At 55.8% G+C, this 57671-nt stretch carries 47 protein-coding genes and 1 riboswitch (2 of these 48 running past the window's edge); of the genes, 29 read left to right on the top strand and 18 right to left on the bottom strand.

The features are described from left to right. Together surA and lptD are read right to left on the bottom strand one after the other, a co-directional pair. Nucleotides 1–564: the 5' end (the start) of a peptidylprolyl isomerase SurA gene (surA, locus tag AC6HVW_RS17850; protein ID WP_071682160.1), read on the bottom strand. 738 nt of this gene lie to the left of the window's left edge; the window shows 564 of its 1302 coding nt (coding positions 1–564); the start codon lies at nucleotides 562–564; its stop codon lies off the left edge, out of view. A 67-nt stretch (nucleotides 565–631) separates the two neighbouring features. Beyond that, the gene (lptD, locus tag AC6HVW_RS17845; protein WP_071682161.1) at nucleotides 632–2998 is read right to left on the bottom strand and encodes an LPS assembly protein LptD; all 2367 of its coding nucleotides are present in this window, start codon (nucleotides 2996–2998) and stop codon (nucleotides 632–634) included. A gap of 230 nt (nucleotides 2999–3228) precedes the next feature. Between lptD and djlA the strand changes: the two genes are divergently transcribed. After that, complete coding sequence (gene djlA / locus AC6HVW_RS17840; RefSeq protein WP_021179279.1) at nucleotides 3229–4062, top strand: co-chaperone DjlA; 834 nt, start codon at nucleotides 3229–3231, stop codon at nucleotides 4060–4062. A gap of 38 nt (nucleotides 4063–4100) precedes the next feature. Here djlA and rluA read toward each other — a convergent pair whose 3' ends face one another. The 3 genes from rluA to AC6HVW_RS17825 form a co-directional block, all read right to left on the bottom strand. Beyond that, entirely contained in the window at nucleotides 4101–4751 is a 651-nt protein-coding gene (gene rluA / locus AC6HVW_RS17835; RefSeq protein WP_071682162.1) for a bifunctional tRNA pseudouridine(32) synthase/23S rRNA pseudouridine(746) synthase RluA, read from the bottom strand. Nucleotides 4752–4805: 54 nt separating this feature from the next. Beyond that, nucleotides 4806–7712: an RNA polymerase-associated protein RapA gene (gene rapA, locus AC6HVW_RS17830; RefSeq protein ID WP_497569574.1), complete on the bottom strand. Its 2907-nt coding sequence runs from the start codon at nucleotides 7710–7712 to the stop codon at nucleotides 4806–4808. Nucleotides 7713–8068: 356 nt separating this feature from the next. Further along, complete coding sequence (locus tag AC6HVW_RS17825; protein ID WP_071682164.1) at nucleotides 8069–10435, bottom strand: DNA polymerase II; 2367 nt, start codon at nucleotides 10433–10435, stop codon at nucleotides 8069–8071. Between the two features lie 170 nt (nucleotides 10436–10605). On the opposite strand from AC6HVW_RS17825, the gene AC6HVW_RS17820 reads away from it, so the two are divergent. Both AC6HVW_RS17820 and dinQ read left to right on the top strand, forming a co-directional pair. Next, nucleotides 10606–11373 carry a DedA family protein gene (locus AC6HVW_RS17820; RefSeq protein ID WP_021179284.1) on the top strand — a complete coding sequence of 256 codons (768 nt, stop codon included), beginning with the start codon at nucleotides 10606–10608 and terminating at the stop codon, nucleotides 11371–11373. 366 nt (nucleotides 11374–11739) lie between these two features. Continuing rightward, nucleotides 11740–11847 carry a damage-inducible type I toxin DinQ gene (gene dinQ, locus AC6HVW_RS17815; protein ID WP_102026040.1) on the top strand — a complete coding sequence of 36 codons (108 nt, stop codon included), beginning with the start codon at nucleotides 11740–11742 and terminating at the stop codon, nucleotides 11845–11847. Nucleotides 11848–11913: 66 nt separating this feature from the next. Here dinQ and ilvN (AC6HVW_RS17810) read toward each other — a convergent pair whose 3' ends face one another. The 7 genes from ilvN (AC6HVW_RS17810) to sgrR form a co-directional block, all read right to left on the bottom strand. Next, nucleotides 11914–12207: an acetolactate synthase small subunit gene (gene ilvN / locus AC6HVW_RS17810; RefSeq protein WP_021179286.1), complete on the bottom strand. Its 294-nt coding sequence runs from the start codon at nucleotides 12205–12207 to the stop codon at nucleotides 11914–11916. 3 nt (nucleotides 12208–12210) lie between these two features. Next, nucleotides 12211–13905, bottom strand: coding sequence for an acetolactate synthase large subunit (gene ilvB / locus AC6HVW_RS17805; protein WP_071682165.1), 1695 nt, complete (start codon nucleotides 13903–13905; stop codon nucleotides 12211–12213). 113 nt (nucleotides 13906–14018) lie between these two features. Then, a complete protein-coding gene (ivbL, locus tag AC6HVW_RS17800; RefSeq protein ID WP_193569011.1) occupies nucleotides 14019–14132 on the bottom strand; it encodes an ilvB operon leader peptide IvbL in 114 nt (37 codons plus the stop codon). Nucleotides 14133–14220: 88 nt separating this feature from the next. Then, complete coding sequence (gene thiQ / locus AC6HVW_RS17795) at nucleotides 14221–14925, bottom strand: thiamine ABC transporter ATP-binding protein ThiQ (RefSeq protein WP_071682166.1); 705 nt, start codon at nucleotides 14923–14925, stop codon at nucleotides 14221–14223. Continuing rightward, nucleotides 14912–16519: a thiamine/thiamine pyrophosphate ABC transporter permease ThiP gene (gene thiP, locus AC6HVW_RS17790; RefSeq protein WP_071682167.1), complete on the bottom strand. Its 1608-nt coding sequence runs from the start codon at nucleotides 16517–16519 to the stop codon at nucleotides 14912–14914. Before thiP ends, thiQ begins: the two co-directional genes overlap by 14 nt. Beyond that, on the bottom strand, nucleotides 16495–17481 hold the full coding sequence (gene thiB / locus AC6HVW_RS17785) for a thiamine ABC transporter substrate binding subunit (RefSeq protein ID WP_071682168.1): 987 nt from the start codon (nucleotides 17479–17481) through the stop codon (nucleotides 16495–16497). Before thiB ends, thiP begins: the two co-directional genes overlap by 25 nt. 56 nt (nucleotides 17482–17537) lie before the next feature. Next, nucleotides 17538–17656: riboswitch (TPP riboswitch) on the bottom strand. Between the two features lie 37 nt (nucleotides 17657–17693). Beyond that, nucleotides 17694–19355 carry an HTH-type transcriptional regulator SgrR gene (gene sgrR, locus AC6HVW_RS17780; protein ID WP_071682169.1) on the bottom strand — a complete coding sequence of 554 codons (1662 nt, stop codon included), beginning with the start codon at nucleotides 19353–19355 and terminating at the stop codon, nucleotides 17694–17696. A 92-nt stretch (nucleotides 19356–19447) separates the two neighbouring features. Here sgrR and sgrT point away from each other — a divergent pair, with 92 nt between their 5' ends. The 3 genes from sgrT to AC6HVW_RS17765 all read left to right on the top strand — a co-directional run bounded on the left by sgrT (nucleotide 19448) and on the right by AC6HVW_RS17765 (nucleotide 22572). Further along, nucleotides 19448–19621 (top strand): glucose uptake inhibitor SgrT, encoded by a 174-nt coding sequence (gene sgrT / locus AC6HVW_RS17775; protein ID WP_497569573.1) that lies wholly within the window; start codon nucleotides 19448–19450, stop codon nucleotides 19619–19621. Nucleotides 19622–19768: 147 nt separating this feature from the next. Further along, nucleotides 19769–20956 carry a sugar efflux transporter gene (locus AC6HVW_RS17770; RefSeq protein ID WP_071682171.1) on the top strand — a complete coding sequence of 396 codons (1188 nt, stop codon included), beginning with the start codon at nucleotides 19769–19771 and terminating at the stop codon, nucleotides 20954–20956. Between the two features lie 143 nt (nucleotides 20957–21099). Further along, nucleotides 21100–22572 (top strand): DASS family sodium-coupled anion symporter, encoded by a 1473-nt coding sequence (locus AC6HVW_RS17765; RefSeq protein ID WP_071682172.1) that lies wholly within the window; start codon nucleotides 21100–21102, stop codon nucleotides 22570–22572. A gap of 52 nt (nucleotides 22573–22624) precedes the next feature. On the opposite strand, the gene leuD is transcribed toward AC6HVW_RS17765, so the two are convergent. The 4 genes from leuD to leuA are packed head-to-tail and all read right to left on the bottom strand — an operon-like array spanning nucleotide 22625 to nucleotide 27311. Then, nucleotides 22625–23227: a 3-isopropylmalate dehydratase small subunit gene (leuD, locus tag AC6HVW_RS17760; RefSeq protein ID WP_024483541.1), complete on the bottom strand. Its 603-nt coding sequence runs from the start codon at nucleotides 23225–23227 to the stop codon at nucleotides 22625–22627. Nucleotides 23228–23238: 11 nt separating this feature from the next. Continuing rightward, nucleotides 23239–24639 (bottom strand): 3-isopropylmalate dehydratase large subunit, encoded by a 1401-nt coding sequence (gene leuC, locus AC6HVW_RS17755; protein WP_071682173.1) that lies wholly within the window; start codon nucleotides 24637–24639, stop codon nucleotides 23239–23241. A gap of 3 nt (nucleotides 24640–24642) precedes the next feature. Beyond that, nucleotides 24643–25734, bottom strand: coding sequence for a 3-isopropylmalate dehydrogenase (gene leuB / locus AC6HVW_RS17750; RefSeq protein ID WP_024483539.1), 1092 nt, complete (start codon nucleotides 25732–25734; stop codon nucleotides 24643–24645). Nucleotides 25735–25736: 2 nt separating this feature from the next. Then, entirely contained in the window at nucleotides 25737–27311 is a 1575-nt protein-coding gene (leuA, locus tag AC6HVW_RS17745; protein WP_021179308.1) for a 2-isopropylmalate synthase, read from the bottom strand. Nucleotides 27312–28229: 918 nt separating this feature from the next. Between leuA and leuO the strand changes: the two genes are divergently transcribed. The 5 genes from leuO to cra all read left to right on the top strand — a co-directional run bounded on the left by leuO (nucleotide 28230) and on the right by cra (nucleotide 35256). Continuing rightward, on the top strand, nucleotides 28230–29177 hold the full coding sequence (gene leuO, locus AC6HVW_RS17740; protein WP_059199733.1) for a transcriptional regulator LeuO: 948 nt from the start codon (nucleotides 28230–28232) through the stop codon (nucleotides 29175–29177). Nucleotides 29178–29633: 456 nt separating this feature from the next. After that, entirely contained in the window at nucleotides 29634–31439 is a 1806-nt protein-coding gene (locus AC6HVW_RS17735; RefSeq protein ID WP_071682174.1) for an AMP-dependent synthetase/ligase, read from the top strand. 318 nt (nucleotides 31440–31757) lie between these two features. Further along, a complete protein-coding gene (gene ilvI, locus AC6HVW_RS17730; protein WP_071682175.1) occupies nucleotides 31758–33476 on the top strand; it encodes an acetolactate synthase 3 large subunit in 1719 nt (572 codons plus the stop codon). Further along, complete coding sequence (gene ilvN, locus AC6HVW_RS17725; RefSeq protein WP_021179312.1) at nucleotides 33476–33970, top strand: acetolactate synthase small subunit; 495 nt, start codon at nucleotides 33476–33478, stop codon at nucleotides 33968–33970. The genes ilvI and ilvN (AC6HVW_RS17725) overlap by 1 nt, the downstream gene beginning before the upstream one ends. Nucleotides 33971–34251: 281 nt before the next feature. Continuing rightward, complete coding sequence (cra, locus tag AC6HVW_RS17720) at nucleotides 34252–35256, top strand: catabolite repressor/activator (protein ID WP_021179314.1); 1005 nt, start codon at nucleotides 34252–34254, stop codon at nucleotides 35254–35256. 25 nt (nucleotides 35257–35281) lie between these two features. Here cra and AC6HVW_RS17715 read toward each other — a convergent pair whose 3' ends face one another. Further along, nucleotides 35282–35722 (bottom strand): L-alanine exporter AlaE, encoded by a 441-nt coding sequence (locus AC6HVW_RS17715; RefSeq protein ID WP_071682176.1) that lies wholly within the window; start codon nucleotides 35720–35722, stop codon nucleotides 35282–35284. An 895-nt stretch (nucleotides 35723–36617) separates the two neighbouring features. Between AC6HVW_RS17715 and mraZ the strand changes: the two genes are divergently transcribed. The 16 genes from mraZ to lpxC all read left to right on the top strand — a co-directional run bounded on the left by mraZ (nucleotide 36618) and on the right by lpxC (nucleotide 54445). After that, a complete protein-coding gene (gene mraZ, locus AC6HVW_RS17710) occupies nucleotides 36618–37076 on the top strand; it encodes a division/cell wall cluster transcriptional repressor MraZ (RefSeq protein WP_024483534.1) in 459 nt (152 codons plus the stop codon). A 2-nt stretch (nucleotides 37077–37078) separates the two neighbouring features. After that, complete coding sequence (rsmH, locus tag AC6HVW_RS17705) at nucleotides 37079–38020, top strand: 16S rRNA (cytosine(1402)-N(4))-methyltransferase RsmH (RefSeq protein WP_186486120.1); 942 nt, start codon at nucleotides 37079–37081, stop codon at nucleotides 38018–38020. Next, nucleotides 38017–38337 carry a cell division protein FtsL gene (gene ftsL, locus AC6HVW_RS17700; RefSeq protein WP_021179318.1) on the top strand — a complete coding sequence of 107 codons (321 nt, stop codon included), beginning with the start codon at nucleotides 38017–38019 and terminating at the stop codon, nucleotides 38335–38337. Before rsmH ends, ftsL begins: the two co-directional genes overlap by 4 nt. A gap of 42 nt (nucleotides 38338–38379) precedes the next feature. Further along, nucleotides 38380–40146, top strand: a complete 1767-nt coding sequence (locus tag AC6HVW_RS17695) for a peptidoglycan glycosyltransferase FtsI (RefSeq protein ID WP_071682178.1) — start codon at nucleotides 38380–38382, stop codon at nucleotides 40144–40146. Beyond that, nucleotides 40133–41620: a UDP-N-acetylmuramoyl-L-alanyl-D-glutamate--2,6-diaminopimelate ligase gene (gene murE / locus AC6HVW_RS17690; RefSeq protein ID WP_497569572.1), complete on the top strand. Its 1488-nt coding sequence runs from the start codon at nucleotides 40133–40135 to the stop codon at nucleotides 41618–41620. The genes AC6HVW_RS17695 and murE overlap by 14 nt, the downstream gene beginning before the upstream one ends. Beyond that, a complete protein-coding gene (gene murF, locus AC6HVW_RS17685) occupies nucleotides 41617–42978 on the top strand; it encodes a UDP-N-acetylmuramoyl-tripeptide--D-alanyl-D-alanine ligase (RefSeq protein WP_071682180.1) in 1362 nt (453 codons plus the stop codon). Before murE ends, murF begins: the two co-directional genes overlap by 4 nt. Next, entirely contained in the window at nucleotides 42972–44054 is a 1083-nt protein-coding gene (gene mraY / locus AC6HVW_RS17680) for a phospho-N-acetylmuramoyl-pentapeptide-transferase (RefSeq protein WP_021179322.1), read from the top strand. The genes murF and mraY overlap by 7 nt, the downstream gene beginning before the upstream one ends. 2 nt (nucleotides 44055–44056) lie before the next feature. Continuing rightward, on the top strand, nucleotides 44057–45376 hold the full coding sequence (gene murD / locus AC6HVW_RS17675) for a UDP-N-acetylmuramoyl-L-alanine--D-glutamate ligase (RefSeq protein WP_497569571.1): 1320 nt from the start codon (nucleotides 44057–44059) through the stop codon (nucleotides 45374–45376). Then, nucleotides 45373–46575: a cell division protein FtsW gene (gene ftsW, locus AC6HVW_RS17670; RefSeq protein WP_021179324.1), complete on the top strand. Its 1203-nt coding sequence runs from the start codon at nucleotides 45373–45375 to the stop codon at nucleotides 46573–46575. The genes murD and ftsW overlap by 4 nt, the downstream gene beginning before the upstream one ends. A gap of 3 nt (nucleotides 46576–46578) precedes the next feature. Continuing rightward, nucleotides 46579–47643, top strand: a complete 1065-nt coding sequence (murG, locus tag AC6HVW_RS17665) for an undecaprenyldiphospho-muramoylpentapeptide beta-N-acetylglucosaminyltransferase (RefSeq protein WP_024483526.1) — start codon at nucleotides 46579–46581, stop codon at nucleotides 47641–47643. A gap of 54 nt (nucleotides 47644–47697) precedes the next feature. Beyond that, nucleotides 47698–49173 carry a UDP-N-acetylmuramate--L-alanine ligase gene (murC, locus tag AC6HVW_RS17660; protein ID WP_021179326.1) on the top strand — a complete coding sequence of 492 codons (1476 nt, stop codon included), beginning with the start codon at nucleotides 47698–47700 and terminating at the stop codon, nucleotides 49171–49173. Then, the gene (locus AC6HVW_RS17655; RefSeq protein WP_071682181.1) at nucleotides 49166–50086 is read left to right on the top strand and encodes a D-alanine--D-alanine ligase; all 921 of its coding nucleotides are present in this window, start codon (nucleotides 49166–49168) and stop codon (nucleotides 50084–50086) included. Before murC ends, AC6HVW_RS17655 begins: the two co-directional genes overlap by 8 nt. Nucleotide 50087: 1 nt before the next feature. Further along, entirely contained in the window at nucleotides 50088–50942 is an 855-nt protein-coding gene (ftsQ, locus tag AC6HVW_RS17650) for a cell division protein FtsQ (RefSeq protein WP_059199741.1), read from the top strand. Further along, on the top strand, nucleotides 50939–52195 hold the full coding sequence (ftsA, locus tag AC6HVW_RS17645; RefSeq protein WP_004950148.1) for a cell division protein FtsA: 1257 nt from the start codon (nucleotides 50939–50941) through the stop codon (nucleotides 52193–52195). The genes ftsQ and ftsA overlap by 4 nt, the downstream gene beginning before the upstream one ends. 74 nt (nucleotides 52196–52269) lie before the next feature. Further along, nucleotides 52270–53424 carry a cell division protein FtsZ gene (gene ftsZ, locus AC6HVW_RS17640; RefSeq protein ID WP_024483522.1) on the top strand — a complete coding sequence of 385 codons (1155 nt, stop codon included), beginning with the start codon at nucleotides 52270–52272 and terminating at the stop codon, nucleotides 53422–53424. Between the two features lie 103 nt (nucleotides 53425–53527). Then, a complete protein-coding gene (lpxC, locus tag AC6HVW_RS17635) occupies nucleotides 53528–54445 on the top strand; it encodes a UDP-3-O-acyl-N-acetylglucosamine deacetylase (protein ID WP_021179330.1) in 918 nt (305 codons plus the stop codon). 16 nt (nucleotides 54446–54461) lie between these two features. Here the strand turns inward: lpxC and AC6HVW_RS17630 are convergent, their stop codons facing one another. Then, complete coding sequence (locus AC6HVW_RS17630; RefSeq protein WP_071682182.1) at nucleotides 54462–54989, bottom strand: DUF721 domain-containing protein; 528 nt, start codon at nucleotides 54987–54989, stop codon at nucleotides 54462–54464. 26 nt (nucleotides 54990–55015) lie between these two features. Here AC6HVW_RS17630 and secM point away from each other — a divergent pair, with 26 nt between their 5' ends. Both secM and secA read left to right on the top strand, forming a co-directional pair. Next, complete coding sequence (gene secM, locus AC6HVW_RS17625) at nucleotides 55016–55549, top strand: secA translation cis-regulator SecM (protein WP_024483520.1); 534 nt, start codon at nucleotides 55016–55018, stop codon at nucleotides 55547–55549. Between the two features lie 89 nt (nucleotides 55550–55638). Beyond that, a protein-coding gene (secA, locus tag AC6HVW_RS17620) for a preprotein translocase subunit SecA (protein WP_021179333.1) crosses the window boundary here: on the top strand, nucleotides 55639–57671 show its 5' portion. It continues 679 nt past the right edge of the window; 2033 of the gene's 2712 nt are visible here — the first part of the coding sequence; the start codon lies at nucleotides 55639–55641; its stop codon lies off the right edge, out of view.

The raw sequence follows: 57671 nt of genomic DNA, 5'->3' as shown, positions 1-57671 counted from the left end.
CGATGGGTTTTCTGGCAGCGGGATCAGGATGTGGCTGATGTTGACGTCGGTTTCACCGCCGTTTTGCGCGCCGACCTGCTTGGCTAACGCGTCAACTTCCTGTGGCAGGATGGTGACACGGCGACGCACTTCGTTGTTACGCACTTCCGAGGTCAGCATTTCCTTGCGGATCTGCGCACGGTAAGTGTTGTAGTTCAGGCCTTCATACGCCAAACGGCTACGCAGTTGATCCAGGCTCATCTTGTTCTGGGCGGCGATGTTGCCGATCGCCTTGTCCAGATCGGCATCGCTGACGGTGATCCCCATTTTTTGCGCCATCTGCAGCAGGATGTTATCCATAATCAGACGTTCAATGATCTGGTGACGCAACGTATTGTCGTCTGGCAACTGCTGGCCAGCCTGCTGTGCGTTGAGTTTCACCGATTGCATCAGGCCGTTCACGTCGCTCTCGAGGACTACGCCGTTATCGACGACGGCGGCGACTTTATCCATTTGTTGCGGTGCTGCGAACGCGGTATTGGCACAAACCACCAATCCGAGAAGAAGCGTTCTCCAGTTCTTCATACATTTCCCGTTATCTGTTTCCGCAAATGCGGGTGAAAGTTGTTTTTTTTCAATTCGTTAATCAATATCAGAATGCGCGTTGGTAAGGCAGAATACCCGAGCGCAGCATCTCATTGGTGCCAAGGCTGTGATCGTTGCTCAAGCCGCGCAGCTCGACGTTGAATGAAACTTTGTTATCGTACTTGCTGACCTGATTGCCGTTGTCCCAATCGGTGATCTTGCGCTCATAACCCACGTTAACCGCCCAGCAGCAGGTGTTATAGCGCAGGCCGACCAACTGGTTAGCAGTTTGTTTCGCACGGGTATCGTAGTAATACGCCCCGACGACTGCCCAACGATCGGCAATCGGCCAACTGGCCACCATACCAACCTGTGAAATACCGTCCTGATAGCCTGGGTTGCTGATATCCGGCAGGGTTGCCGAAATATATTCCGGGCTGGCATAACGGTAGTTCAACTGCACCATACGATTCTGATCCTGACGATATTCCACTACCGCGTCGCCTAACGCGAAGCTGTCAAGACGGGTGTCGTATTGCACACCACCGCGCAGGCCCCAGCGATCGTCAACCTTCCAATAGGTGTCACCAGCCCAGACGACGCTGCCGGTATCATCGCTATTATCAAAGTTGCTACTTTGATCCCCGGTCCGCGAGCGGCTGAGGTAGTAGATTTGACCTACGGAAACGTTAAAACGTTCAACCAGCGCCTCATCATAAATACGCGAGGTGACACCGGCTGCCACTCGGTTCTGCGAGGCGATACGATCCAGGCCGCTGTAGGAGCGGTCGCGGAACAGGCCCGAGTAGTCGGTTTGCAGCAGGGTTGAGTCATAAGTATAGATATTGCTTTGATCGCGATAAGGCACGTACAGGTACTGCATACGTGGCTCAATGGTTTGAGTAAAACCTTCTGACCAATCCATTGGGCGATCGAACACCACTTTGCCATCGGTCTTGAACTGCGGCAGTACGCGGTTGACCGAATCTTCCAGATCGGGAACCGGGCTCCCTGGGTTACGGCTGGCATAGTCGGTGGCAAAACCGTTAGGGATGGTCTGCTGGAAATGCGTCGCCATCAGTTTGGCTTCGGTATTCAGGCTACCCCAACTGTTGGCCAACGGCAGATTGATCGCCGGTGCTACATGCCAACGAGTGGCTTTCGGGTTATTCGGGTTGACGCTGGTAAAGTTGGCAAACTGGCCGTAGGTGTGGAAATCAAACGGACCGATATCCGATTTATAGTAGTTGAGATCCAACTGCGGCTGTGCACGGTAGGCGTTTTGGTTACCCGCACCGCTGAAGATCTGGAACTGCTTGGAGGCCAGCGTGGCATCCCAGTTCTCATCGGCATAACCGACGCTGAATTTCTGCGTGGCGTAACCATCGGTGGTGGAACCGTATTTGGAATCCAGATCGGTGAAGTAATAAGGGTCGCTGACCTTGGTGTAGTCGACGTTGAAACGCCACACCTGATTCATTACGCCGTTATGACCCCAGTAGAACAGCCAACGCTTGCTGTCGTCGACATCCCCGTGGTCTTTTTCGAACTGCCTATCGCTTGGCAGCCAGTCGAAGGCCATGGTGCCCAGACCCGGTTGCAGCAGATAACGGAATTCGTTCTGCCACTGCAGGCCACGATTCGTCATGTAATGCGGCGTGATGGTGGCATCAAAGTTTGGCGCAATGTTCCAGTAATACGGCAACATGAACTCGAAGCCGTTATTACTGCCATATTTGGCGTTGGGGATCAGGAAGCCGGAGCGGCGTTTATTACCCACTGGCAATTGCAAATAGGGGCTGTAGAACACCGGCACCTTGCCAATCTTGAAGCGGGCGTTCCACACTTCGGCCACTTCTTCTTCGCGATCGAGGATCACTTCGGAGCCCACTACGCTCCAACTGTTATCGCCAGGCAGGCACGAGGTGAAGGTACCGTTTTCCAGGATGGTGTAGCGGTTTTGGCCGCGCATCTTCATCTTGTCGGCATCACCACGCCCTTGGCGGCCCACCATCTGATAGTCGCCCTGGTAGACGTCGGTATCTTTGGTGTTCAGGTTTGACCAGGCTTTAGGGCCTTTCAGTTTGATCTGATTGTCCGCGTAGTTCACGTCACCGGTGGCGGTAACGGTACGGATCGGATCCGGCAGCCCATCTTTTTGCGTCTGCTTCAGCTCAACCTGCTTCGCCGTCAGGGTGCTGTTGCCCTGTTCGACGTTGACGTTGCCAGTGAACAGCGCGTTGTTCGGATAGTTGGCTTCTGAATCATCGGAAATGATGGTGACCGGCAGGCTGTTAGGGTCGCCGGTGATCAACGGTTTATCGTAAACAGGCACACCGAGCATACATTGCTCGGCCAGATCTGCCAGCGCGTGCTGACTATAAATTGCCGTCCAAATCAACGTGGCCAGCAGGGTTGGGAAACTTTTTTTCATACGCGGTTTTGGTGTTCCGTCATCAGAGGCGTCATGTCCGGCAAACGGTCAGAGACTATATCACTCATCAGCGTTGCGCTAGTGTTAAATCCTGCCGTTCTATTGCGTCGTCGTTAGGCGCAGAGATAAATGACAGGTATGATAATCGAATTCTTGGAAAAAATCGCCTTAACCCTTGCTCGTACCGATAGGGATACACGGCTTATTACGGTTTGATAGTTGGGGAGTATATGCAGTATTGGGGAAAACTGCTCGGAGTGATTGTCGCCATTTGGGCTGGCGGCGGATTCTGGGGTGTCGTGCTGGGGTTGATCGTTGGCCATATGATCGATACCGCACGCAATAACAAGCGCAGCCGGGGCTTCTTTACCGATCAGCAAACTCGGCAGACGTTATTTTTCCGCACGACCTTTCAGGTTATGGGGCATCTGACCAAATCGAAAGGGCGGGTGACCGAAGCCGATATCCAGATAGCCAGCCTGTTTATGGACCGCCTGCAACTGCATGGCGAGGCCCGTACCGCAGCGCAGCAGGCGTTCCGCGAAGGCAAGCACAGCCAGTTCCCGCTGCGTGAAACCTTGCAGCAGTTGCGCAGCATCTGTTTTGGTCGTTTTGACCTGATTCGGATGTTTCTGGAAATTCAAATCCAGGCCGCGTTTGCTGACGGTTCATTGCATCCGAATGAACGCCAGGTGTTGTATGTGATCGCCGAAGAGCTGGGCATTTCCCGCGCTCAGTTCGATCAGTTCCTCAGTATGATCGAAGGCGGGCGTCAGTTTGGCGGCGGCAGTTGGCAGGGGCAGCAAGGGGGATACTCCCAGGGCGGCTACCAGCAGGCGCAACGTGGCCCGACGCTGGAAGATGCCTGCAAGGTGCTGGGCGTGAACAGCAGCGACGATGCCACCACCATCAAACGTGCCTACCGTAAGCTGATGGGCGAGCATCACCCGGATAAGCTGGTTGCCAAGGGATTACCGCCGGAAATGATGGAGATGGCGAAACAGAAAGCGCAGGAGATCCAGGCAGCCTACGACCTGATCAAGCGCGAGAAGGGCTTCAAGTAGTTGTCGTTAAGGGCGCCGTGTGTGGCGCCCTTAAAAACTCAGAAATCCGGTTCTACGCGAAAATGCATCGGGGTCTGGAACGCGGGATGGGTGATACGCAACTCTTGTGCGTGCAGTTGCAGGCGCGGTGCCATCGCCTTGGCCTCTGGCGGGGCGTAGAAGCCATCGCCGAGAATGGGGTGACCCAATGCCAGCATATGAACGCGCAATTGGTGTGAGCGCCCGGTGATGGGCAGCAGCTTGACCCGTGTGCTGCCATCCGCGTCCCGGGAAAGCACCATATATTCGGTCTGCGCAGCCTTGCCGGTTTCGAAACAGACTTTCTGCAAGGGCCGGTTCGGCCAGTCGCAAATCAGCGGTAAATCCACCAACCCTTCATCCTGTGCCATATGCCCCCACACGCGGGCGATATAGCATTTTTTCGGCTCGCGCTCGCGGAACTGGCGTTTTAGCTCACGCTCGGCGGCCTTGTTCAATGCCACCACGATCACCCCGCTGGTAGCCATATCCAGGCGATGCACGGATTCTGCCGCCGGAAAGTCTGCCTGGATACGCGTCATCAGGCTGTCCTTGTTCTCCGGAGCACGGCCAGGCACGGAAAGCAGTCCGCTAGGTTTGTTGACCACGATGATGTGCTCATCCTGATACAGCACGTGCATCGGATCTTGCGGGGGATTGTAAGGTTCCATGTTAGCTCCGCTGAGAAGGGCAAACCGGGGAGCCTTGGCTCCCCGTTGTGTGGATCACTGGTGCGTCACTACTACCAGGCGAATAGCATCCAGCCGCCACCCCGCTTCGTTGAGGTTAATCAGCACCTGCTTGCGGTTGAACTCCAGCGCTTCGACTTCGTCATCACGGATATTCGGGTTAACCGCTTTCAGGGCTTCCAGACGTGCCAGCTCGGTGCTCAGCTTGTCATCGGCCTCTTGCTTGGCCTGTTCGATCAGGGCGCGCGCCTGTTCTTCCACCAGACTTTCTGCCTGTTGCAGCATCACGTGTACCTCTTGCTGCACCGCATTGACCAGCTTGCTGGAAGTGTGGCGATTGACCGCGTTCAGTTGGCGGTTAAAGCTTTCGAACTCGACCTGTGCCGCCAGGTTGGTTCCCTTGCGATCCATCAACATGCGGATCGGCGTTGGCGGCAGGAAGCGGGTCAACTGCAGGTGTTTAGGGGCCTGTGCCTCAACCACATACACCAGTTCGACCAGCAGGGTGCCCACCGGCAGTGCCTTGTTTTTCAACAGGGAAACCGCACAGCTCCCGGTGTCGCCGGAGAGGATCAGATCCAGCCCGTTGCGGATAATTGGATGTTCCCAACTGACAAACTGGGCATCTTCACGCGACAGCGCCTGCTCGCGATCAAACGTCACGGTGCAGCCATCTTGCGGTAGCCCAGGGAAGTCCGGTACCAGCATATGGTCGGACGGGGTCAGGACGATCAGGTTGTCGCTGCGGTCTTCCTGGTTGATGCCGACGATATCGAACAGGTTGAGCGCAAAGCTCACCAGGTTAACGTCGTTGTCCTGCGCCGCAATGGCTTCCGCCAGCGCCTGCGCTTTGTCACCGCCGTTGGAGTGCATTTCCAGCAGACGGTCACGGCCCTGTTCCAGCTGCGTTTTCAACTGTTTGTGCTGCTGGTTACAGGCATGGATAAACTCGTCCAGACCTTCCTGCTCGGTAGGGGAGGCCAGGTAGCCAATCAGTTGCTCATAGCAGCTGTCATAAATCGGCCGGCCGGTTGGGCAGGTGTGCTCGAAGGCATCCAGCCCTTCATGGAACCAGCGGCCCAGCACGGCCTGAGCGGTGTTTTCCAGGTACGGCACCATGATCTGGATATCGTGCATCTGGCCAATACGATCCAGACGGCCAATACGTTGTTCCAGCAGATCCGGGTTGAACGGCAGATCGAACATCACCATCTGGCTGGCAAACTGGAAGTTACGCCCTTCCGAACCGATTTCGGAGCACAGCAGTACCTGCGCGCCTTCTTCCTGTGAAGCGAAGTAGGCGGCGGCGCGATCGCGTTCGATAATGCTCAGCCCTTCGTGGAACACGGCGGCGCGGATCGCTTCGCGCTCGCGCAGCACCTGCTCCAGTTGCAGAGCGGTCGCGGCCTGGGCGCAAATCACCAGCACTTTCTCATGACGGTTGGCGACCAGATAATCCAGCAGCCACTCAACGCGCGGATCGAAGTTCCACCAGGTCGCATTCTCCCCTTCGAACTCCTGATAAATCTGTTCTGGGTAGAGCATGTCGCGGGCGCGGGCTTCGACGGTTTTCTTGGCGCTCATGATGCCGGACACCTTGATCGCCGTCTGATATTGCGTTGGCAACGGCAGTTTGATCTGGTGCAGGTGACGGCGTGGGAAGCCTTTTACGCCGTTACGGGTATTACGGAACAGCACGCGGCTGGTGCCGTGGCGATCCATCAGCATGGTGACCAGTTCCTGGCGCGCCTGTTCGCTGTTGTCGGTATCGCTGTTGGCCGCTTTCAGCAGGGGTTCAATGTCCTGCTCGTCGATCAGCTCGCCCAGCAGGTTCAGCTTGTCATCCGCCAGACGCTCGCCGCTCAGCAGCAGCGTCACCGCATCGGCTACCGGACGGTATTTCTGCTGATCGGTGACAAACTCTTGGTAGTCATGGAAACGGCTGGGATCCAGCAGGCGCAAGCGGGCAAAGTGGCTTTGCTGGCCAAGCTGCTCCGGGGTTGCCGTCAGCAGCAGTACGCCCGGAATGTGCTCCGCCAACTGTTCAATCACCTGATATTCACGGCTCGGCGCTTCTTCGCTCCAGGCCAGATGGTGAGCTTCGTCTACCACCAGCAGATCCCAGTGGGCATCAGCCAACTGCTCAAGGCGCTGCTTGTTGCGACGCACGAAATCCAGCGAGCAGATCACCAACTGTTCGGTTTCGAACGGGTTGCTGCTGTCGAGCATCGCTTCGGAATAGCGGCTATCGTCAAACAGTGAGAAATAGAGGTTGAAGCGACGCATCATTTCAACCAGCCACTGGTGTTGCAGGGTTTCCGGCACCACGATCAGCACGCGTTCGGCGCGGCCAGCCAGCAGTTGCTGATGAATAATCATCCCGGCTTCGATGGTTTTACCCAGGCCCACTTCATCGGCCAATAGAACGCGCGGTGCATGGCGCTGGCCGACCTCGTAGGCGATATGCAATTGGTGCGGGATCAGGCTGGCGCGCATGCCACGCAGGCCGGCGAACGGCAGGCGATACTGCTCGCTCTGGTATTTGCGGGCGCGGAAACGCAGCGCAAAGCGATCCATGCGGTCAATCTGACCGGCAAACAGGCGGTCTTGAGGTTTACTGAAGGTCAGCTTGCTGTCCAGCAGCACTTCACGCATAGCGACGCCGCTTTCCTGGGTATCCAGACGCGTGCCGATATAGGTCAACAGTCCGTTATCCTCTTTGACTTCCTCCACCTGCAACTGCCAGCCTTCGTGGTTGCTGATGGTGTCGCCCGGGTTAAACATCACGCGGGTGATTGGCGAGTCGTTTCTGGCATAGAGGCGGTTTTCACCGGTTGCGGGGAAAAGCAGGGTGACCATGCGCACGTCCAGTGCTACCACGGTTCCCAGTCCCAATTCGCTTTCCGTATCGCTGATCCAGCGTTGACCAAGTGTAAAAGGCATAGTTTGTCGGCTCGATTCTTATTAAGTAAGTCTTGCTACCCGGCAGATAAGCCCTGGGTAACCTGTTTCAACTGCTTGCTATTCCCGGCATCTTGCCTGCCACCGCGTTGTTACCGGTTGGCGAGCTTTATTTTCATTTAGCGGGTAATAGCCTGTTACGCCAGACGTCTGGTGACGGCATGGCGACAACGATGTTGTGAATAGTGGTTCAGAATTTGGGAAGGGCGCTATGGTAATGGAAGGCGGCGCATTCGTCACCTGTAAAACCCGATGATTTTTTCTTCCCAAATGCCGACTAACACCAGTAAAAAGAAAGGGTTTCCCCATGGGGTGGTATTACCCCCAGCTTTGACCGCTCAGAACAGGCCTATCTGCCTGGTTACCAACGCCGAAAAATCGTCGTACAGGAAGGGAAGTATAGCGTCTGCCACCGGTTGCAGCTGGCGTTCGAGATAATGATCGTAATCGATCGCGGATTGCCGGGTTTCCAACGGCTCTGGCCCGGCTAGCGTCATTACATAGCTGATCCAGCCACCGTTCTGATATTGCAGCGGCCGCCCCTGTTGACGATTATAGTCATCGGCCAGCCGGGCTGCTCGGGCGTGTGGCGGGACATTGCGTTGATAGTCGTCCAGCTTGCGCCGCAGGCGTTTGCGGTACACCAGCCGGTCGTCAAATTCGCCGTTCAGCGTTTTGGCCACGTAATCGCGCACAAAGTCCTGATAGGGCTGGCGCTTGAAGATGCGTTGATAGAGCTGCTGCTGAAACTGCTGCGCCAGCGGGGTCCAGTCTGTGCGTACCGTTTCCAACCCTTTATACACCATCTCTTCACTGCCGTCCGGTTTGCTGATCAACCCGGCGTAGCGTTTTTTGCTGCCCTGCTCGGCACCGCGGATGGTGGGCATTAAAAAGCGGGAATAGTGGGTTTCAAACTCCAGCTCCAGCGCATTTTCCAGCCCATATTGCTGTTGTAGATGCTGCTGCCACCATTGATTGACGTGATCGAGCAGCTCGCGGCCAATCTCGGCGGCCTGCTGTTCACTGTGGGCCTTTTTCAGCCAGACAAAGGTCGAGTCCGTATCGCCGTAGATCACCTGATAACCTTTAGCTTCGATCAACTCCCGCGTCTGGCGCATGATCTCGTGGCCGCGCAGGGTGATCGAAGAAGCCAGCCGGGGATCGAAGAAGCGACAGCCGCTCGATCCCAGCACGCCGTAGAAGGCATTCATGATGATCTTGAGCGCCTGCGACAGCGGTTTGTTGTTGTGGCGTTTGGCCGTTTCGCGCCCCTGCCAGATCTGGCGAACAATTTCGGGAAGGCAGTGTTTGGTGCGGGAAAAGCGAGCCTGGCGAAAACCCGGCACCGAGTTTTCATCATCCGGGTGCTGCATGCCTTCTACCAGCCCGACGGGATCGATCAGGAAGGTGCGGATGATCGACGGATACAGGCTTTTGTAATCCAGTACCAGCACCGAATCATACAGGCCGGGCTGTGAATCCATCACAAAGCCGCCGGGGCTGTGCTCTTCCGGCAACTCCCCAAGGTTGGGGGCCACATAGCCCTGACGATGCATGCGCGGGATATAAAGGTGGTTGAAGGCCGCGACCGAACCGCCGCTGCGATCGGCCGCCAGGCCGGTCACGGTGGCGCGCTCAAGCAGGAAGGTCAACAGTTCGGCTTTGGCGAAAATGCGCGTCACCAGCTCGCAGTCTTTCAGGTTATAGCGGGCCAGAGCGGGTTTATCTTCGGCAAAACGGCGGTCTATTTCCGCCATCCGCTGGTAAGGATTGTCGATCGATTTCCCTTCCCCAAGCAGCGTTTGCGCCACATATTCCAGGCTGAAGGACGGGAAGTTCCAGGTGGCCGACTTCAGCGCCTCGATACCGTCGATAATCAATCGCCCGGAGGCCGAGGCGAAGAAGTGGTTTTGCTTAAAGCCGTGCTCGCGCCACTCCAACAGGTTACCGCCACGGCCAAAGCGCAGGGGGATCTGATACCGCTCGGCGTGTTTTTGCAGTACCCGCAGATCGAACTGCACCAGGTTCCAGCCGATAATGGCGTCGGGATCGTGCTGCTCAAGCCATTGGTTCAGGCGTTCCAGCAGCTGTGGGCGGCTGTTGCAATATTCCAGCTCGAAATCCAGCACCTCAGTGCCGCCGTTGGCAGGTCCGAGCATATACACTTGGCGCTGGCCACAGCCTTCCAGCGCGATGGAGTAAAGCTCGCCATGGGCGGTGGTTTCGATATCCAGTGATACCAGCTTTAGAGTGGGGCGGTAGTCTGGGGCAGGCTTCATCTGGCCGTTGAGCCACAGGCCATGACCGTCGGGTTGACCGTTGAACCACACCGGAGCGGTGATAAAGCGCTCCATCAGATAGCGTTCCGGCGGGCGGATATCGGCCTCAAACACGTTGACGCCTCCCTCCTTGAGCAGCTTTTCCAGCTTGATCAACTGACGGTGCTGGCGGCAATAAAGGCCCATCACCGGACGGGAATGGAAATCCTGCAGCGGCAAGGGTTTCAGCTCGACATGACGCTCTTCACGCAGCAGCAACTCGGCCCGCTGACGCTGTTCGGCGGGAATGAATGCCACGGAGGTCTGTGGGGCCAGCCGTAGCCGTTGTGGCCCGCTATCGGTTGCCAGCCAGAACTCAACTTCTGTCCCGGCGGGCGTATCACGCCAATGGCGAGTGAGTAAGAAACCCTGTTGTAGAGATGTCACTAGTTCCTGAGCATCGATGATCTATAGATGTTTATAGTATGGGTTTTTATACAGTGATTGTCTATTACTGGCCGGATTGGCTAAATCTACATACAATTCAACGATTGACTCCCCCTGGCCCGCGCCGGACAATCCTTCGCCCATATGTTTAGCATACCAACAGAGGTTTAATGGAAGCCTATTTACAGCAGTTGATCACCCAGTCATTGGCTTTCACCCTGGTGGTGGTCATGTTGGTGGCGTTCCTGGAGTCGCTGGCGTTGGTCGGTTTGTTATTGCCGGGCACGGTAATGATGGCCAGTATTGGCGCACTGATCGGCAGCGGGCAGGTGGACTTTTATATGGCCTGGGGGGCGGGCATTGTCGGTTGTCTGCTGGGGGATTGGATCTCCTACTTTATCGGCCGGGCCTTCAAGGGGCCGCTTCACCGCTGGTCGTTCCTGAAAAAGAACAAGGCGATGCTGGATAAAACCGAGCATGCGCTGCATCAGCACAGTATCGTTACCATTTTGATCGGTCGCTTTGTTGGCCCGACGCGCCCGCTGGTGCCGATGGTAGCCGGCATGCTTGATCTTCCTCCCTACAAATTTGCCCTGCCAAATATCATCGGTTGCCTGACCTGGCCACCGGTCTATTTCTTCCCTGGTATTCTGGCGGGAGTCGCGATCGATATTCCTGCTAGCGCCAACAGCGCGTTGTTCAAATGGCTGTTGTTTGGCGTGGTGGTGCTGGTCTGGCTGGCGGCCTGGCTGAGTTGGCGCTGGTGGCGTGAAGGAAAGCGCAGTGCCGATAAGCTGACGCGCTGGCTAACGCCGAAGCGGCTGCGGTTGGCCTGTATTGCTAGTTGGGGAGGGGCGCTGGTGTGTTTCTATTACATGCATCAGCAGGCGTTGATGCCGGTATATCGACACCTGTTGTGGAAAGTGCTGGCGGGCTGATGTCAGGCGTAAAAAAACCGACTGGTGAGGTCGGTTTTTTATTTTCCGATTCAGAGATGGAGACTCTGACCGGTTGAAGCCGCATTCATCTAACCGGATCAATTTTATCTTTGATACCCTCCAATGTCAAAAGCTCAGAAATCGGATATCTAGTATGTCATGCCTTGGGCTGGTTAAGATACAAGCAGCGGGTTAGCGCTGTTGCTGCCTTTACTTCGGTGTGCGCATGTACCTCTTCAAGCCCTGGTCGGGTGTACGGGGGGTGCCGTTATCCGATGCTCTGGCCGGAGTGAAGCCGCATTTATCTAACAACTGAGTGCTGCGCTGTGACAGGCAATGTAAGGGTAAGCGGAGGTGGCTCACTCCATGTTATGGAGAAAACGGGTGATTGATATCGATAAGGCAATCATCGTTCTTGGGGCGCTGATCGCGTTGCTGGAACTGATCCGTTATGTGCTTCAGTTACTGAACTGATAACGGAAACGTAGCTAAGGCCGGGGGCTAACCACTTCCCGGCCTTTAACATTCAGCCGCGAAAGCTTACTGGAAGAAAGCCTCCAACTGCTCAAACACCCGCATATCTTCGTTATGGCGTTTCACCTGTAATACATCCTCCAGCTTTTCAACCTGGCTGATCATCTGCACCAGGCGCTGATCGTCGGCTACCAATAGCCAAATGCGGCTCTGGGTCCCATCCTTCAGCGGCATACACAAAATACCTTCCACGTTAAAGGCACGGCGGGCAAACAGGCCGCAAACGTGGGTCATTACGCCCGGATGGTTCCGTACCGCCAACTCCAGGATCACCTGTGGATTCTTTTGTAGTGATTGCATGGCTTATTCTCCAATCATTTCGATGTTGGCGGCACCTGGTGGCACCATTGGGTAGACTTTTTCGTTGATATCGATCAGCGCGTGGATCAGGCAAGGGCCAGGGCGTTGGATCGCGGCCAGCAGCGCAGCCTGTGGATCTGCCTCGGCATTCAAATCGCAGGTGTCCAGGCCAAAACCGGCGGCAATTTTCAGGAAATCTGTACGCTTTGGATAGGTGGCGGCAAAGATATGCTGTTGATAGAACAGCGTCTGCTGCTGGTGTACCAATCCCAAGGCCTGGTTGTTCATCAGGATGATTTTCACATCCAGATTATGCTCAACGGCGGTCGCCATCTCCTGAATATTCATCATCAGGCTGCCGTCACCGGAGAAACACAGTACCTTGCGCTGAGGCTCTGCCAGTGCAGCACCAATCGCAGCAGGCAAACCAAAGCCCATGGTACCCAAACCGCCGGAGGTCAGCCACTGGCGCGGGCGGCTCAGTGGATAAGCCTGGGCTACCCACATCTGATGCTGGCCTACATCGGTGGTGATAATGGCGCTTTCGTCCACGCAGCGTGCTGCGGCCTTAACCAGCCCGTAATGGCTCAATGGATCTGCCACGTTTGGCATGTTGATCGGAAATTCACGTTTCAGATCGTTAACGGTGTTCATCCATTCGGTACGCGGCTGTGCTTCGATCATCGGTAACAGCTGTTGCAGCACCTGGCCGACGTCGGCATGGATGGCAATATTGGCCTGTTTCACCTTACCCAGCTCGGCACGGTCGATGTCCACGTGGATAATCTTGGCATTCGGGCAGAATTGCTCGGTTTTACCGATTGCCCGGTCGTCGAAGCGGGCACCCAACACGATCAGCAGATCGGCTTCTTGCAGGATAAAGTTGGTGCTGCGCGCAGCATGCATCCCCAACATACCTAATGACAGAGGGTGTTCTACCGGCATTGCGCCCAATGCCATCAGCGTCATGGTGGTTGGCAGGTTGGAACGCTCAGCCATTTCCAGCGCCGGTTTATGGGCTTCTGCGCAGATAATGCCGCCGCCCAGATACAGAATAGGCCGCTTGGCCTGGTTGATCATGGCCGCAGCCTGTTCAACCTGCTTGCTGTCAAAGGCCGGTGGTGCGTCTGGTACGGCCATTGGCGGTAATGAATCCCACTCAATTTCGGCGGTTTGCACGTCTTTCGGGATGTCGATCCACACCGGGCCTGGGCGGCCGGATTCGGCAATGCGGAACGCGTCGCAGATCACCTGCGGCAGATCGCTGACATCGCGGACCAGATGGTTGTATTTGGTGATGGGGATGGAAATACCGTAGGTATCCACTTCCTGGAAGGCATCGGTGCCGATCATTGAGGAAGATACCTGGCCGGTGATGCAGACCAGCGGGATTGAATCGAGCTTTGCGTCGGCAATGGCGGTCACCAGATTGGTGGCTCCCGGGCCGCTGGAAGCGATACAGACCGCCGCCTTGCCGTTGGTACGTGCCATGCCCTGCGCCATAAAACCGGCCCCTTGCTCGTGGCGGGCCAGCACGTGCTGGATGACGGTGCTTTGGCTCAGAGCATCGTACAGCGGCAGCGCTGCGCCACCGGGAATGCCTGCAATAGTGGTGATACCCTGACGCTCCAGCAGATGCACGATCAGCTGTGCGCCGGTAATACGTTGGCCTTGGTGTGGCGTGCCCGAAGTTGCCATGTGCCTATCCTTTTCTCTGGGCCGGTTAGCTTTTCTGGGCAGGGGGACTAAAACAAGAAACCCCGCCCGGTTTGCGCCGGCGGGGTTTGGGAATCGATGCGTTGATTCGGACCCTACGGCGCGTTGCCGACGACCACCACCACACGCACGACGACCACCGCGGCTGGTAGCGCGGTTGTTAGTAGGGTCGAGGTCAGCGAGGATGCGATCACAGGGAGCCTTATCATCAGTAGTAAAACACAGAATTTTATAAAACCACAGGTGCAAAATTCGCACAACAGGTTTATTGGTTCAGCATAAAAAACGCGTGGTAGATCACGGTTTAACCGGAATACCCAACACCTTGGCTTCCGGTGCGCTACCGCTTACCAATGCCTGCGTCGGGCCGTCGTAATAAATCCGGCCATCCACGACCAGCAAGGTACGCGGCGCGATGCGGGCGGCATCCTCAAGATTGTGTGAAACCATCAGCAGCGTGAGTTGGCGCTGGTCGCAGACGTTTTGCAGCAGTTGCAGCATCTCACTGCGCAGTGCAGGATCGAGTGCAGAGAAAGGCTCGTCGAGCAGTAGGATCGGCTGCTGGCGGATCAGGCAACGCGCCAAGGCTGCCCGTTGCCGTTGCCCGCCGGAAAGCTGTGACGGCAGGCGCTGCAGATGCCCCTCCAATCCGACCTGTTGGGCAATCTGTGCCAGTTGTTCTTGCTGTGTGGCGGTTAGGCGCAGCCCAGGATCCAGCCCCAGGCCGATGTTTTGCCTGACCGTCAGGTGGGCAAACAGGTTGTTTTCCTGAAACAGCATCGACACCGGGCGTTTGGCAGGTGGCGAAGCGGTATGATCGCTTCCGTTGAGCCACAGTTTACCGCTGGCCGCCGGCAGGAAACCCGCGATCAGGCTTAGCAAGGTGCTTTTTCCTGCGCCGCTAGGGCCTAGTACCGCGACATGTTCTCCCGGCTGAATGCGCAGGTCAAAACGCATCGGCAGGTGTTCGTACAGATAGGTCAGTTTTTCAAGCGTCAGCATGGCGGCCCGGTAAACGTTCAATCAGAGTAAACAGCAGGAAACAGAGCAGCAGTAGCAGCAGGGCGGTCACGGCCCCATCGTTGCTACGGTATGCGCCAATCTGCTGATAGAGATAAAAAGGCAGAGTACGGAACTGCTCGTTGCCGAACAGCGCTACCACGCCGAAATCGCCAATCGACAGCACACAGGCAAAAGCCAAAGCCTGCGCCAGCGGGCGTTGCAATGCTTTCAGCTCGATCCAGCGCAGCCGCTGCCAGCCGTGGATATCCAGCGATAAGCAGAGCGGATTATAACGCTCGGCTAGATCGCGCATCGGATTTTCCAGCACTTTCAGCGCGTAGGGCACCGCCATCAACGCATTGGTGAGGATCACCAGCGCATACGGCGACTGCGGCAGCCCAGTGGTATCGCTTAGCAACAGGAAGAAACCGGTAGCCAGCACAATACCCGGCATCGCCAGGATCACCATGCCGCTCAGTTCCAGCGTTTGGCCCCAGGCGGCCCGTTGCCGCAGCTTCAGTTCACGGCTGCTCCACAGCAGCATCATGGTCAATACGACACATAAAATACCCGCCCCAAGTGCGATGCGCAGTGAGGTGAACAGGGCCTGCCAGAGAATGGGCTGTTGCAGCACGGTGACCAGCGTTTGGTTGGCACCGTCGATGATCACCGCCAGCAACGGAGGCAACAGCAACAATAGCGCTGCGGCAATCAATAGCGTATCGCTAATGCGTCGTCCCAGGCTGTCCTGCGGATCGCGCCAGCGCTGGGCGTGGGTATGGCCAACCGGTAGAGCCTGGCTCAAACGCTGGCTGAGCACCACCAGCCCCAGGCAACAAGCCAGTTGGATCAGCGCCAGCAGCGCAGCGCGGCTGAGATCGTAGTCGTAACTCAAGGCCTGATAGATCGCCAGCTCTATGGTGGTGGCCTGAGGCCCGCCGCCCAACGACAGCACGGTTGCGAAGCTGGCAAAACACAGCATAAACACCAGGGCCCCACTGGGGAGGATCTGGCGGCGTAACGCAGGCCATTCCACAAAGCGGAACTGCTGCCAGCCGTTCATTCCCAGCTGTGCGGCCAGTTGTCGCTGCTCGGTGGGAATGTTCTCCAGCGCCTGTAGCAGCAGGCGGGTGGCCAGTGGCATATTAAAGAACAGATGCGCCAGCAGAATACCTTGCAGGCCATAAGGCGAAAAACTGTAGTTCACGCCCAGCCAACCACACAGCGTTGCCAGCCAGCCTTGCCTGCCGTAGACGCTCAGCATGCCAAACACCGCCACCAGCACCGGCAGCACCAGCGTCATGGCGCACAGGCGCAGCAGCAGGGTGCGGCCAGGGAAGCGCCGTCGGTAAAGCGCCCGGGCCAGCCAGATGGCAGGCACTACCGAGATCACGGCGGAGAGCAGTGCCTGCCAAAAGGTAAAGCGCACTACGTGCCAGAGGTAGCTGTCTTGCCACAGGCTACGCCAATCGCTTTCCGGCGCATGACGCCACAGCGAGCCCATGGCCGCCAACGCGATCAGCAGGATCAGACCGGCGGCCATCAGCCCCGGCCATAACCAGCGGGGGATCAGTGGCTGACGGCGGTTTGCCATGCCCGGATCCAGTTACCACGCTGTTGTGCCACTTCCTCGGCGCTGAATTGTAATGCCGTTTGCGGCACGGTGATCTGTTCGAAACCGGCGGGCAGTTCCGTCTTGATCACCGGGTACATCCAGTTGCCAGTGGGAATGGTGTTCTGGAAGGCCGGGGAGACCATAAACTGCATGAAGCGCTCGGCCAGTTCTGGCTGTTTGCTGGCCTTTAGCTTGCCAGCGACTTCGATTTGCAGGTAGTGGCCTTCACTGAAGCTGGCCGCCGCATAGAGGTCTTTTTTCTCTTCGATCAGATGGTAGGCGGGGGAGGTGGTGTAGCTCAGTACCATGTCGCCTTCCCCTTTCAGGAACAGGCCGTAGGCTTCACTCCAGCCTTTGGTCACGGTGACGGTTTTCTTCGCCAACTGTTGCCAGGCGAGCGGTGCTTCGTCGCCATACACTTTCTGCATCCAGAGCAGCAGGCCAAGGCCAGGTGTGCTGGTACGCGGATCCTGATAGATGATCTTCAGGGGGCGATCGCTGCTCACCAACTCTTTCAGGCTGGTCGGCGGGTTCTTCAGCTTGTCTTTGTTGTAGACGAAAGCAAAGTAGCCATAGTCGTAGGGAACGAAGGTCTGGTTGTGCCAGCCACCGGGAACGGTGAGCTTGCTAGTATCGACTTGGCTGGCGGTGAACAGATCGGTTTGCTGCGCGGCTTGCAGCAGGTTGTTGTCCAGGCCCAAAACCACGTCGGCGGCGCTGTTCTTGCCTTCCATTCTCAGGCGGTTGAGTAACGACACGCCGTCTTCCAGCGCCACGAATTTCAATTCGCAGTCACATTCGGCCTCAAAGGCTTTTTTTACCGCAGGGCCCGGGCCCCAGTCGGCAGCGAAAGAGTCGTAGGTGTAGACCGTCAGCGTTGGCTTGGCCAGGACCGGCATCGCCGCTAGCAATAATAAACAGGGCAGGTATTTTTTGACCACTTTGCACTCCTAATAATAAAGGGGCAAAGGTATCTGAGGGCTGGGTTAACGAAGGTTAACTCGCCATGCTCAAATCCCTCCGCCGGTATTGACCGGATCAGGTTCGACGGGTGTGCTCTCAGCGGAAAACCGTTGGCCAAAAATTGGCGGGTTCTCCGCACCCCGTTGAGTCGGCGCTATTGTAGAGGCTAAGCGGCGTGGGTGAAAGGCGATTATGCTTCCGGCGGCGCAAACCACGCAGATTTAAAATCGAACCAGCCGAGGGTATTCATCCGTACCCCACGCATGCTGCGTTGACCATGCAGTTGCAACCAGTGGTGGAATAAAGGATGCAACTGATGGCTGCTGACCAGGCGCTGGCAAAACTCGGCCATGGACAGTCGGTTTTCCCGCCACTGAGCGGCATCCTGCGCGATATCCTCCGTCAGACAGTGTTGTATCAGCGGTAGTTCGTACAGCGTGGCAAACAGTGAAAATTCCAGCGGCAGGGTGAAGTTGGCGCTACCTAACCACAGATCGCTTTGCGCCTTGCCCTTATGCCAGACTTCATAATCCACGGCCTGCACATTGAGTTTGATACCCTGTTCGGCTAGTAGAGAGGCGATAGCCTGCTTGATTGCGTGGAACTCGGAGTGTTCGTTATAGAAGGTCAGGGTCAATTCGGTTAAGCCCGCAGGCTTGGGCTGCTGCCCCAGCACGCGGTTATGCAACCAGCGCGGGAGAATGCCATAGGCCGGAGCCCAGTAACGCTGGTAGAGCGGCCCGGCGTGGCTGAGCAGCGCTATCGGGTTGATCAGTTCGCTCAGCCAACTGCGGATTTCCGGATTGGCCGCCAGTGCCGAACGCTGGTCGAACAACAGAAAATAACAGCCTTCTTCGAGGCGGCTTTCCAGCTCGTTCCTTCCGGTATCATCCCCTTGCAACTGTACGCCGGAGTGCGCCAGCTCTTCGGTGATTTCGGGTAATACCCAAATGTTGACCTCATCGATCAGGGCACGATAGCCAAAGTAGTCGTCAAAGGCATGAATTTTCATCTGGCTTTGGTTGTTGTGTATCACCCGATAGGGGCCGGTGCCAATCGGATGGCGGGCAAAATCCGGCAGGTTCTGCCATTCGCGCGGCAGGATCATGGCATGTACGCTGCTCAGCAGCCAGGGCAGCCAATAGTCCGGCGTGTGCAGATGTACATCGATGACATAGGGCGTAGGCGAGACGATCCTGTCGATATGTGAAAATAGCGGTTGTGGGATCAGGCGGTTGAGTGAATGGATAACATCTTCCATTTCCAGCTCACGGCCATGATGAAAATGGATCGCCGGGCGAAGATAAAAGCGCCAGTGTAAAGGGGTGAGCGTTTGCCAATGATGTGAAAGATCGGGCTCTAGTTCCCCATTTTCCTCATTTACCCGTGTCAGGCCGTTGAAAATCTGTCTTGCCAGGTGGGTTTCTGAACGACGCAGTGCCGAACCGGGCAATAGGTTGTAAAGCTGACGATAGTAGAGCACGCGCAGGATATGTTTCCCCTGGCGGAAGCTGCGCCCCAGTTGGGAAAGCAGCATTTGGCGTACTACGTCTTTATCGCCCACCAGTTGGACCAGTTGGTCGATGCGATCCTGTTCCAGCAGCTCCTCGGCGCGTTGTTGTTGCAGTGCCAATCCGGTGTAGTGGAAGCTGAGCAGCGAACGCTTACCCCGGCCGGACTCAGCCTGCCAGGTAAGCCAACCCTCGTGCTGCATGGCTCCCAGCAGCGAACGAACATGGCGGCGGGAACAACTGAGCACCTCTGCCAACTCTTGCAGCGTGGTTTCGGTGGTTTGGCCATGGCAGCGTTGCCACAGGCGGATGAACTGTTGTTGCAGGCGTGAGGTGGACATAAAAGAGGAACTCTCTGGCATCAAGTCGTCAATTTATCTTTCCCTATATTACGCCGATAATGAGGGCAGTTGAATCAGCGGAGGGATAACAAATGACGGTTCTGTTAACTAAACAGTTTTATCAGCGTTATTTCACCGCTATCCGCCGCCAGCAGGCCGATTGGCTGCAGGTGGTCCCTGAACAGGCGCGGCTGGAGATGCTGGCCCACTTGACCCAGTGGCACATCGCCACGCTGAGCGACAAGCAATACCGTGAGCGTATCTGACGTTCACCGCAAAAGTGATTCTGAGTAATGGTGCTTTTCACCAGCCAGTGGGGTTACCCACTGGCATTTTTATCTGCCGTCTTTACTTCCTTCGGCAATTTTCCTTCTGTAGCATAGCCTTCTTTATTTCTGGATAGGGATATCGCTATGAGTTTCAGACGCTGGTTACCGCGCCGTTTTAATCCCGTTTTTGCCGCCTTCCTGCTAATAGCCTTCCTGACCGGTATTGCCGGAGCGCTGCAAGCCCCCACGCTGAGCCTGTTTCTGACCACTGAGGTAAAGGTGCGGCCGCTATGGGTAGGCATGTTCTATACCGTGAATGCCATCGCCGGGATCATCGTCAGCTTCCTGTTGGCCAAGCGTTCGGATACCCGTGGCGATCGGCGCAAGCTGATCTTGGTATGCTGTGCCATGGCCCTGGCCAACAGCCTGTTGTTTGCGTTCAACCGTGATTATCTGACGTTGATCACCGTAGGTGTACTGCTGGCCGCGATTGCCAATACCGCCATGCCACAGATTTTTGCCCTGGCGCGTGAGTATGCGGACAGCTCGGCACGTGAAGTAGTGATGTTCAGTTCGGTGATGCGTGCTCAGCTTTCACTGGCCTGGGTGATCGGTCCGCCGCTGTCATTTATGTTGGCACTGAACTACGGCTTTACCGTGATGTTTATGATTGCGGCGCTGATTTTTGCCGTCAGCGTGCTGTTGGTGTGGCTGATATTGCCTTCGGTGCCCCGTGCCGACGTTGAGATCAGCGTAGATTCTCCGCCTATTGCGCCAATCAGCGCCTGGCGCGATCCCGATGTGCGTCTGCTGTTTGTGGCTTCGATGCTGATGTGGACCTGCAACACCATGTATATCATCGATATGCCGCTGTACATCACCGCCGATCTGGGCTTGCCTGAACGGCTGGCAGGTTGGCTGATGGGCACCGCAGCCGGGCTGGAAATCCCGGCTATGCTGCTGGCGGGTTATTACGTCAAACGCTTTGGCAAACGCAATATGATGCTGTTTGCTGTGGCGGCAGGCGTGCTGTTTTATGCCGGGCTGGTGCTGTTCAAGTTCCAGTCGGCCCTGATGGTATTGCAGCTGTTCAACGCGGTGTTTATCGGCATTATTGCCGGGATCGGCATGTTGTATTTTCAGGATCTGATGCCGGGGCGGCCTGGTGCCGCGACCACCATGTTTACCAACAGCATTTCGACAGGGGTGATCCTGGCCGGTGTACTGCAAGGCGCGCTGGTAGAAAACTTTGGGCACTATGCGGTTTACTACCTGATTACTCTGCTTGCCATCCTGGCGCTGTGGATGTGTGCCAAAGTTCGTGAAGTGTGAGCTGTAACACCCGGTTAGTTGATACATATCATTGAGGAAACCGCTCCATTCTCACTAAGATAAACGGACTCAGAGCGTGAGCTTCACGCTCTTATCCATCTTGCTATTAAGATGCCGATCCCGTTGATAAAAGTGGGTATGTTATGGATAAACTAACGCCGCTCAAACCCGTTCCCTCCCTCTGTGCCGTTATCGCCGCTTTGCTGATCTGGTTTGTGATCCCTGTTCCAGAAGGGGTGGCACCGAATGCCTGGCATTTGCTGGCACTGTTTATCGGGACCATCATTGCCATTATCGGCAAGGCGATGCCGATCGGCGCCGTATCCATCATTGCCATTGCGCTGGTGGCTGTGACCGGAGTGACCAACCCTGGCAAGCCGGGGGCCGCGCTGGACGATGCACTGAGTGGGTTCTCCAACCAACTCATCTGGCTGATCGGTTTCTCAATCATGATCTCTTTGAGCCTGAATAAAACCGGCCTGGGGTCGCGCATTGGTTACTACTTTATCTCGCTGTTTGGCAAAAAAACGCTGGGGATCGCCTATGCGTTAACCCTGGCGGAAACCGTGCTGGCCCCGGTTACGCCGAGCAATACCGCCCGTGGCGGCGGGATTATCCACCCGATAATGAAATCGATAGCGGACAGTTTTGGCTCCAAGCCCGAGCTGAATACCTCCGGCAAGATTGGCCGCTATCTCTCGCTGGTGAACTACAACATCAACCCGATTACCTCGGCGATGTTTATCACCGCAACTGCGCCTAACCCGCTGATTGTCAATCTGATCGCCAAAGGGGCCGGTTCCGAGTTCGAACTCACCTGGGGCATGTGGGCGGTAGCGGCGCTGGTACCGGCGATCTGTTCGCTTATCGTCATGCCGCTGGTGGTTTATCTGCTGTATCCACCGGAAATCAAAAGCACCCCGGATGCGCCATTGTTTGCACAGGATAAGCTGCAAACTCTGGGGCGGATAACCCTGCCAGAGAAAATCACGCTGGGCGTGTTTGCTCTGTTGCTGATGCTGTGGGCCGGGGTTCCGGCGATGATTTTTGGCCCTGCACTGGCAGTTAACCCGACGACGGCTGCGGTAATTGGCCTGGCGATCCTGCTGGCAACCGGCGTACTGAGCTGGGACGACGTGCTGAAGCACAAAGGGGCCTGGGATACCGTGGTCTGGTTTGCCGCCTTGGTGATGATGGCGACCTATCTCGGTAAACTGGGTCTGATTGGCTGGCTGTCACAAACGGTAGGCTCGGGTATCGATCATATGGGGATGAGCTGGGTCGGGGGGACCATTTTGTTAACGCTCGTCTATCTCTATTCGCATTACTTCTTTGCCAGCACCACCGCGCACGTGACCGCCATGTTCGCCGCGTTCTTTGCCGCAGGTATTGCCCTTGGTGCGCCTCCGGCTCTGCTTGGCTTGATCCTGGCCTTCTCGTCTTCACTGATGATGTCGTTAACACATTATGCCACCGGTACCGCGCCGATCATCTTTGGGTCGGGTTATGCCACCCTGGGGGAATGGTGGAAAACCGGCTTTATCATGAGCGTGGTCAACCTGCTGATCTGGGCACTGATCGGGGGAGTATGGTGGAAGTGGCTGGGTTATTGGTGATTTAGAAGAAATCTAGAAGGGCGCAGCGAGTGAGCTGCGCCCCTAAGCGAAATTAGTTCAGAAACGCCGGTTGCTGCGCCTCGTAGCGGGAAATCTCCGCTTCATGCTGCAACGTCAGGCCAATGCTGTCCAAACCGTTAATCATGCAGTGGCGGCGGAAGCTGTCGATCTCAAACGGGTAGCTTTTGCCCCCGGCATTCACCGTCTGGTTTTCCAGATCGACCACGAACTCAGTGCCTTCGTGCTCTGCCACCAGCTTAAACAGCGTATCCACATCCTGCTCGCTCAGCGTGACCGGCAGCAGCTGGTTGTTGAACGAGTTGCCATAGAAGATATCCGCAAAGCTTGGTGCAATAACCACCTTGAAGCCGTAATCGGTCAGTGCCCATGGTGCGTGCTCACGGGATGAGCCACAGCCAAAGTTTTCCCGGGCTAACAGGATGCTGGCCCCTTTATAGCGCGGAAGGTTCAGCACAAACTCAGGGTTTGGCTGCTGGCCCGCATCGTCCAGGAAGCGCCAGTCGTTGAACAGGTGCTGGCCGAAACCGGTGCGGGTGACTTTCTGCAGAAACTGCTTCGGGATAATGGCGTCGGTATCGACGTTGGCCGCGTCCAGAGGCACCACTAAGCCGGTATGTTGAGTAAATTTAGCCACGCTGGTGCTCCTTAATGCAATTCACGGATGTCGGCAAAATGGCCGGTAACGGCGGCAGCGGCAGCCATCGCCGGGCTGACCAGATGAGTACGCCCACCGCGGCCCTGACGCCCTTCGAAGTTACGGTTGCTGGTTGAGGCACAGCGTTCGCCAGGGTTCAGACGATCGTTGTTCATCGCCAGGCACATGGAGCAGCCCGGCAGGCGCCATTCGAAACCGGCTTCGATAAAGATCTTGTCCAGACCTTCCTCTTCCGCCTGCGCTTTGACCGGGCCGGAGCCAGGCACCACAATCGCCTGCACGCCTGCGGCTACTTTACGGCCTTTGGCAATGGCGGCTGCGGCACGCAGATCTTCGATACGTGAATTGGTGCAAGAGCCGATAAACACTTTGTCGATGGCGACGTCGGTCAGCTTGATGCCGGGTTTCAGATCCATATAGGCCAACGCTTTTTCAGCCGAGGCACGTTCCACCGGATCGCTAAAGGAATCGGGGGTTGGGATCGCCTGATCGACCGCGATAACCTGCCCAGGGTTGGTACCCCAGGTCACCTGTGGTGCGATATCTTCCGCCTGCAGGGTGATGGTGGTATCGAATTTGGCTTCGGCGTCGGACTTCATGGTGCGCCAGTAGGCCACGGCCTGCTCCCAGTTTTCCCCGGTAGGAGCGAACTGGCGGCCTTTCAGGTAATTGAAGGTGGTGTCGTCTGGCGCAACCAGGCCAGCTTTGGCACCCATCTCAATCGCCATGTTGCACAGCGTCATGCGGCCTTCCATGCTCAACGCTTCGATCGCTTTGCCACAAAATTCAACGACGTGGCCAGTACCGCCAGCGCTGCCGGTTTTGCCGATCACGGCCAGCACGATATCTTTGGCGGTGATACCTTCTGCGGCCTCGCCGGTGACTTCAATCTTCATCGTCTTGGCGCGGCCCTGCTTCAGGGTTTGGGTTGCCAGCACGTGTTCCACTTCCGAAGTACCGATACCGAACGCCAGCGAGCCAAAGGCACCGTGCGTGGCGGTATGGGAGTCGCCACAGACGATGGTCATGCCCGGCAGCGTCATGCCTTGCTCAGGGCCGATCACGTGCACAATACCCTGGAAGGGGTGGTTCAGGTCATACAGTGAGACGCCGAACTCTGCGCAGTTCTTGATCAGCTCCTGCATCTGAATGCGGGCCATTTCGCCGCTGGCGTTGATGTCTTTGGTCTGGGTCGAAACGTTGTGATCCATGGTGGCAAAGGTCTTGCCCGGCTGACGCACTTTGCGGCCCATGGCACGCAGGCCGTCGAAAGCCTGTGGGGAGGTCACTTCATGCACCAGATGACGATCGATATACAGCAGCGGCGTCTCGTTTGGCGCTTCATGCACTACGTGGGCATCGTATAATTTCTGATATAAGGTCTTGGCCATGATTTACGCCCCCTCAGCCACGAAGCGGGCAATGATATCGCCCATTTCATTGGTGCCGATGGCTTTGCCGGCACCGGCCAGATCGGCGGTACGGTAGCCCTGTTCCAACGCCTGATTAATGGCGCGTTCGATCGCATCTGCGGCTTCATCGGCACCCAGGCTGTAACGCAGCAGCAGGGTGGCAGACAGAATTTGCGCGATCGGGTTGGCAATGTTTTTGCCCGCGATGTCAGGTGCGGAACCACCGGCTGGTTCGTACAGGCCAAAGCCTTGTTCGTTCAGGCTGGCGGAAGGCAGCATGCCCATCGAGCCGGTGATCATGGCGCATTCGTCGGACAGGATGTCGCCGAACAGGTTGGAGCACAGCAGCACGTCGAACTGGGACGGGTCTTTGATTAACTGCATGGTGGCGTTGTCGATATACATGTGCGACAGCGACACATCTGGGTAATCCTTGGCTACCTGAGTCACCACTTCACGCCACAGGATGGAGCTTTGCAACACGTTGGCTTTATCAATCGAGGTGACGATATTGCGGCGTTTGCGGGCGGATTCGAAGGCGATACGGGCGATGCGTTCGATCTCAAAACGGTGGTAGACCTCGGTATCAAAGGCGCGCTCATGCATGCCCTGGCCTTCACGGCCTTTGGGTTGGCCGAAGTAGATGCCGCCGGTTAACTCACGTACACACAGAATGTCGAAGCCACGCGCGGCAATATCGGCACGCAGTGGACAAAAATCTTCCAGCCCTTGGTACAGGCGGGCAGGGCGCAGGTTGCTGAACAGTTTGAAGTGCTTACGCAGCGGCAGCAGCGCACCACGCTCCGGCTGCTCCGCCGGTGGCAGGTGCTCCCATTTAGGGCCGCCCACCGAGCCGAACAGGATGGCATCAGCCTGCTCGCAGCCGGCAACGGTCGCTGCGGGTAATGGGGTGCTGTGGCGATCGATGGCAATACCACCGACGTCATATTCACTGGTAGTAATGCGGATACCAAAGCGTTGACGCACGGCATCTAACACTTTATGGGCCTGAGCCATTACTTCTGGGCCGATTCCGTCTCCGGGTAAGACGGCAATGTGGTAAGTCTTAGTCATGTTCACACCGTTTCCTGATTATTTTGATGTTTGGTTTGCTGCAAGCGCTGCTTTTCTTTTTCTACTTGCTGAGAGCGCCAGATATTATTCAATACGTGGATCATCGCCTTGGCAGAAGATTCCACAATATCGGTTGCCAGGCCCACGCCATGGAAGCGGCGGCCATTGTAAGACACTACGATATCAACCTGGCCGAGCGCGTCGCGCCCCTGGCCTTTGGCGGTCAGTTGATATTTCACCAGCTCAATCGGGTAGTCGGTAATACGGTTGATGGCTTGGTAAACCGCATCGACCGGACCGTTGCCCGTAGCGGCTTCGGACTTCTCTTCGTCGCCACATTTCAGTTTGACCGAGGCGGTAGCCATAATGCTGCTGCCAGACTGCACGCTGAAGTATTCCAGGCTGAAGTGCTCAGGCTCTTCCTGCTGCTTGTTGATAAATGCCAGGGCTTCCAGATCGTAGTCAAACACCTGGCCTTTCTTGTCGGCCAGCTTCAGGAAAGCCGCATACAGCACGTCCAGATTGTAATCCTGCTCCTTGTAGCCCATCTCTTCCATGCGGTGTTTTACCGCCGCGCGGCCGGAACGGGAGGTCAGGTTCAACTGGACATCTTTCAGACCGATGGTCTGCGGGGTCATTATTTCGTAGTTCTCGCGGTTTTTCAGCACGCCGTCCTGGTGGATACCGGAGGAGTGAGCGAAGGCATTGGAACCGACGATGGCCTTGTTGGCCGGGATGGGCATATTGCACAGTTGGCTGACCAACTGGCTGGTACGGTAGATTTCCTGATGATTGATATTGGTGTGCACCTGCATAAAGTCCTGGCGCACCTTGATGGCCATGATCACTTCTTCCAGTGAACAGTTACCGGCGCGTTCGCCGATGCCGTTCAAGGTGCCTTCTACCTGGCGGGCACCGGCCTGCACGGCAGCGATAGAGTTACCCACGGCCATGCCCAAATCGTCGTGGCAGTGGACGGAGATAATTGCCTTGTCAATATTAGGCACGCGGTCGTACAGCGTAGTGATGATGCCGCCGAACTGGTTTGGCGTGGTATAGCCAACGGTATCTGGGATATTAATAGTAGTGGCACCGGCGTTGATGGCGGCTTCTACCACGCGGCACAGGTTATCAATCGGGGTACGGCCAGCGTCTTCACAGGAGAATTCTACGTCATCGGTATAGTTACGGGCGCGTTTCACGGAGCGCACCGCCATTTCCAGCACCTGGTCGAAAGAGCGCTTCAGTTTGGATTCGATATGCAGGGTGGAAGTGGCCAGAAAGACGTGAATACGGAAGGCCTCGGCCACGCGTAATGCTTCGGCAGCGACGTCAATGTCGTTATCAACACAGCGTGCCAGACCACAAACGCGGCTGTTTTTGATCTGGCGGGCAATGGTCTGTACCGACTCAAAGTCCCCTGGGGAGGAGACTGGGAAGCCGACTTCCATTACATCGACACCCATTCTTTCCAGCGCCATGGCGATCTGGATTTTTTCTTTAACGCTCAGGCTCGCCTGCAGCGCCTGTTCACCATCACGCAATGTGGTATCGAAAATAATGACTTGTTGGCTCATCGTGTTGTTCCTTGTCGTGTTTGTTTCACGCTAAGCGGGTAAAAAAAAACCCGCGCAGTAGCGCGGGTTTTGCAGATGATGGGCTGAATCAGCTTTGAACCCCGTCCACCAGCGTACCGCGCACATAAGATGCGTTTAGTAGTAGGCCTAGTAGACGGTGGGTACGGATCATGGCGGTCAGCTTCTCTAAAATTGTTTCGTTGCCTAATTTGATACTTTATTGGCCGGGGCATGTCAACACCTGATTAAAACAGGGGTATTGAAAAGTGTGGCACCCGCGGGGATGGTGCTAGTTGGAAACTCGGTAAAACCCTCCAGGGCCAGCGCTAAATCCGCAGGTGATCGGGAGTTTATTAGCATAAATGGTTTGAAAGTGGCGCTGTCGCATTGATTAACAACACTACTAGGTTAAAATTTTTCGTTGGCGCAAAAAACCAGCAAACGTAGTTTGATGGGATGCTGATGTTGCGGGTTTTACATTCACGAAATCAATTTGTCGTTGTTAATCTATTCGTAATTCGTATTTTTAACGCTGAACTGAGCGGCTACAATCAATTAAGTGATGCTAAAGAGACCTATTTTGCTCTGGCATGATTGTCCATTAACGCATTTTATGGTCTGATCCAGAGGTTGATGGTACCAAACAGGTATCCATAACTCAGGTGTTTTGCCTGCCAATTTAGTTTGTATGCCATCGGCGAGTTGCGAACCGATGTGCCAAGGCTACCTAACGACGAACAATGCCTAATATGCACCGCTGTGACATATTTTTATAGGATGATGCCCGATTGCTATCTGACAAGTGTAGTCAAAAGGGATAACTAATTTCGCTGTGTGGGAATAACGTAGCGTGCCTTTTCCCGTTATTCCCCTGCGCGCTAGCGAGATTATCTACATGGGACTTAGTGGAGTTTGGATATGTCCGAATATAATTCAGGAACTGTCTTGAGGAAAGAAAACGGTGATATTCATTTGCGCAGTGTGGATCTTAATTTACTCACTGTTTTTGATGCAGTTATGCAGATGCAGAATATTACCAAGGCGGCAAATTCCTTAGGGATGTCGCAGCCGGCGGTCAGCAATGCCGTGTCGCGTTTGAAGATCATGTTCAACGACGAGCTGTTTGTCCGCTTCGGCCGTGGCATTCAGCCTACCATGCGCGCTCGCCAACTTTTTGGCCCGGTACGCCAGGCACTGCAGCTGGTACAAAATGAGCTGCCAGGCGCTGGCTTTGATGCCCTGAGCAGCGAACGCCTCTTTGTGCTTTCTATCTGCAGCCCGCTAGATATTCGTCTGACAGCCAAAATAATCAACAACGTCAAGAGCATGGCTCCCAACGTGCAGATACAGACCAAGTCTTACATGAGCACTAACATTGAGCATCAGTTACGCTATCAGGAGACCGAGTTTGTTATTGGCTATAGCCGCCTTGAACATCCCGAGTTCCAGGATATCGCCTTATTCGATGATGAATTGACCCTGGTTGCCGCACAGTCTCACCCGCGCCTGGTGGGTACCATTAGCCAGAAACAGATGCTGGCGGAGCAGCATGCCGTCATCGCATTAGAGCGTTTTTGTTCCTTTAGCAAACCCTACTATCTTGACGAAACCCTACAACGCAATGTCACCCAGCAATGTACCGACCTGTTCAGCGTATTGAATCTGGTCGCCATGACCGAGATGGTGGCAATCGCTCCTCGTTGGTTTGCCCAGCAGCACGCACAAGCCTTGCAGCTAAAATTAATTCCGCTGCCTTGGGAGAGAAAAACCGCCACCTGTTATCTTTCCTGGCATGAGTCCGCCGAGCGTGATGAAGGCCATCAGTGGATGAAGTCCGTTCTTAGCCAAGCGGGTGTATTGCGCTAATTAGTGATTTATTGGCCCAGCGCGCTTTCGAGTGCGTCGGGTTGATAATGGATAGCGCAAAACAATAATTAAGAATAGGCTCAAGAGAAACTAAGATTATTCCGTATAATGACTCCATAGGAAATATCATTTACCCCGAGGGTTAATTAATTTGAGTGACTGAAACGCTATTCTGCCCCAAACGATACTGCCACTATTTTAACCTGTCACTTCTCCCTTCTTGTCGTCGATCCCACTTTGTCTGTTTGGTGTAAACCTTTTGCACTCCCTTTTGTCCAAGATCAAGAGAAATGAGTACAAGCGCGTTTTGGCTCACACTTCTACGCTGAAATCCCTTTTCCCACAGCCGGAGACTAGGTAGACTGCGCAAAAAAAGTAAACACGTGTAAGCTGAGATGTGAGAGCTTCCGCTCCAATCGCGGTTAACTGGTTGATTAATTTCAGGCATAGAGCGCTATGACCAATACCTTGCAGCATTACCATCAGGTTGAACGTATACAGCATCAAATTGCTAACCGTGCAGAACATACGGCTTTCCGTCAGTGGTCCCCTCAGGGAGAAACACGGTTGAGCTGGTCGCAGGTTGGGGCGCATATGCAACATATTGCCTGCGCCTTGCTGGCACTGGGCGTTGAGGTACAGGAACGTATCGCGATTTTTGCCAACAACAGCATGGCCTGGTCGTTGGCCGATTTGGCGATCCTCGAACTGCGGGCGGTCAGCGTGCCGCTTTATGCCACCAACACCCCGGCTCAGGCGGCATTTATCATTAACGATGCCGATATCCGCATTCTGTTTGTTGGCGAGCAAGCACAGCTGGATTCCGCGATTGCGCTGCGTGGCGTATGCCCGCAACTGACCCACATTATTGTCTTTGATGCTTCAGCCGATTTGCGCGGCTGTGAGATTGCTCAACACCTGCATCATTTCGAACGTCTTGCGGATATCGAGCGTTTCGATGCCCTGCGTCAGCAAAGGATTGCCGAGCGCGATTTGAAGGATTTGTTCACCCTTATCTACACCTCAGGCACCACCGGGGAGCCGAAAGGCGTGATGCTTGACTACCGCAATATGGCCGCACAGTTGCAACTGCATGACGATCGCCTGACTGTGACGGCGGATGACGTTTCCCTCAGCTTCCTGCCACTGTCACACGTGTTTGAACGTGCCTGGAGCTTCTTTATCATGCATTCGGGCGCGCAGAACGTTTATCTGCCCAATACCGACTGGGTGCGGGAAGCGATGGCCGATGTCAAACCGACCCTGATGTGCGCAGTGCCACGCTTTTATGAAAAAATCTTCAGTGCGGTGCATGAAAAGGTCGCCCGTGCGCCCTGGTTGCGGCGTGCCTTGTTCCACTGGGCCATCGTCTGTGGTGAACGCAAGTTCCTTCAGGAAAGGGCAGGGAAACCGTTAGGCAAGCTGTTCGATCTCTCTCACCGCTGGGCTGACAAGCTGGTGTTAAGCAAGCTGCGGGGGATCCTGGGAGGGCGGGTGCGCTTCTTGCCAGCGGCGGGTGCCAAGCTTGATGACAACGTGATTCTGTTCTTCCAGGCGATGGGTATTAACATCAAATACGGCTACGGCATGACGGAAACCTGTGCCACGGTCTCCTGCTGGGAAGAAAACAACTTCCGCTTTGGTTCTATCGGCAAGCCGCTGCCCGGCGTGGAAGTGCGCATTGGCGATGAAAATGAAATCCAGGTGCGTGGGCCAATCGTGATGCGCGGCTATTTCAATAAACCGCTGGAGACGGCCGATAGCTTTACCGTTGACGGCTGGCTGAAAACCGGCGATGCCGGCATGATCGATGATGGCGGCAACCTGTTTATTACCGAGCGGCTGAAGGATCTGATGAAGACCTCCGGCGGCAAATACATTGCGCCACAGATGCTGGAAGGTACCCTGGCGCAGGACCGCTTTATTGAACAGGTCGCGATCGTTGCCGATGCACGCAAATTTGTCTCCGCATTGATCGTTCCGAGCTTCGAGTCGTTGGAAGAGTATGCCAAATCGGTCAATCTGAAATATCAGGATCGGCTCGAGCTGCTGCGCAACAGCCATATCATCGAAATGTTCGAAAAGCGTCTGCGGGAGATGCAAAAAGAGTTGGCCCTGTTTGAACAGGTGAAAAAATTTACCCTGCTGCCGGCGGCCTTCTCGATGGAATTGGGGGAGCTGACTCCGACGCTGAAGCTGCGTCGCAAGGTGATCCTACAGCGTTACCAGCATGAAATTGAGTCCATGTATCAGGAAAAATGATGATAGGGGGCGCAGGTGGACGAAAAATCCGCAGTCTCCCTTGCCTGATATAGTTCTGTAATTACCTCAACCCTCAAAACAATGCCTAGCTGAATAACCACTCAGCTAGTGCATAGTTTTGCCAAGCCGCGCATCTCCAGCCTGATGGCAATACCCTTGCCCACGATAAGCTATTTTGCCGTTTGCCTGCCCCATATTCTGACGCTATGTTAAGAGTCCAAAACGTCCATAAGATTTTTGGGGCCATGCCCCAGACAGGACAGGCGCTACGTTCCGGCGTCAGACAAGAACAAGCTATGTAAGCCTGGAGGCAAACCCATGGAAATATTGTCAGGAGCCGAGATGGTCGTCCGATCGCTGATCGATCAGGGCGTTAAGCATGTATTCGGCTATCCGGGCGGGGCGGTACTCGATATCTATGATGCCCTGCACACGGTGGGGGGCATCGATCATATTCTGGTGCGCCATGAGCAAGGGGCGGTGCATATGGCCGATGGCTATGCACGAGCGACTGGTGAAGTGGGCGTAGTGCTGGTCACTTCCGGCCCAGGGGCCACCAACGCCATTACCGGCATCGCCACCGCTTATATGGATTCCATCCCGATGGTGGTGCTGTCTGGCCAGGTGCCGAGCTCGCTAATTGGTTACGATGCCTTCCAGGAGTGCGACATGGTGGGCATCTCCCGCCCGGTGGTAAAACACAGCTTCCTGGTCAAGCGCACCGAGGATATTCCTTCCGTGCTGAAAAAGGCGTTTTATCTGGCTTCTACCGGTCGTCCTGGCCCAGTGGTGGTCGATCTGCCGAAGGATATCGTCGGCCCGACGGTAAGAATGCCTTACGCCTATCCGCAGGACGTCAGCATGCGTTCCTACAACCCGACGGTGCAAGGCCACCGCGGGCAGATCAAACGCGCCCTACAGACCATTCTGGCGGCAAAAAAGCCGATCATGTACGTGGGCGGCGGTGCCATCAATTCGGAGTGCCATGAAGAGTTGCTGCAACTGGCGGAAAAGCTGAACCTGCCGGTCACCTGTACGCTGATGGGGCTCGGGGCGTTCCCGGGAACTCATCGCCAAAGCGTCGGTATGCTGGGCATGCACGGCACCTATGAAGCCAACAAGACCATGCATCATTCCGACGTGATTTTTGCAGTTGGGGTGCGCTTTGACGATCGCACCACCAACAACCTGGCCAAATATTGCCCGGATGCCACGGTGCTGCATATCGATATCGACCCGACCTCCATTTCTAAAACGGTGGATGCCGATATTCCTATCGTTGGCGATGCCAAACAGGTGCTGACGCAGATGCTGGAACTGCTGGCGCAGGAGGACAAAGCGCAGGATTTCGATGCGCTACGTGACTGGTGGCAGTCCATTGAACAGTGGCGTGCGCGTGATTGCCTGGGCTACAACAAAGACAGTGGCACCATCAAACCTCAGGCGGTGATCGAAACGCTGCACCGCCTGACCAAGGGCGATGCCTATGTCACCTCCGATGTTGGCCAGCACCAGATGTTTGCCGCACTCTATTATCCGTTCGATAAACCGCGCCGTTGGATCAACTCTGGTGGTCTGGGCACCATGGGCTTTGGCTTACCAGCCGCCCTCGGGGTGAAACTGGCACTGCCAGACGAAACGGTAGTGTGCGTCACCGGTGACGGCAGCATCCAGATGAATATCCAGGAGCTGTCCACGGCTCTGCAGTACAATTTGCCGGTGGTGGTGGTCAACCTCAATAACCGCTACCTGGGTATGGTGAAGCAGTGGCAGGATATGATCTATTCTGGCCGCCATTCGCAGTCCTATATGGATTCCTTACCGGACTTCGTCAAGCTGGCCGAAGCCTATGGCCATGTCGGCATCGCCATTCGTACTCCGGATGAGCTGGAAAGCAAGCTGGCGCAGGCGCTGGCTGAAAAAGAACGTCTGGTGTTTGTCGATGTGACCGTCGACGAGACTGAACATGTTTATCCAATGCAGATCCGCGGTGGAAGCATGGACGAAATGTGGCTAAGCAAAACGGAGAGAACCTGATGAAGCGCCGTATCTTATCGGTATTACTGGAAAACGAATCCGGTGCGTTGTCGCGCGTCGTCGGGCTGTTCTCTCAGCGTGGCTACAACATCGAAAGCCTGACGGTTGCTCCTACCGATGATCCAACCTTGTCGCGCATGACGATCCAGACGGTGGGTGATGAAAAGGTACTGGAGCAGATAGAGAAGCAGCTGCATAAGCTGGTCGACGTTCTCCGCGTCAGTGAGCTGGTGCAGGGGGCTCACGTTGAGCGTGAAATCATGCTGGTGAAGTTGCAGGCTAGCGGCTACGGTCGTGAAGAGGTGAAACGCAGCACGGATATCTTCCGTGGCCAGATTGTGGACGTTACCTCCTCGCTTTACACCGTGCAGTTGGCGGGGACCAGCGACAAGCTGGATGCCTTCCTCAACGCCGTACGTGAAGTGGCGGAAATCGTTGAAGTGGCCCGCTCGGGGATAGTTGGCGTGTCGCGCGGCGACAAGATTATGCGCTGATAGCGGGTTTTCTGCACTGTATCCGGGGCGTGGCAGGTTTGCTGCGCCCTTTCTTTTTTATTTTTTGCCCATTTGCTGGCACCTTTGGGCGAAAGCGGTTGCTCGGCCGTGTTTTCTGCTGTTAGATCGCCATTACGGGTTGAATAACCATAGTGACTATCATGGTTACTCATTACCCTTCCGCTTTCGCTTCGCTGCATGCTTAGCCGTACATTGAAAGCGTGGGGTAAACAACGCCACACGATCCATTGTCATTTTGAGAGTCATTTAAAGGGGTTAACGTGAAACTGGATGAAATCGCGCGTCTCGCAGGCGTTTCGCGCACTACGGCCAGTTATGTCATCAACGGCAAGGCGAAGCAGTATCGTGTCAGCGATAAAACCGTCGAAAAAGTGATGGCCGTGGTCAGGGAGCACAATTATCACCCGAATGCCGTAGCGGCAGGGCTGCGTGCAGGCCGCACTCGTTCTATCGGCCTGGTGATCCCGGATCTGGAAAATACCAGCTATACCCGCATTGCCAACTATCTGGAACGCCAGGCGCGTCAGCGCGGTTATCAACTGTTGATCGCCTGCTCGGAAGATCAGCCGGATAATGAAATGCGCTGCATTGAGCACCTGCTGCAACGCCAGGTTGATGCGATCATCGTCTCCACGGCGTTACCGCCGGAGCATCCTTTCTATCAACGCTGGGCTAACGATCCTTTCCCGATTATCGCGTTGGATCGCGCTCTGGATCGTGAACACTTTATCAGCGTGGTGGGGGCCGATCAGGAAGACGCCTTTGCCTTGGCGCAGGAGTTACGCACTTTCCCCGCCAAGTCGGTGTTGTATCTGGGGGCTTTGCCTGAGCTTTCGGTCAGCTTCTTGCGTGAGCAGGGGTTCCGTCAGGCCTGGCAGGATGATGAGCGGCAGGTAGATTATCTGTATGCCAACAGCTATGAACGCGAAGCTGCCGGTGTGCTGTTCGCGGAATGGTTGAAAACCCATCCGATGCCACAGGCGCTGTTTACCACCTCATTCTCGCTGTTGCAGGGAGTGATGGACGTAACGCTGAAACAACGTGGGCGTTTACCGGCGGATCTGGCGATTGCCACCTTTGGTGACCATGAGCTATTGGATTTCCTGGAGTGCCCGGTGCTTGCCGTGGCCCAGCGCCACCGTGATGTTGCCGAGCGGGTGCTGGAGCTGGTACTTGCCAGCCTGGATGAACCACGCAAACCCAAACCGGGTATGACGCGCATTCGCCGTAACCTGTTCCGCCGTGGCAGCCTGAGCCGCAAGTAATCTTCAAGGGGCCGTAATTCGGCCCCTAAACGTAACCCACCACGCGAAACAGCCTGCGGCAATATTCCAGAAAATAGCCGTACACTACGCCCATCGCCATTGAGATCACCGCATTACTGGTCACCGCGGCCAGGATCTGCTGGCCGTCTGCACCCACACTCCAAAGAATGGCAGCGTAAACCGGCGATTGGAAACTGACATAAGCCAACAGATCGGCCAGGTTACGCAGCAAAAACTGCCCGTGTGGGCTGCGGCGTGCGGTGGCGATAAAGAAATCGCGGTAGCGACCATAGGGCCAGGCGATCAGGATATTGACGGGGATCGACACCAGTCGGGAAGAGAGCGATTGGCTAAAGCTCATGCCAGAAATCAGTATTTCAATCGCCATCCCGACGATAAAACAGTAAACCACCAGCGCAAAAGTATCGGCGGCAGCGCTGCGCCATGGTGAAACGGCTCTAGACATGACACGATCCCTGAATTTATCGGTTAATATGTTGTTTGTTAATGTTAATTAGGTGTTATTGACTGACCTTTGTGCTATTTAGTAGTCTACTTGACTGCATTGATTGTTATAAGTGGCTTAAAATTTTTATTTTTAACATTTGGATGATTTTTATCCTGACAATAGGGGGTAAAGCGCGTAAAGCAGGGATTTAACATGGTGGTTTTGAAAATGTTTATTATAAACAGTGTCTTATGATTATCTTGCGACGGTGAGATGACGGCTTTGCGGCTGATTTAGCGATAGGCTTACTAAATTTACGTATATTCCTAAAGTCGCAAAAAAATCCAGATGAATTGTAAATAGGTGTTTTGAGAATAATCTTACCATTTTGATTTGAATCATAATTAGCGGCTTGAGCCAGTGCTTCGCCATTTATTTTATCTTTGAGTTGTTCTTTGACGGAATAATTGAAGTAAAATAGCGCGCCGTTGGCAGCGAAATACTCACTGAGTGTTATTAAGTCAAGGGTTTATGGCATTTCCCTGCTGGCAGACGGCTTGAGGCCAAGCCTTGACCGATGCGGGGTGCGGTGGGGTTTCCCCCGCCGGGAGCGATGTTGAAAAGTGAGACCTGGATTGCAGAAGGACATAATGAGTTATTTAATCGTCAATTTGTGTTTATTTTAATCACACTTTTTCCGCTTAGAAAATTCTCCTCTTTAATCATGATGTTAATTTATATTCATGCAATAAATAGCGTTCCTTTCGTGAGCCAGCCTCCAAAATATGCCTATAAATATTGCCAAACCGCTCTTGCTCTGGCTTGACAAGGTTTTCATACCCTCCGTAAACTCCCTTATGTGGGAATTTGTGGTGTAAAGTGGTGAAAAGGGTCACGAGGGGGTAGCTCAGGTATGTTTCGTGGGGCAACGATGGTCAACCTCGACAGTAAAGGACGGCTCGCCGTACCGACCCGTTATCGGGATTTACTGAATGAGGAATCGCAAGGCCAAATGGTTTGCACCATTGACCTCCATCAGCCCTGCCTGCTGCTTTATCCATTACCTCAATGGGAAATCATCGAGCAAAAGTTGTCCCGTCTGTCGAGCATGAATCCTGCCGAGCGCCGAGTCCAGCGCTTGCTGTTGGGCCATGCCAGCGAGTGTCAGATGGATAATGCCGGCCGGTTGCTGTTAGCCAATACGCTACGCCAACATGCCGGGCTTACTAAAGAAGTGATGCTGGTCGGGCAGTTCAACAAGTTTGAACTGTGGGATGAACAGACCTGGTATCAACAAGTCAAGGATGATATTGACGCGGAACAATCCACTCAGGAACCGTTGTCTGAGCGGCTACAGGACTTGTCACTATAAGCATGCTGGAAAATTATAAACATACGACCGTATTGCTGGATGAGGCCGTGAAGGGTCTCAATATTCGCAGTAACGGCATCTACATCGACGGTACTTTTGGTCGCGGTGGTCATTCCCGTCTGATCTTGTCCCAACTGGGGCCGGAAGGGCGCTTGTTGGCTATCGATCGCGATCCGCAGGCAATTGCCGCAGCTCAATCTATTGCAGACCCACGTTTTACTATCATCCACGGCCCGTTTTCCGATTTGGCTGAATATGTGCAGCAACGGGAATTGGTGGGCAAGATCGACGGCGTATTGCTCGACTTGGGTGTTTCTTCCCCTCAGTTGGATGACGCAGAACGTGGATTTTCCTTTATGCGTGACGGCCCGCTGGATATGCGTATGGACCCTTCAAGCGGCCAATCCGCCGCTGAATGGTTGATGAAAGCGGAAGCCGACGATATTGCCTGGGTGCTGAAAACCTTCGGTGAAGAGCGCTTCGCCAAACGCATTGCCCGCGCCATCGTAGAAAGAAACCGCGTAGAGCCGATGACCCGTACCAAGGAACTGGCCGAGCTGATCGCCCATACCAGCCCGTTCCGTGATAAGCATAAACACCCGGCAACCCGCAGTTTCCAGGCGATCCGTATCTACATCAACAGCGAGCTGGAAGAGATCGAGCGTGCTCTGGACGGTGCATTAGCCGTGTTGGCACCAGAAGGCCGCCTGTCGATCATCAGCTTCCATTCGTTGGAAGACCGTATCGTCAAAAGCTTTATGCGCCACCACAGCCGTGGTGCCCAGGTTCCGGCAGGAATTCCGCTAACCGAAGCGCAGTTGCGTGAAATGGGCGGCCGTACGCTGAAAGCCTTGGGCAAAATGAAGCCAGGTGATGTTGAGGTGGCTGAAAACCCACGGGCGCGTAGTTCAGTACTGCGTATTGCCGAGAGGATGCCTGCGTGATTGGTAACGAGCGCCACGGTTTAGTTGGCGTCATTGGTGGCGATCTGCTGCGTAACGCCAAGATCCCGCTGATTTTGATGATTGCCGCGCTGGTTTCCGCGGTGTTTGTGGTGACCACCGCGCACCGTACCCGCCTGCTGACCGCCGAGCGCGAACAGCTGGTGCTGGAGAGAGATGCGCTGGATATCGAATGGCGCAACCTGATCCTGGAAGAGAATGCCCTTGGCGATCACAGCCGCGTAGAGCGTATCGCCACCGAAAAACTGCAGATGCAACACGTTGATCCATCGCAGGAAATTATCATTGTCAAGCCATGAGTGGTTTAGCCGAAGTCACGATACGGAGCAAATAGCTAACGCATGAAAGCAGTACGTCCCGGTAAGAAGTTGAAACGCCAGGAAGATCAGGCCAGCTTTGTCAGCTGGCGTTTTGCGTTGCTGTGCGGCTGTATTCTGTTGGCGCTGGTAGGGCTGATGCTGCGTGTGGCTTATTTGCAGGTGATCAATCCGGATCGGTTGGTGAAAGAAGGCGACATGCGTTCGTTACGCGTGCAGTCGGTTCCCACCGCTCGCGGCATGATCAGTGACCGCTCTGGCCGCCCGTTGGCGGTGAGCGTGCCGGTAAACGCCGTGTGGGCCGATCCGAAAGAGTTGAACGAACGCGGGGGTATTACGCTGGATTCGCGCTGGAAAGCGCTGTCCGACGCGTTGCAAATTCCGCTCGATCAGCTCTCCAATCGTATCAATGCCAATCCAAAGGGGCGCTTTGTCTATCTGGCCCGGCAGGTTAACCCGGCGATTGGTGATTACATCCACAAGCTGAAATTGCCTGGCATCTACCTGCGCCAGGAATCGCGTCGCTACTACCCGTCTGGCCAGGTTACCTCTCACATCATCGGTGTGACCAACATTGACGGCGAAGGGATCGAAGGAGTCGAAAAGAGCTTTGATCGCTGGCTGACCGGCCAACCGGGAGAAAGAACCGTACGTAAAGACCGCTATGGTCGAGTGATCGAGGACATCTCCTCGGTTGACAGCCAAGCGGCGCACAATCTGGCGCTGAGCATCGATGAACGCCTGCAGGCGCTGGTTTACCGTGAATTGAATAACGCCGTCGCCTTCAACAAGGCGGAGTCTGGTACCGCAGTGCTGGTGGACGTGAACACCGGCGAAGTATTGGCGATGGCCAACAGCCCATCGTACAACCCGAACAATATGGCCGATACGCCGAAAGACACCATGCGTAACCGTGCCATCACCGATATTTTTGAACCTGGTTCTACCGTGAAACCGATGGTGGTAATGACGGCGTTGCAGCGCGGCGTAGTGAAAGAAAATAGCGTGCTCAATACCATCCCTTACCGCGTTAGCGGCCATGAAATCAAAGACGTGGCGCGTTATTCGGAACTGACCGTGACCGGGATCTTGCAGAAGTCGAGTAACGTCGGTGTTTCAAAGCTGGCGTTAGCGATGCCGTCCTCAGCGTTAGTAGATACTTACTCACGTTTTGGGCTGGGAAAAGCGACCAATTTGGGGCTGGTCGGAGAAAGCAGTGGCTTATACCCAAAAAAACAACGGTGGTCTGACATAGAGAGGGCCACCTTCTCTTTCGGCTATGGGCTAATGGTAACCCCGTTACAGTTAGCGCGAGTCTATGCCACGATCGGCAGCCTGGGCGTTTATCGCCCGCTGTCGATCACCAAGGTTGATCCTCCGGTTGCCGGTGAACGCGTCTTCCCTGAGGCTACCGTACGTGCGGTAGTGCACATGATGGAAAGCGTCGCCTTGCCGGGCGGTGGTGGGGTGAAAGCCGCCATCAAGGGTTATCGTATTGCCATTAAAACCGGTACCGCCAAAAAGGTCGGGCCGGATGGCAAATACGTCAACCGATATATCGCTTATACCGCGGGGGTGGCGCCAGCTAGCCAGCCTCGTTTTGCTCTGGTGGTGGTCATCAACGATCCACAGGGTGGGAAATACTACGGTGGTGCGATATCCGCGCCGGTGTTTGGTGCCATCATGGGGGGCGCGCTGCGGATCATGAACGTTCAGCCAGATGCGTTGCCCACCGGTGACAAAAGCGAATTAGTGATTAATAACAAAGAGGGTTCAGGTGGCCGATCGTAATTTGCGCGATTTACTCGCTCCGTGGGTGCCAACGGCACCCGGGCGCGCGCTGCGGGAAATGATATTAGACAGCCGTATTGCGGCTGCCGGGGATCTGTTTGTCGCCGTAGTTGGCCATCAAACGGATGGACGCCGCTATATTCCGCAAGCCATCGCCCAAGGGGTTGCCGCCGTTATCGCTGAAGCGGAAGGCGAAGCTGAAGACGGTAAAATTTGCGAAATGCACGGCGTACCGGTGATTTACCTGGGCCAACTTGGCCAGCGCCTGTCGGCGTTAGCCGGGCGTTTCTATCATCAGCCTGCCGAACGTCTGCGCTTGATTGGCGTGACGGGGACCAACGGTAAAACTACCACCACCCAACTGTTAGCCCAGTGGAGCCAACTGTTGGGCGAAACTGCCGCCGTGATGGGCACCGTGGGCAACGGTTTGTTAGGCCAGGTTTGCCCAACGGAAAATACCACCGGTTCTGCCGTCGATGTACAGCACGTGCTTAACGATCTGGCGCAGCAAGGGGCCACCTTGGCCGCGATGGAAGTCTCCTCTCATGGCCTGGTGCAACACCGCGTGGCGGCTTTACCCTTTGCCGCAGCCGTATTCACCAACCTGAGCCGCGATCACCTGGATTACCACGGTGATATGGCCAGCTACGAAGCGGCCAAATGGTCACTGTTTGCGGGCCACGACGTTGGTCAGGCGATCATCAACGCCGACGATGAAGTCGGGCAGCGTTGGCTGGCCAAACTGCCAGACGCGGTGGCCGTCACCACGCAGGACAATTTGCAGCCTGGCTGTCATGGCCGCTGGCTGAAAACCACTGCGGTGGAGTATCACGATAACGGTGCCACCATCCACTTCAGCTCAAGCTGGGGCAACGGCGAGATCGAAAGTCGCCTGATGGGGGCCTTCAACGTTAGTAACCTGATCCTGGCATTGGCGACGCTGCTGTCACTCGGTTACCCGTTTGAGAAGCTGGTTAACACGGCCAATCAGCTGCAGCCGGTCTGTGGCCGGATGGAAGTCTTCAATGCGCCAGGCAAGCCGACGGTGGTGGTGGATTATGCCCACACCCCGGATGCCCTGGAAAAAGCGCTGGAAGCCGCTCGCCTGCATTGCCAAGGGCAACTGTGGTGCGTGTTTGGCTGCGGTGGCGACCGTGATAAAGGTAAGCGCCCACTTATGGGTGGCATTGCCGAACAGTTTGCCGACCGGGTGGTGATAACGGATGACAATCCGCGCACCGAAGAACCGCAGGCAATCATCAAGGATATTCTGGCCGGGCTGCTGGATGCCGGGCATGTACAGGTGATCCACGGGCGCGCCGAAGCCGTGACCAGCGCCATCATGCAAGCCAAAGAGCAGGATGTGGTGCTGGTAGCAGGTAAAGGCCACGAGGATTACCAACTGGTGGGTAACCGTCGTCTGGATTACTCCGATCGCACCACCGTCGCACGTTTGCTGGGGGTGCTGGCATGATCCCGGTCTCGCTTCAAACGCTGGCGGCGGTATTGGATGCCGAGCTGATCGGCACCGACTGCATCATTACCGAAGTGACGAGGGATACTCGTCAGGTCACTGCAGGTTGCCTGTTTGTGGCCCTGAAAGGCGAGCGTTTCGATGCTCACGACTTTGCCGCCGATGCTGTCGCCGCTGGCGCAGGCGCTTTGCTGGTAAGTAAGCGCTTATTGGTGGAGGCTCCGCAACTGGTGGTGAAAGATACCAGTCTGGCACTGGGGCAGTTTGCCGCCTGGGTACGTCAGCAGGTGCCAGCCAAAGTGGTGGCGCTGACCGGTTCATCGGGCAAGACCTCGGTGAAAGAGATGACAGCGGCCATTTTACGTGAATGTGGCGAAGTGCTGCATACCGCCGGGAATTACAATAACGAGATCGGCGTGCCGCTAACGTTGCTGCGTTTAGAGCCGCAGCATGATTTTGCGGTGGTCGAGCTGGGTGCCAACCATATCGGTGAGATTGCCTATACCACCGCCTTGGCGCAACCGCAGAGCGCGCTGGTGAATAATCTGGCCGCTGCCCATCTGGAAGGTTTTGGTTCACTGGCAGGCGTTGCGCAGGCCAAGGGCGAAATCTTTGCTGGTTTGCCGGCGGATGGCGTGGCGATCATCAACGCCGATAGCAACGACTGGCCGCATTGGCAGGCGCAGTTACAGGGCAAGACAGTCTGGCGTTTCTCTCCCCAGGCTGCGGAATCTGTGGATTTCTTTGCCAGCGATATCCAGGTGAAAGGGAGCGTGACTCACTTCACCCTGCACAGCCCGTTCGGCACGGTGGCGATTGAGTTGCCATTGCCGGGCCGCCATAACGTGGCCAATGCGTTGGCGGCAGCAGCACTGGCGATGTCGGTTGGCGCTACGCTGGCCGCCGTGAGTGCAGGCTTGCAACAGCTTCAGGCAGTGCCAGGGCGTTTGTTCCCGATCGCCTTGGCGCAAGGCAAGCTGTTGCTCGATGACAGCTACAACGCCAACGTCGGCTCCATGACGGCAGCGGCGCAGGTGTTGGCAGAAATGCCAGGTTATCGCGTGATGGTCGTTGGCGATATGGCCGAGTTGGGTGCAGAGGCCGAAGAGTGTCATCGCCAGGTGGGTGAAGCTGCCCGTCTGGCCGGTATTGATAAAGTCATCAGCGTGGGTGGGCTGAGCCAGGTATTGAGCTCCGCCGCCGGTAACGGTGAACATTATCAGGATAAAACAGCAGTGACCGCGCGCGTAGCGGAACTACTCTCAGCACATGCGGTAATTACCGTGTTAATCAAAGGTTCACGTAGTGCCGCAATGGAGCAGGTAGTACGCGCGTTACAGGAGAAAGCACCATGTTAGTTTGGCTGGCCGAACATTTGGTCAAATATTACTCAGGCTTCAACGTCTTTTCCTATCTGACGTTCCGGGCCATTGTCAGCCTGCTGACCGCGCTGTTCCTTTCCCTGTGGATGGGGCCGAAGGTGATCAAACGTCTGCAGGAAATGTCCTTTGGTCAGGTTGTGCGTAACGACGGGCCAGAATCGCACTTTAGCAAGCGCGGCACGCCGACCATGGGCGGCATCATGATCCTGACCTCCATCACCATTTCGGTGCTGATGTGGGCCTATCCGTCCAACCCTTACGTGTGGTGCGTGCTGTTCGTACTGGTGGGTTACGGCATCGTCGGCTTTGTCGATGACTATCGCAAAGTGGTGCGCAAAGATACTCGGGGGTTGATTGCCCGCTGGAAATATTTCTGGCAGTCGGTGATTGCCCTGGTCGTGGCCTTTGCCATGTATGCCGTAGGAAAAGACACGCCAGCCACCGAGCTGGTTGTGCCGTTCTTTAAGGACATCATGCCGCAGTTGGGCTTGCTGTACGTGGCGTTGGCCTACTTCGTGATTGTCGGCACCAGCAACGCGGTCAACCTGACCGATGGGCTGGATGGCCTGGCAATCATGCCAACCGTGTTTGTGGCGGCGGGCTTTGCGCTGGTGGCCTGGGCGACCGGTAACATGAACTTCGCCAACTACCTGCATATACCGTATCTGCGTCATGCCGGTGAGTTGGTCATCGTCTGCACCGCGATCGTCGGGGCCGGTTTAGGTTTCTTGTGGTTTAACACCTACCCGGCTCAGGTGTTTATGGGTGATGTGGGTTCACTGGCACTGGGCGGCGCGTTGGGCACCATCGCCGTGCTGCTGCGCCAGGAGTTCTTGTTGCTGATCATGGGCGGCGTGTTCGTGGTTGAAACGCTGTCGGTGATCCTGCAGGTGGGATCGTTCAAGCTGCGCGGGCAACGTATTTTCCGCATGGCGCCGATCCACCATCACTATGAATTGAAAGGCTGGCCAGAACCACGGGTGATCGTGCGCTTCTGGATTATTTCGCTGATGCTGGTGCTGATTGGCCTGGCGACGCTGAAGGTGCGCTGATTATGGTGGATTATCAGGGTAAAAAAGTGGTCATCATCGGGTTGGGCCTTACCGGCCTTTCCTGCGTTGATTTCTTTATGACCCGTGGCGTGACGCCGCGGGTTATGGATACCCGTATTTCGCCGCCGGGCCTGAATCAACTGCCCGAGAGCGTTGAACGTCATCTGGGTTCCCTGAACCAGGAATGGTTGTTGTCTGCGGATTTGATTGTGGCTAGCCCAGGCATGGCATTAGCGACTCCGGCTTTGAGCGCTGCCGCCGATGCCGGAGTTGAGATCGTCGGTGACGTTGAGCTGTTCTGCCGTGAAGCCCAGGCGCCAATTGTGGCCATCACCGGTTCCAACGGCAAGAGCACCGTCACCACGCTGGTGGGCGAAATGGCCAAGGCTGCCGGTTGGGCCGTGGGCGTTGGGGGCAATATCGGCCTGCCAGCGCTGAGCCTGCTGCGCCAGGAGTGCCAACTGTACGTGCTGGAGCTGTCGAGCTTCCAATTGGAAACCACTCACAGCCTGCATGCAGCAGCGGCAACCATTTTGAACGTGACCGAAGATCATATGGATCGCTATCCATTTGGCCTGCAGCAATACCGTGCCGCCAAATTGCGCGTCTATGAAAATGCCGAAGTCTGCGTAGTGAATGCGGACGACGCGCTGACCATGCCGGTGCGCGGTGCTGATGAGCGCTGTGTCAGTTTTGGTGCCGACGTGGGGGACTACCATCTCAACCGCCAGCAGGGTGAAATCTGGCTGCGGGTGAATGGTGAGAAAGTCCTCAATACCAGCGAGATGAAGCTCACCGGTCGCCATAACTTTACCAATGCGTTGGCGGCCCTGGCCCTGGCCGATGCCGTCAAGCTGCCGCGTGCGTCCAGCCTGAAAGCGCTGACGACCTTTACTGGCCTGGAGCACCGTTTCCAACTGGTGTGGGAACACAATGGCGTGCGCTGGATTAATGATTCCAAAGCCACCAACGTCGGCAGCACCGAGGCGGCGCTGAACGGCCTGCAGGTTAAGGGCACGCTGCATCTGCTGTTGGGCGGTGATGGTAAGTCTGCGGACTTCTCGCCGCTGGCGCGCTATCTGCAAGGTGACAACGTGCGCTTGTACTGCTTTGGCCGCGATGGCGCACAGCTGGCACAGCTGCGTCCGGAAGTCGCCACGCAGACAGAAACGATGGAGCAGGCGATGCAGGCCATTGCCCGCCAGGTGACATCAGGCGATATGGTGCTGTTGTCACCGGCCTGTGCCAGCCTGGATCAGTTCCGTAATTTTGAAGTGCGTGGCAACGAGTTTGCCCGTCTGGCACAGGAGCTGGGCGGATGAGACTACGGGTGCCGACGTTCGGCCTGACCAACAAGCTGAAAGACTGGGTGATGGGATCGCGTGAAAGCGATACGAGCAGCATGGTGCTGTATGACCGTACCCTGCTGTGGCTGACCTTTGGCCTGGCGATTGTTGGTTTTGTGATGGTGACGTCGGCCTCGATGCCTATCGGCCAGCGCCTGGCAGAGGATCCGTTCCTGTTTGCCAAGCGTGATGCACTTTACCTTGGGCTGGCGTTCGGCCTGTCGTTGGTAACACTGCGTATCCCGATGGCCGTTTGGCAGCGTTATAGCAACGTCATGCTGCTGTTATCGATAGTCTTGTTGCTGGTGGTGCTGGTGGTTGGTAGCTCGGTAAACGGGGCTTCACGCTGGATTTCACTGGGCCCGTTGCGTATCCAGCCCGCTGAGTTATCCAAGTTGTCGCTGTTTTGCTACCTGGCGAGCTATCTGGTGCGCAAGGTAGAGGAAGTCCGCAGCAACTTTTGGGGCTTCTGTAAGCCAATGGGTGTGATGGTGGTGCTAGCGGTGCTGCTGCTGGCCCAGCCGGATTTGGGGACGGTGGTGGTGCTGTTTATTACCACGCTGGCGATGCTGTTCCTGGCCGGGGCGAAGATGTGGCAGTTCCTGGCGATCATCGGATCGGGCGTGTTTGCCGTGGGGCTGCTGATCATCGCGGAACCTTACCGTATGCGCCGTGTGACTTCGTTCTGGAACCCATGGGCCGATCCGTTTGGCAGTGGTTACCAGCTAACCCAGTCGCTGATGGCGTTTGGCCGCGGCGAGTTCTGGGGGCAAGGGCTGGGCAACTCGGTACAGAAGCTCGAGTATTTACCCGAGGCGCACACTGACTTTATCTTCTCCATTTTGGGCGAAGAACTGGGCTATATCGGTGTGGTTTTGGCCCTGTTAATGGTATTCTTCGTCGCTTTTCGCGCCATGTCGATCGGCCGCAGGGCGTTGGAGATAGACCAGCGATTTTCCGGTTTTTTGGCGTGTTCGATCGGTGTCTGGTTCAGTTTCCAGGCGTTGGTGAACGTCGGTGCGGCAGCGGGGATGTTGCCAACCAAAGGCTTGACCTTGCCACTGATAAGTTACGGTGGCTCGAGCCTGATCATTATGTCGACGGCGATCGTGCTGTTGCTGCGAATTGATTATGAAACGCGCCTGACCAAAGCGCAGGCGTTTGTGAAGAGGTAGCGGATGAGCGGTAAAGCTAAGCGTTTAATGGTGATGGCAGGCGGTACCGGCGGGCACGTGTTTCCGGGGCTGGCGGTCGCGCATCATTTGATGGCGCAGGGCTGGCAGGTTCGCTGGCTCGGCACCGCAGACCGAATGGAAGCCGATCTGGTGCCAAAGCACGGGATCGAGATTGATTTTATCCGCATCTCCGGGCTGCGTGGCAAAGGCCTAAAGGCTCAGTTGACCGCACCGGTGCGTATCTGGCAGGCGGTGCGCCAGGCGAAAGCGATCATGCGTAGTTATCAGCCGGACGTGGTGCTGGGGATGGGCGGTTACGTTTCCGGCCCCGGCGGTTTGGCTGCCTGGCAGTGTGGTATCCCGGTAGTGCTGCATGAGCAGAACGGCATTGCGGGCCTGACTAACCGCTGGCTCTCAAGGATTGCCAAGAAAGTGTTACAGGCGTTCCCAGGGGCGTTTCCGAATGCGGACGTCGTGGGTAACCCGGTACGTACCGATGTGTTGGCGCTGCCGCTACCTGCCGAGCGTCTGAACGGGCGTGAAGGGCCAATCCGCGTGCTGATTATCGGCGGTAGCCAAGGTGCACGCGTGCTGAATCAGACAGTTCCTGAAGTCGCCGCGCTGCTGGGCGATAGAATAGCTCTCTGGCATCAGGTAGGTAAGGGCGCATTGCCAACGGTACTGCAAGACTACGAGAGGGTAGGGCAGACCGGGCACAAGGTGACCGAGTTTATTGATGACATGGCAGAGGCTTATGCCTGGGCGGATGTGGTGGTGTGCCGTTCTGGCGCGCTGACCGTCAGCGAAGTGGCGGCGGCGGGACTACCGGCCATTTTTGTGCCGTTCCAGCACAAAGATCGTCAGCAATACTGGAACGCGCGTCCTCTGGAGGAGGCCGGTGCAGCCAAAATTATTGAACAGCCGCAGTTTACTGCCGATGTCGTGGCGGAACTGCTGGCAAGCTGGGATCGCCCAACGCTGTTGAAGATGGCCGAAAAGGCCCGCGCGGTAGCGATCCCGGATGCAACAGAACGCGTGGCGGCAGAAATTATTCGTGCAGCCCTGTAAGGCCGTCGGGGTTACCCCTGTTGAGCTAAATCGAACCTGATAGATAGAGAAGTGATGAATACACAACAATTGGCGAAACTACGTACTTTCGTGCCCGAGATGCGACGCGTCCGGCACATTCACTTTGTTGGCATCGGTGGTGCCGGCATGGGTGGTATCGCCGAGGTGTTGGCCAACGAGGGTTATCAGATCAGCGGTTCCGACCTGGCGCCGAACCCGGTCACCCAGCAGTTGAGTGAGCTTGGGGCAACGATTTACTTCCATCACCGCCCAGAAAACGTGCTGGATGCCAGCGTGGTAGTGGTTTCGACCGCTATCCCGGCAGACAACCCGGAGATCGTCGCAGCCCGCGAGGCGCGCATTCCGGTGATCCAGCGGGCAGAAATGCTGGCCGAGCTGATGCGCTATCGCCATGGCATTGCCATCGCCGGTACGCACGGTAAAACCACTACCACGGCGATGGTGTCCAGTATTTACGCCGAAGCCGGTCTTGACCCAACGTTTGTTAACGGTGGGCTGGTGAAAGCGGCGGGTACCCACGCGCGTTTAGGCTCTAGCCGTTACCTGATTGCGGAAGCGGATGAGAGCGACGCGTCGTTCCTGCATTTGCAACCGATGGTGGCGATTGTCACCAACATCGAAGCCGACCATATGGATACTTACCATGGCGACTTCGAGAATTTGAAGCAGACGTTTATCACCTTCCTGCATAACCTGCCGTTCTATGGTCGTGCGGTAATGTGCATCGACGATCCGGTCGTGCGTGAGTTGTTGCCGCGCGTGGGTCGCCATATCACCACCTACGGCTTTAGCGAGGATGCGGATGTGCGCATCGAGAGCTATAGCCAGATCGGGCCGCAGGGGCACTTTACCCTGAGCCGTCAGGATAAGCCGTTGATGACCGTCACCCTGAATGCACCGGGCCGCCATAACGCCTTGAACGCGGCGGCGGCGGTTGCCGTGGCGACGGAAGAAGGCATTGCCGACGATGCCATTTTGCGTGCGCTGGCCGGTTTCCAGGGAACGGGGCGTCGCTTCGATTTCCTGGGGGAATTCCCACTGGCGGCGGTGAACGAAAAACAGGGTAGTGCCATGTTGGTGGACGATTATGGCCACCACCCAACGGAAGTGGATGCGACCATCAAAGCCGCGCGTGCCGGTTGGCCAACCAAGCGGGTGGTGATGATCTTCCAGCCGCACCGCTATACCCGTACTCGCGATCTGTATGACGATTTCGCCAACGTGTTATCGCAGGTTGATGTGTTGCTGATGCTGGATGTCTATCCGGCGGGTGAAGCTCCGATCCCTGGTGCTGATAGCCGTAGCCTGTGCCGTACCATTCGCAATCGCGGCAAACTGGATCCGATCCTGGTGTCCGATGCGGATACCGTGCCAACGCTGCTGGCGCAGCTGTTGCAAGGAGACGACCTGGTGCTGGTGCAAGGGGCCGGCAATGTCGGTAAAATCGCGCGCCGGCTGGCTGAACTAAAACTGCAACCCCAGATCAAAGAGGAGGATCATCATGGCTGATAAAGTCGCCGTATTGCTGGGTGGTACCTCCGCAGAACGTGAAGTTTCACTGCAATCTGGCGCGGCCGTGCTGGCCGGGTTGCGAGAAGCGGGCATTGATGCGCATGGTATCGACACCCGTGACTTCCCCGTCACCGAGCTGAAAGCGCAGGGGTTCACCAAAGTATTCATCGCGCTGCACGGGCGGGGCGGTGAAGATGGTACATTGCAAGGTCTGCTGGAGTTTTTGCAGTTGCCTTATACCGGCAGCGGCGTGATGGCCTCGGCGCTGACCATGGATAAATGGCGCAGCAAAATGGTATGGCAGTCGATGGGGCTGCCGGTGGCACCTTACGTGGCGCTGAGTCGCCGCCAGTATCTGGGCGACGATCGGCCAAACCAACTGGCCGCCATTGAAGCTTTGGGATTGCCACTGATTGTGAAGCCAAGCCGCGAAGGCTCCAGCGTTGGCATGAGCAAAGTGACCGAACGCGCAGCCCTGGAAGGGGCGCTGGAAGAGGCTTTCCGTCATGATGAGGATGTGCTGGTAGAGAAATGGCTCAGCGGCCCGGAATACACCGTGGCGATCCTGGGCGATAAGGTGCTGCCTTCCATCCGTATTCAGCCCGCTGGCGTGTTTTACGATTACCAGGCCAAATATATTTCCGACGATACGCAGTATTTTTGCCCGAGCGGCCTGGATGCACAGCAGGAAGCCGCTATGGCTGCGCTGGCACTGCGGGCTTACCGTGGGCTGGATTGCAGCGGCTGGGGGCGTGTTGATGTCATGCAAGACAGTGATGGCAGCTTCTACCTGCTGGAGGCGAATACCTCGCCGGGCATGACCAGCCACAGTCTGGTCCCGATGGCGGCTCGGCAGTCCGGATTAACTTTCTCGCAGTTGGTTGCGGGAATTCTGGCGTTGGCTGACTGAGATGTCGCAAGCGGCTCTGAATGCACGCGAGCGCGAGGCGGATAACGGCCCACGCCGCAGCAATGGCACCCAACTGGCAGGGATGATTTTCCTGCTGATGGTGCTAGGCACCATCCTGTGGTGCGGCTGGGTAGTGGTGGGTTGGATGCAAGATGCCAGCCGTCTGCCGCTCTCAAGGCTGGTATTGACCGGTGAACGCCATTTCACCACTAACGACGATGTTCGCCAGGCGATCTTGGCTTTGGGAGCACCGGGCACCTTTATGACGCAGGATGTGGACATCATCCAGCAGCAGATCGAGCGTCTGCCGTGGGTCAAGCAGGCCAGCGTACGTAAACAGTGGCCGGATGAGCTGAAAATCCACCTGGTGGAGTATGTCCCGGTGGCGCATTGGAATGATTTGCACATGGTTGATGCCGAGGGCAAGTCGTTCAGCATTCCGGCACAGCGTTTGGGCAATCAGAAATTACCGTTGCTCTATGGTCCGGAAGGCAGCGAACAGGATGTTCTGGAAGGTTACCGCGCGATGAACGGCGTGCTGGCAGCCAGCAAGTACCAGCTTAAGATGGCGTCCATGACGGCCCGCCATTCGTGGCAGTTGGCTTTGGATAACGATGTTCGGCTGGAACTGGGACGTGACGATCGCATGGGTCGCTTGCAACGCTTCATCGGGCTTTATCCGGTGCTGTTGCAGCAGGCGCAGGCGGAAAACAAGCGCGTCAGCTATGTCGATTTACGCTATGACTCCGGTGCCTCAGTCGGCTGGGCTCCGGCGTTTATCGACCCGCAGGCAGCCATGGGCGATCGACCAAACAGTAATCAGCAACAGAATCAGGCACAGGCAAAACAACAATGATCAAGTCGACGGACAGAAAACTGGTAGTTGGACTGGAGATCGGTACCGCAAAAGTCTCCGCATTGGTAGGGGAAGTTTTGCCCGATGGCATGGTCAACATTATCGGGGTGGGAAGTTGCCCGTCTCGCGGTATGGATAAGGGTGGCGTTAACGATCTGGAATCGGTAGTCAAGTGCGTACAGCGCGCTATTGACCAGGCCGAACTGATGGCGGATTGTCAGATTTCTTCGGTTTACCTGGCCTTGTCGGGTAAGCATATCAGCTGTCAGAACGAGATCGGGATGGTGCCGATCTCCGAAGAGGAAGTGACGCAGGAAGACGTGGAGAACGTAGTGCATACCGCCAAGTCGGTGCGTGTGCGCGACGAACACCGCATCCTGCACGTTATCCCTCAGGAATACGCCATCGACTATCAGGAAGGCATCAAAAACCCGGTTGGGTTATCCGGCGTGCGTATGCAGGCCAAGGTCCACCTGATCACCTGCCATAACGATATGGCCAAGAACATTGTCAAAGCAGTGGAACGTTGTGGTCTGAAAGTGGACCAACTGATTTTCGCCGGTCTGGCCGCCAGCTATGCGGTGCTGACCGAAGATGAGCGCGAGCTCGGCGTCTGTGTGGTAGATATCGGCGGGGGCACCATGGATATGGCGGTGTATACCGGCGGTGCTCTGCGCCACACCAAAGTGATCCCTTACGCCGGGAACGTGGTCACCAGCGATATCGCCTACGCCTTCGGCACGCCGCCGACCGACGCGGAAGCGATTAAAGTTCGACACGGTTGTGCACTTGGGTCGATTGTTAGCAAGGATGAAAGTGTTGAGGTTCCTAGCGTGGGGGGAAGGCCTCCTCGGAGTCTGCAAAGACAGACATTGGCTGAAGTGATTGAGCCGCGCTACACCGAACTGTTGAATCTGGTTAACGATGAAATATTGCAATTGCAGGAGCAACTGCGTCAGCAAGGGGTGAAGCATCATCTGGCAGCGGGTATTGTGCTGACCGGCGGTGCCGCCCAGATTGATGGCCTGGCAGCCTGTGCGCAACGGGTATTCCATACCCAGGTACGCATCGGCCAACCCTTGAACATCACGGGTCTGACGGATTACGCGCAAGAGCCTTACTATTCTACAGCGGTCGGGCTACTGCACTATGGAAAAGAGTCTCACCTGAGCGGTGAGGCAGAAGTAGAAAAACGCGCCTCGGTGGGCAATTGGTTTAAACGCATCAATAGCTGGCTGAGAAAAGAGTTTTAATGTTTAGACAAAGAGATCATGCTGAGTAATCTTTTTATGATCTCGCAGCGACAGGCACAAAACGGAGAGAAACTATGTTTGAACCAATGGAACTAACCAATGACGCGGTGATTAAAGTCATCGGCGTCGGCGGTGGCGGTGGCAATGCCGTTGAACACATGGTGCGCGAGCGCATCGAAGGTGTTGAATTCTTCGCCGTTAATACAGACGCTCAGGCGCTACGTAAAACGGCAGTTGGCCAAACCATCCAGATTGGTAGCGGTATTACCAAAGGTCTGGGTGCAGGCGCGAACCCGGAAGTGGGTCGTAATTCAGCGGAAGAAGACCGTGAAGCCCTGCGCGCCGCCCTGGAAGGTGCAGACATGGTCTTCATCGCGGCCGGCATGGGTGGCGGTACCGGTACCGGTGCTGCGCCAGTGGTGGCAGAAGTCGCAAAAGATCTGGGTATTCTGACCGTGGCCGTGGTGACCAAGCCTTTCAACTTTGAAGGCAAGAAGCGCATGGCATTCGCGGAGCAGGGTATCGCCGAGCTGTCCAAGCACGTGGACTCGCTGATCACCATCCCGAACGACAAGTTGCTGAAAGTTCTGGGCCGTGGCATCTCTCTGCTGGACGCGTTTGGCGCGGCCAACGACGTACTGAAAGGCGCGGTGCAGGGTATTGCCGAACTGATCACCCGTCCGGGCCTGATGAACGTCGACTTTGCTGACGTGCGCACCGTGATGTCCGAAATGGGCTACGCGATGATGGGCTCTGGCGTTGCCTGTGGCGAAGACCGTGCCGAAGAAGCGGCGGAAATGGCGATCTCCAGCCCACTGCTGGAAGATATCGACCTGTCCGGCGCCCGTGGCGTGCTGGTCAACATCACCGCTGGCTTCGACCTGCGTCTGGATGAGTTCGAAACCGTGGGTAACACCATCCGTGCTTTCGCTTCCGACAATGCGACCGTGGTAATCGGTACCTCGCTGGATCCGGAAATGAACGACGAACTGCGCGTGACCGTAGTCGCGACCGGTATCGGTATGGACAAACGTCCTGAAATCACCCTGGTAACCAATAAACAGGCCAGCCAGCCAGTGATGGATCACCGCTACCAGCAGCATGGTATGTCACCGCTGCAGCAGGAAGTGAAACCTGCCGCCAAGGTGGTGAACGATCAGAGCGCGCAACCAAACAAAGAGCCTGATTATCTGGATATTCCGGCCTTCCTGCGCAAGCAGGCAGATTAGGAATAAGCTGATAATTTGGAATCTCCGCTCTTTGTGCTAAACTGTCCCGCCGGCCTTGCTGTATGCTGGGCTGGTTGGATTGATAACATTGCGAGATAAAACGATGATCAAACAAAGGACATTAAAACGTATTGTTCAGGCGACTGGTGTCGGTTTACATACCGGCAAGAAAGTCACGCTGACAATGCGCCCAGCGTCGGCTAATACCGGGGTCATCTATCGTCGCACTGACTTGAATCCACCGGTTGATTTCCCGGCTGATGCAAAATCCGTGCGTGATACCATGCTCTGTACTTGCCTGGTGAATGAGTCAGACGTGCGTATTTCCACCGTTGAGCACCTTAATGCTGCGTTGGCGGGCCTGGGTATCGACAACATCATTATTGAAGTTGACGCTGCCGAAATCCCGATCATGGACGGTAGTGCCAGCCCGTTTGTCTATCTGTTGCTGGATGCCGGCATCGAAGAGCTGAACTCGGCGAAGAAATTCCTGCGTCTGAAAGACACCGTACGTGTTGAAGATGGCGACAAGTGGGCAGAGCTGTCCCCGCATAACGGGTTCCGCCTTGACTTCACCATCGACTTCAACCACCCGGCGATTGATGCCAGTACCCAACGCTATCGTCTGGATTTCTCAGCCGATTCGTTCGTACGCCAAATCAGCCGTGCGCGTACCTTCGGTTTCATGCGTGATATCGAGTATCTGCAGTCCCGTGGCCTGGCCTTGGGCGGCAGCTTCGATTGTGCGATTGTGGTGGATGACTATCGTGTCCTCAACGAAGACGGCCTGCGCTTCGAAGACGAATTCGTACGCCACAAAATGCTGGATGCCATCGGCGATCTGTTCATGTGCGGCCATAACATCATTGGCGCGTTCACCGCGTACAAATCAGGTCATGCGCTGAACAACAAGCTGCTGCAAGCCGTGCTGGCGAAACAGGAAGCTTGGGAATTCGTGACATTCCAGGATGAAGCCGAAATGCCGTTGGCATTCAAGGCTCCGTCAACCGTACTGGCCTAAGCTGCCAAGACGTCAATTACTTATCACGACCGGTCTCGTTGGCTCTCTCTCCTGCCAACGCGGCCAGTCGTTCTAATATCTTGCGCAATTTTTCCGGGCTCTGCGCCGCCAATCCCCGTAATGCATCCGCACTTTCCAGGCTCAAATGACGCATAGGCACCTCTGCCTGCTGGCCATTTTCCGTGCTTTTGCCGTGGTTTTGTACCTGGCTGCTGCCTTTTGCCATCAACGAGGGATTAATCCTGATGTCGATTGACGACAAAGATGGTAGAATTTGCGCTCGTAGTGCGGATAGCAGGCTGGGTTGTTCATAGCGTAAGCGCATCATCCAACTGGCATTGGCGGTTTCCAGCACTAAAATACCCTGTCTGAAGTTGGCGACACGGCACCAAGGGTGCAACTGAGCGGGCAATAACCCGTTCACGGCACGATTGAGTTTCAGTAGCGCAGTAGCGCGTTGCTGAACGTTATGCAGCGGTCCTTTCTCTGTTGCAGATGCGTCGTCAAACAGGATATCTAATAATTGTGGACGGCTATCGCGCATAATGGGCTCCGGCGGATAATAAACACGTGATCGGTATTCTAAATCGTTGGCGACAATTTGGCAGACGTTATTTCTGGCCTCATCTCCTGTTGGGGATGGTAGCGGCCACGCTTGGCGTACCGCAAAATCTGTCCGGCACCGTCGATCAAAGCGCATTACCGAGCACCTCGTCCAGCCTTAACCGGCAAAATTCCGTCAGTCACGCCTTTAACAGCCTGGCGTTACTGCAAGAAGTGCATCGTCGCCCAACGTTTAACGTTGATTACTGGCACCAGCATGCGCTTCGAACCGTCATCCGTCACCTCTCTTTTGCTTTGGCGCCTCAGGCCGTCTATGCCCGGGTGCAAGAAGCGGAGACCGTTGCGGTTGAACCTCCATTACAGGTGGCTCAGCTTGCTCTGCTCTCCACGCTCAATGCGCTACTGACGCACGAGCCAAAACCACCGACTATCATTCGTGATACCCATCACCCCATCGTTCCTTCTTTGGCGCAGCATCAGGCCGGGCTATGGCTCGCTCAGGTGCAAGGTATTCGCGCCGGGCCTGCAGCCCTCGGCTAATCTTTGCCCTCAGGGCAGCAAAAAAACAAACAACACAACAGCTTGTTGACGGCCATTATGGTGTCGTCGCGTAAGAGATATAAAGAATCATGTTAATCAAACTATTGACCAAAGTTTTTGGTAGCAGTAACGATCGTACCCTGCGCCGCATGCGTAAAGCGGTTGAGATGATCAACCGTATGGAACCAGACATGGAAAAACTGTCTGATAGCGAACTGCAGGCCAAGACCGACGAATTCCGCGCGCGTCTGAAAAAGGGCGAAGTGCTGGAAAGCCTGATCCCGGAAGCCTTCGCCGTAGTGCGTGAGGCCAGTAAGCGAGTCTTCGGCATGCGTCACTTCGACGTACAGTTGCTGGGCGGGATGGTGCTCAACGACCGCTGTATCGCCGAGATGCGTACCGGTGAAGGTAAGACCCTGACCGCAACCCTGCCTGCCTATCTGAACGCCCTGAGCGGCCGTGGTGTGCACGTGGTTACCGTCAACGACTACCTGGCCCAGCGTGACGCCGAAAACAACCGTCCGCTGTTCGAGTTCCTGGGGTTGAGCGTGGGTATCAACCTGCCTGGTATGCCTGCTCCGGCCAAGCGTGAAGCCTATGCCGCAGATATCACTTACGGTACCAACAACGAATACGGCTTTGACTATCTGCGTGACAACATGGCGTTCAGCCCGGAAGAGCGCGTACAGCGTAAGCTGCACTATGCGCTGGTGGATGAGGTTGACTCCATCCTGATCGACGAAGCGCGTACGCCGCTGATCATCTCCGGCCCGGCCGAAGACAGCTCAGAAATGTATAAGCGTGTTAATAAGCTGATCCCACAGCTGATCCGCCAGGAAAAAGAAGACTCCGACACCTTCCAGGGTGAAGGGCACTTCTCAGTCGATGAAAAAGCGCGTCAGGTTCACCTGACCGAACGCGGCCTGATCATGATCGAAGAGATGCTGATGGAAGCGGGCATCATGGATGAAGGCGAATCGCTGTATTCACCAACCAACATCATGCTGATGCACCACGTCACCGCCGCGCTGCGTGCCCACGTGCTGTTCACCCGCGACGTTGACTATATCGTTAAAGACGGTGAAGTCATTATCGTTGACGAACACACTGGCCGTACCATGCAGGGCCGCCGCTGGTCCGATGGTCTGCACCAGGCGGTAGAAGCCAAAGAAGGCGTAGAAATCCAGAACGAAAACCAGACGCTGGCTTCGATCACCTTCCAGAACTACTTCCGTCTCTATGAGAAACTGGCCGGTATGACCGGTACGGCGGACACTGAAGCCTTCGAATTCAGCTCCATCTACAAGCTCGATACCATCGTGGTGCCGACCAACCGCCCAATGATCCGTAAAGATATGCCGGATCTGGTCTACATGACCGAAAAAGAGAAGATCGCGGCGATCATTGAAGATATCCGTGAGCGTACTGCCAACGGCCAGCCGGTGCTGGTGGGGACTATCTCGATCGAGAAATCCGAAGTGGTTTCCCGTGAGCTGACCAAAGCAGGGATCGAACACAAGGTTCTGAACGCCAAATTCCACGCCATGGAAGCGGATATTGTGGCCAATGCGGGTCAGACTGCAGCGGTAACCATCGCCACCAACATGGCCGGCCGTGGTACCGATATCGTGTTGGGCGGCAGCTGGCAGAGCGAACTCTCCCATCTGGAAGATCCGACAGAAGAGCAGATTGCCGAAATCAAAGCGGCCTGGAAAATTCGCCACGACGCCGTATTGGCCGCTGGTGGCTTGCACATTATCGGTACCGAACGTCACGAATCACGCCGTATCGACAACCAGCTGCGTGGCCGTTCCGGCCGTCAGGGTGATGCCGGTTCTTCCCGCTTCTACCTGTCAATGGAAGATGCGCTGATGCGTATTTTCGCCTCGGATCGTGTTTCTGGCATGATGCGTAAACTGGGTATGAAGGATGGCGAAGCCATCGAGCACCCGTGGGTCACCAAAGCCATTGCCAATGCGCAACGCAAGGTTGAAAGCCGTAACTTCGATATTCGTAAGCAACTGCTGGAATATGATGACGTGGCCAACGACCAGCGCCGTGCGATCTACAGCCAGCGTAACGAATTGCTCGACGTGTCTGACGTCAGCGAAACCATCAACAG

It is taken from the genome of Serratia sp. NCCP-200 (genome assembly GCF_059697885.1).
This window is presented reverse-complemented; position numbering and strand designations above follow the sequence as displayed.

Coding starts and splice junctions, on each gene's coding strand:
- djlA (WP_021179279.1), top strand. CDS start 3,229: ATGCAGTATTGGGGAAAACTGCTCGGAGTGATTGTCGCCATTTGGGCT.
- murD (WP_497569571.1), top strand. CDS start 44,057: ATGGTGGATTATCAGGGTAAAAAAGTGGTCATCATCGGGTTGGGCCTT.
- ftsW (WP_021179324.1), top strand. CDS start 45,373: ATGAGACTACGGGTGCCGACGTTCGGCCTGACCAACAAGCTGAAAGAC.
- thiQ (WP_071682166.1), bottom strand. CDS start 14,925: ATGCTGACGCTTGAAAAACTGACCTATCTGTACGAACACCTGCCGATG.
- rapA (WP_497569574.1), bottom strand. CDS start 7,712: ATGCCTTTTACACTTGGTCAACGCTGGATCAGCGATACGGAAAGCGAA.
- ilvN (WP_021179312.1), top strand. CDS start 33,476: ATGAAGCGCCGTATCTTATCGGTATTACTGGAAAACGAATCCGGTGCG.
- AC6HVW_RS17715 (WP_071682176.1), bottom strand. CDS start 35,722: ATGTCTAGAGCCGTTTCACCATGGCGCAGCGCTGCCGCCGATACTTTT.
- leuO (WP_059199733.1), top strand. CDS start 28,230: ATGTCCGAATATAATTCAGGAACTGTCTTGAGGAAAGAAAACGGTGAT.
- murF (WP_071682180.1), top strand. CDS start 41,617: ATGATCCCGGTCTCGCTTCAAACGCTGGCGGCGGTATTGGATGCCGAG.
- rsmH (WP_186486120.1), top strand. CDS start 37,079: ATGCTGGAAAATTATAAACATACGACCGTATTGCTGGATGAGGCCGTG.
- AC6HVW_RS17770 (WP_071682171.1), top strand. CDS start 19,769: ATGAGTTTCAGACGCTGGTTACCGCGCCGTTTTAATCCCGTTTTTGCC.
- thiP (WP_071682167.1), bottom strand. CDS start 16,519: ATGGCAAACCGCCGTCAGCCACTGATCCCCCGCTGGTTATGGCCGGGG.
- dinQ (WP_102026040.1), top strand. CDS start 11,740: ATGTTATGGAGAAAACGGGTGATTGATATCGATAAGGCAATCATCGTT.
- AC6HVW_RS17630 (WP_071682182.1), bottom strand. CDS start 54,989: ATGCGCGATAGCCGTCCACAATTATTAGATATCCTGTTTGACGACGCA.
- ftsQ (WP_059199741.1), top strand. CDS start 50,088: ATGTCGCAAGCGGCTCTGAATGCACGCGAGCGCGAGGCGGATAACGGC.
- AC6HVW_RS17765 (WP_071682172.1), top strand. CDS start 21,100: ATGGATAAACTAACGCCGCTCAAACCCGTTCCCTCCCTCTGTGCCGTT.
- sgrT (WP_497569573.1), top strand. CDS start 19,448: ATGACGGTTCTGTTAACTAAACAGTTTTATCAGCGTTATTTCACCGCT.
- ilvB (WP_071682165.1), bottom strand. CDS start 13,905: ATGGCAACTTCGGGCACGCCACACCAAGGCCAACGTATTACCGGCGCA.
- AC6HVW_RS17695 (WP_071682178.1), top strand. CDS start 38,380: ATGAAAGCAGTACGTCCCGGTAAGAAGTTGAAACGCCAGGAAGATCAG.
- AC6HVW_RS17820 (WP_021179284.1), top strand. CDS start 10,606: ATGGAAGCCTATTTACAGCAGTTGATCACCCAGTCATTGGCTTTCACC.
- AC6HVW_RS17735 (WP_071682174.1), top strand. CDS start 29,634: ATGACCAATACCTTGCAGCATTACCATCAGGTTGAACGTATACAGCAT.
- ftsA (WP_004950148.1), top strand. CDS start 50,939: ATGATCAAGTCGACGGACAGAAAACTGGTAGTTGGACTGGAGATCGGT.
- leuC (WP_071682173.1), bottom strand. CDS start 24,639: ATGGCCAAGACCTTATATCAGAAATTATACGATGCCCACGTAGTGCAT.
- lpxC (WP_021179330.1), top strand. CDS start 53,528: ATGATCAAACAAAGGACATTAAAACGTATTGTTCAGGCGACTGGTGTC.
- murG (WP_024483526.1), top strand. CDS start 46,579: ATGAGCGGTAAAGCTAAGCGTTTAATGGTGATGGCAGGCGGTACCGGC.
- mraZ (WP_024483534.1), top strand. CDS start 36,618: ATGTTTCGTGGGGCAACGATGGTCAACCTCGACAGTAAAGGACGGCTC.
- murC (WP_021179326.1), top strand. CDS start 47,698: ATGAATACACAACAATTGGCGAAACTACGTACTTTCGTGCCCGAGATG.
- lptD (WP_071682161.1), bottom strand. CDS start 2,998: ATGAAAAAAAGTTTCCCAACCCTGCTGGCCACGTTGATTTGGACGGCA.
- ilvN (WP_021179286.1), bottom strand. CDS start 12,207: ATGCAATCACTACAAAAGAATCCACAGGTGATCCTGGAGTTGGCGGTA.
- mraY (WP_021179322.1), top strand. CDS start 42,972: ATGTTAGTTTGGCTGGCCGAACATTTGGTCAAATATTACTCAGGCTTC.
- AC6HVW_RS17655 (WP_071682181.1), top strand. CDS start 49,166: ATGGCTGATAAAGTCGCCGTATTGCTGGGTGGTACCTCCGCAGAACGT.
- ftsZ (WP_024483522.1), top strand. CDS start 52,270: ATGTTTGAACCAATGGAACTAACCAATGACGCGGTGATTAAAGTCATC.
- sgrR (WP_071682169.1), bottom strand. CDS start 19,355: ATGTCCACCTCACGCCTGCAACAACAGTTCATCCGCCTGTGGCAACGC.
- ilvI (WP_071682175.1), top strand. CDS start 31,758: ATGGAAATATTGTCAGGAGCCGAGATGGTCGTCCGATCGCTGATCGAT.
- leuA (WP_021179308.1), bottom strand. CDS start 27,311: ATGAGCCAACAAGTCATTATTTTCGATACCACATTGCGTGATGGTGAA.
- rluA (WP_071682162.1), bottom strand. CDS start 4,751: ATGGAACCTTACAATCCCCCGCAAGATCCGATGCACGTGCTGTATCAG.
- ivbL (WP_193569011.1), bottom strand. CDS start 14,132: ATGATAAGGCTCCCTGTGATCGCATCCTCGCTGACCTCGACCCTACTA.
- leuB (WP_024483539.1), bottom strand. CDS start 25,734: ATGACTAAGACTTACCACATTGCCGTCTTACCCGGAGACGGAATCGGC.